General features: G+C 62.0%; 61 protein-coding genes, 1 tRNA gene and 1 pseudogene (2 of these 63 running past the window's edge). 29 read left to right on the top strand and 34 right to left on the bottom strand.

The window, feature by feature from the left end; all coding sequences use genetic code 11:
• A protein-coding gene (locus tag ACO07C_RS20545) for a sensor histidine kinase (RefSeq protein ID WP_421915982.1) crosses the window boundary here: on the top strand, window positions 1-1,438 show its 3' portion. 95 nt of this gene lie to the left of the window's left edge; 1,438 of the gene's 1,533 nt are visible here — the last part of the coding sequence; its start codon lies beyond the left edge, outside the window; its stop codon occupies window positions 1,436-1,438.
• 8 nt (window positions 1,439-1,446) lie between these two features.
• Here the strand turns inward: ACO07C_RS20545 and ACO07C_RS20540 are convergent, their stop codons facing one another.
• From ACO07C_RS20540 to ACO07C_RS20530, 3 genes are all read right to left on the bottom strand, one after another.
• Complete coding sequence (locus ACO07C_RS20540) at window positions 1,447-1,911, bottom strand: hypothetical protein (RefSeq protein WP_421915981.1); 465 nt, start codon at window positions 1,909-1,911, stop codon at window positions 1,447-1,449.
• Between the two features lie 5 nt (window positions 1,912-1,916).
• Entirely contained in the window at window positions 1,917-2,243 is a 327-nt protein-coding gene (locus tag ACO07C_RS20535; protein WP_421915980.1) for a DUF883 family protein, read from the bottom strand.
• 149 nt (window positions 2,244-2,392) lie between these two features.
• The gene (locus tag ACO07C_RS20530) at window positions 2,393-3,154 is read right to left on the bottom strand and encodes a Crp/Fnr family transcriptional regulator (RefSeq protein ID WP_421915979.1); all 762 of its coding nucleotides are present in this window, start codon (window positions 3,152-3,154) and stop codon (window positions 2,393-2,395) included.
• Between the two features lie 219 nt (window positions 3,155-3,373).
• Here ACO07C_RS20530 and ACO07C_RS20525 point away from each other — a divergent pair, with 219 nt between their 5' ends.
• Window positions 3,374-3,694: a response regulator gene (locus ACO07C_RS20525; RefSeq protein ID WP_421917575.1), complete on the top strand. Its 321-nt coding sequence runs from the start codon at window positions 3,374-3,376 to the stop codon at window positions 3,692-3,694.
• A 54-nt stretch (window positions 3,695-3,748) separates the two neighbouring features.
• Here ACO07C_RS20525 and ACO07C_RS20520 read toward each other — a convergent pair whose 3' ends face one another.
• Together ACO07C_RS20520 and ACO07C_RS20515 are read right to left on the bottom strand one after the other, a co-directional pair.
• Entirely contained in the window at window positions 3,749-4,300 is a 552-nt protein-coding gene (locus ACO07C_RS20520; RefSeq protein WP_421915978.1) for a sigma-70 family RNA polymerase sigma factor, read from the bottom strand.
• Between the two features lie 3 nt (window positions 4,301-4,303).
• On the bottom strand, window positions 4,304-4,507 hold the full coding sequence (locus ACO07C_RS20515; protein ID WP_421915977.1) for a NepR family anti-sigma factor: 204 nt from the start codon (window positions 4,505-4,507) through the stop codon (window positions 4,304-4,306).
• Window positions 4,508-4,726: 219 nt separating this feature from the next.
• Here ACO07C_RS20515 and ACO07C_RS20510 point away from each other — a divergent pair, with 219 nt between their 5' ends.
• The 5 genes from ACO07C_RS20510 (at window position 4,727) to ACO07C_RS20490 (ending at window position 8,190) form a co-directional block, all read left to right on the top strand.
• On the top strand, window positions 4,727-5,521 hold the full coding sequence (locus ACO07C_RS20510) for a response regulator (protein WP_421915976.1): 795 nt from the start codon (window positions 4,727-4,729) through the stop codon (window positions 5,519-5,521).
• Window positions 5,522-5,701: 180 nt separating this feature from the next.
• Window positions 5,702-5,866, top strand: a complete 165-nt coding sequence (locus ACO07C_RS20505) for a DUF1328 domain-containing protein (protein ID WP_027031438.1) — start codon at window positions 5,702-5,704, stop codon at window positions 5,864-5,866.
• A 181-nt stretch (window positions 5,867-6,047) separates the two neighbouring features.
• Window positions 6,048-7,079, top strand: coding sequence for a sensor histidine kinase (locus ACO07C_RS20500; protein WP_421915975.1), 1,032 nt, complete (start codon window positions 6,048-6,050; stop codon window positions 7,077-7,079).
• A gap of 442 nt (window positions 7,080-7,521) precedes the next feature.
• The gene (locus ACO07C_RS20495) at window positions 7,522-7,848 is read left to right on the top strand and encodes a hypothetical protein (protein WP_421915974.1); all 327 of its coding nucleotides are present in this window, start codon (window positions 7,522-7,524) and stop codon (window positions 7,846-7,848) included.
• 84 nt (window positions 7,849-7,932) lie between these two features.
• Complete coding sequence (locus ACO07C_RS20490; RefSeq protein ID WP_421915973.1) at window positions 7,933-8,190, top strand: hypothetical protein; 258 nt, start codon at window positions 7,933-7,935, stop codon at window positions 8,188-8,190.
• A 150-nt stretch (window positions 8,191-8,340) separates the two neighbouring features.
• Here ACO07C_RS20490 and ACO07C_RS20485 read toward each other — a convergent pair whose 3' ends face one another.
• The 4 genes from ACO07C_RS20485 to xylF all read right to left on the bottom strand — a co-directional run bounded on the left by ACO07C_RS20485 (window position 8,341) and on the right by xylF (window position 13,521).
• The gene (locus ACO07C_RS20485) at window positions 8,341-9,963 is read right to left on the bottom strand and encodes a CHASE domain-containing protein (RefSeq protein WP_421915972.1); all 1,623 of its coding nucleotides are present in this window, start codon (window positions 9,961-9,963) and stop codon (window positions 8,341-8,343) included.
• A gap of 155 nt (window positions 9,964-10,118) precedes the next feature.
• Window positions 10,119-10,919 (bottom strand): ATP-binding cassette domain-containing protein, encoded by an 801-nt coding sequence (locus ACO07C_RS20480; protein ID WP_421915971.1) that lies wholly within the window; start codon window positions 10,917-10,919, stop codon window positions 10,119-10,121.
• A gap of 60 nt (window positions 10,920-10,979) precedes the next feature.
• A complete protein-coding gene (locus tag ACO07C_RS20475) occupies window positions 10,980-12,332 on the bottom strand; it encodes a sugar ABC transporter permease (protein WP_421915970.1) in 1,353 nt (450 codons plus the stop codon).
• Window positions 12,333-12,480: 148 nt separating this feature from the next.
• Window positions 12,481-13,521, bottom strand: a complete 1,041-nt coding sequence (gene xylF, locus ACO07C_RS20470) for a D-xylose ABC transporter substrate-binding protein (RefSeq protein WP_421915969.1) — start codon at window positions 13,519-13,521, stop codon at window positions 12,481-12,483.
• Between the two features lie 298 nt (window positions 13,522-13,819).
• Between xylF and ACO07C_RS20465 the strand changes: the two genes are divergently transcribed.
• On the top strand, window positions 13,820-15,064 hold the full coding sequence (locus tag ACO07C_RS20465; protein WP_421915968.1) for an ROK family protein: 1,245 nt from the start codon (window positions 13,820-13,822) through the stop codon (window positions 15,062-15,064).
• Between the two features lie 12 nt (window positions 15,065-15,076).
• Here ACO07C_RS20465 and phoB read toward each other — a convergent pair whose 3' ends face one another.
• The 7 genes from phoB to ACO07C_RS20430 form a co-directional block, all read right to left on the bottom strand.
• A complete protein-coding gene (gene phoB, locus ACO07C_RS20460) occupies window positions 15,077-15,766 on the bottom strand; it encodes a phosphate regulon transcriptional regulator PhoB (RefSeq protein WP_140509737.1) in 690 nt (229 codons plus the stop codon).
• A 16-nt stretch (window positions 15,767-15,782) separates the two neighbouring features.
• Complete coding sequence (gene phoU / locus ACO07C_RS20455) at window positions 15,783-16,490, bottom strand: phosphate signaling complex protein PhoU (RefSeq protein ID WP_421915967.1); 708 nt, start codon at window positions 16,488-16,490, stop codon at window positions 15,783-15,785.
• Window positions 16,491-16,515: 25 nt separating this feature from the next.
• Window positions 16,516-17,319: a phosphate ABC transporter ATP-binding protein PstB gene (gene pstB / locus ACO07C_RS20450; RefSeq protein ID WP_421915966.1), complete on the bottom strand. Its 804-nt coding sequence runs from the start codon at window positions 17,317-17,319 to the stop codon at window positions 16,516-16,518.
• Window positions 17,316-18,167: a phosphate ABC transporter permease PstA gene (gene pstA / locus ACO07C_RS20445; protein WP_421915965.1), complete on the bottom strand. Its 852-nt coding sequence runs from the start codon at window positions 18,165-18,167 to the stop codon at window positions 17,316-17,318. Before pstA ends, pstB begins: the two co-directional genes overlap by 4 nt.
• A 3-nt stretch (window positions 18,168-18,170) precedes the next feature.
• Window positions 18,171-19,154 carry a phosphate ABC transporter permease subunit PstC gene (pstC, locus tag ACO07C_RS20440; protein WP_421915964.1) on the bottom strand — a complete coding sequence of 328 codons (984 nt, stop codon included), beginning with the start codon at window positions 19,152-19,154 and terminating at the stop codon, window positions 18,171-18,173.
• A gap of 63 nt (window positions 19,155-19,217) precedes the next feature.
• Window positions 19,218-20,273 carry a phosphate ABC transporter substrate-binding protein PstS gene (pstS, locus tag ACO07C_RS20435; protein WP_421915962.1) on the bottom strand — a complete coding sequence of 352 codons (1,056 nt, stop codon included), beginning with the start codon at window positions 20,271-20,273 and terminating at the stop codon, window positions 19,218-19,220.
• Between the two features lie 594 nt (window positions 20,274-20,867).
• Window positions 20,868-24,632 (bottom strand): response regulator, encoded by a 3,765-nt coding sequence (locus tag ACO07C_RS20430; protein WP_421915961.1) that lies wholly within the window; start codon window positions 24,630-24,632, stop codon window positions 20,868-20,870.
• A 199-nt stretch (window positions 24,633-24,831) separates the two neighbouring features.
• On the opposite strand from ACO07C_RS20430, the gene ACO07C_RS20425 reads away from it, so the two are divergent.
• On the top strand, window positions 24,832-25,182 hold the full coding sequence (locus tag ACO07C_RS20425) for a hypothetical protein (RefSeq protein WP_421915960.1): 351 nt from the start codon (window positions 24,832-24,834) through the stop codon (window positions 25,180-25,182).
• A gap of 48 nt (window positions 25,183-25,230) precedes the next feature.
• Here the strand turns inward: ACO07C_RS20425 and ACO07C_RS20420 are convergent, their stop codons facing one another.
• Window positions 25,231-25,533: a hypothetical protein gene (locus ACO07C_RS20420; protein ID WP_421915959.1), complete on the bottom strand. Its 303-nt coding sequence runs from the start codon at window positions 25,531-25,533 to the stop codon at window positions 25,231-25,233.
• Window positions 25,534-25,617: 84 nt separating this feature from the next.
• Here ACO07C_RS20420 and ACO07C_RS20415 point away from each other — a divergent pair, with 84 nt between their 5' ends.
• Window positions 25,618-25,833 carry a hypothetical protein gene (locus ACO07C_RS20415; protein WP_421915958.1) on the top strand — a complete coding sequence of 72 codons (216 nt, stop codon included), beginning with the start codon at window positions 25,618-25,620 and terminating at the stop codon, window positions 25,831-25,833.
• Between the two features lie 142 nt (window positions 25,834-25,975).
• Here ACO07C_RS20415 and ACO07C_RS20410 read toward each other — a convergent pair whose 3' ends face one another.
• Window positions 25,976-26,338 carry a hypothetical protein gene (locus tag ACO07C_RS20410; protein WP_421917574.1) on the bottom strand — a complete coding sequence of 121 codons (363 nt, stop codon included), beginning with the start codon at window positions 26,336-26,338 and terminating at the stop codon, window positions 25,976-25,978.
• Window positions 26,339-26,665: 327 nt separating this feature from the next.
• Window positions 26,666-27,388: a hypothetical protein gene (locus tag ACO07C_RS20405; protein ID WP_421915957.1), complete on the bottom strand. Its 723-nt coding sequence runs from the start codon at window positions 27,386-27,388 to the stop codon at window positions 26,666-26,668.
• A gap of 477 nt (window positions 27,389-27,865) precedes the next feature.
• Between ACO07C_RS20405 and ACO07C_RS20400 the strand changes: the two genes are divergently transcribed.
• Window positions 27,866-28,696, top strand: coding sequence for a hypothetical protein (locus tag ACO07C_RS20400; RefSeq protein ID WP_421915956.1), 831 nt, complete (start codon window positions 27,866-27,868; stop codon window positions 28,694-28,696).
• Window positions 28,697-28,920: 224 nt separating this feature from the next.
• Here ACO07C_RS20400 and ACO07C_RS20395 read toward each other — a convergent pair whose 3' ends face one another.
• On the bottom strand, window positions 28,921-29,886 hold the full coding sequence (locus ACO07C_RS20395; protein WP_421915955.1) for a formyltransferase family protein: 966 nt from the start codon (window positions 29,884-29,886) through the stop codon (window positions 28,921-28,923).
• A 590-nt stretch (window positions 29,887-30,476) separates the two neighbouring features.
• Here ACO07C_RS20395 and ACO07C_RS20390 point away from each other — a divergent pair.
• Both ACO07C_RS20390 and ACO07C_RS20385 read left to right on the top strand, forming a co-directional pair.
• Entirely contained in the window at window positions 30,477-30,788 is a 312-nt protein-coding gene (locus ACO07C_RS20390) for an SOS response-associated peptidase family protein (protein WP_421915954.1), read from the top strand.
• Window positions 30,785-30,919 (top strand): hypothetical protein, encoded by a 135-nt coding sequence (locus tag ACO07C_RS20385; RefSeq protein WP_421915953.1) that lies wholly within the window; start codon window positions 30,785-30,787, stop codon window positions 30,917-30,919. The genes ACO07C_RS20390 and ACO07C_RS20385 overlap by 4 nt, the downstream gene beginning before the upstream one ends.
• Window positions 30,920-31,107: 188 nt before the next feature.
• Here the strand turns inward: ACO07C_RS20385 and ACO07C_RS20380 are convergent, their stop codons facing one another.
• Window positions 31,108-31,329 carry a hypothetical protein gene (locus ACO07C_RS20380; RefSeq protein WP_421915952.1) on the bottom strand — a complete coding sequence of 74 codons (222 nt, stop codon included), beginning with the start codon at window positions 31,327-31,329 and terminating at the stop codon, window positions 31,108-31,110.
• Window positions 31,330-31,455: 126 nt separating this feature from the next.
• Here ACO07C_RS20380 and ACO07C_RS20375 point away from each other — a divergent pair, with 126 nt between their 5' ends.
• Both ACO07C_RS20375 and ACO07C_RS20370 read left to right on the top strand, forming a co-directional pair.
• Window positions 31,456-32,028 (top strand): DUF4142 domain-containing protein, encoded by a 573-nt coding sequence (locus tag ACO07C_RS20375; RefSeq protein ID WP_421915951.1) that lies wholly within the window; start codon window positions 31,456-31,458, stop codon window positions 32,026-32,028.
• Window positions 32,029-32,111: 83 nt separating this feature from the next.
• Window positions 32,112-32,339, top strand: a complete 228-nt coding sequence (locus tag ACO07C_RS20370) for a hypothetical protein (RefSeq protein ID WP_421915950.1) — start codon at window positions 32,112-32,114, stop codon at window positions 32,337-32,339.
• 599 nt (window positions 32,340-32,938) lie between these two features.
• Here ACO07C_RS20370 and ACO07C_RS20365 read toward each other — a convergent pair.
• The 3 genes from ACO07C_RS20365 to ACO07C_RS20355 all read right to left on the bottom strand — a co-directional run bounded on the left by ACO07C_RS20365 (window position 32,939) and on the right by ACO07C_RS20355 (window position 33,919).
• A tRNA-Glu gene (locus ACO07C_RS20365) sits at window positions 32,939-33,013 on the bottom strand.
• Window positions 33,014-33,103: 90 nt separating this feature from the next.
• Window positions 33,104-33,511 carry a VOC family protein gene (locus ACO07C_RS20360; protein ID WP_421915949.1) on the bottom strand — a complete coding sequence of 136 codons (408 nt, stop codon included), beginning with the start codon at window positions 33,509-33,511 and terminating at the stop codon, window positions 33,104-33,106.
• 27 nt (window positions 33,512-33,538) lie between these two features.
• Window positions 33,539-33,919, bottom strand: coding sequence for a fimbrial protein (locus ACO07C_RS20355; protein WP_421915948.1), 381 nt, complete (start codon window positions 33,917-33,919; stop codon window positions 33,539-33,541).
• 23 nt (window positions 33,920-33,942) lie between these two features.
• Between ACO07C_RS20355 and ACO07C_RS20350 the strand changes: the two genes are divergently transcribed.
• Both ACO07C_RS20350 and rpoH read left to right on the top strand, forming a co-directional pair.
• Window positions 33,943-34,983 carry an RluA family pseudouridine synthase gene (locus ACO07C_RS20350; protein ID WP_421915947.1) on the top strand — a complete coding sequence of 347 codons (1,041 nt, stop codon included), beginning with the start codon at window positions 33,943-33,945 and terminating at the stop codon, window positions 34,981-34,983.
• A 188-nt stretch (window positions 34,984-35,171) separates the two neighbouring features.
• Window positions 35,172-36,083: an RNA polymerase sigma factor RpoH gene (gene rpoH / locus ACO07C_RS20345; RefSeq protein ID WP_421915946.1), complete on the top strand. Its 912-nt coding sequence runs from the start codon at window positions 35,172-35,174 to the stop codon at window positions 36,081-36,083.
• Between the two features lie 95 nt (window positions 36,084-36,178).
• On the opposite strand, the gene ACO07C_RS20340 is transcribed toward rpoH, so the two are convergent.
• The 4 genes from ACO07C_RS20340 to ACO07C_RS20325 all read right to left on the bottom strand — a co-directional run bounded on the left by ACO07C_RS20340 (window position 36,179) and on the right by ACO07C_RS20325 (window position 38,685).
• Complete coding sequence (locus tag ACO07C_RS20340; protein WP_421915945.1) at window positions 36,179-37,054, bottom strand: MBL fold metallo-hydrolase; 876 nt, start codon at window positions 37,052-37,054, stop codon at window positions 36,179-36,181.
• A gap of 141 nt (window positions 37,055-37,195) precedes the next feature.
• Window positions 37,196-37,855: a peroxiredoxin gene (locus ACO07C_RS20335; protein ID WP_421915944.1), complete on the bottom strand. Its 660-nt coding sequence runs from the start codon at window positions 37,853-37,855 to the stop codon at window positions 37,196-37,198.
• A gap of 180 nt (window positions 37,856-38,035) precedes the next feature.
• Window positions 38,036-38,401, bottom strand: coding sequence for a cell division protein ZapA (locus tag ACO07C_RS20330; protein ID WP_421915943.1), 366 nt, complete (start codon window positions 38,399-38,401; stop codon window positions 38,036-38,038).
• 11 nt (window positions 38,402-38,412) lie between these two features.
• A complete protein-coding gene (locus ACO07C_RS20325; RefSeq protein ID WP_006200774.1) occupies window positions 38,413-38,685 on the bottom strand; it encodes a DUF4164 domain-containing protein in 273 nt (90 codons plus the stop codon).
• A gap of 261 nt (window positions 38,686-38,946) precedes the next feature.
• Here ACO07C_RS20325 and tkt point away from each other — a divergent pair, with 261 nt between their 5' ends.
• The 8 genes from tkt (at window position 38,947) to ACO07C_RS20285 (ending at window position 48,935) form a co-directional block, all read left to right on the top strand.
• On the top strand, window positions 38,947-40,938 hold the full coding sequence (gene tkt, locus ACO07C_RS20320; protein WP_421915942.1) for a transketolase: 1,992 nt from the start codon (window positions 38,947-38,949) through the stop codon (window positions 40,936-40,938).
• Window positions 40,939-41,150: 212 nt separating this feature from the next.
• On the top strand, window positions 41,151-42,158 hold the full coding sequence (gene gap, locus ACO07C_RS20315; protein ID WP_421915941.1) for a type I glyceraldehyde-3-phosphate dehydrogenase: 1,008 nt from the start codon (window positions 41,151-41,153) through the stop codon (window positions 42,156-42,158).
• 6 nt (window positions 42,159-42,164) lie between these two features.
• Window positions 42,165-42,728 (top strand): putative glycolipid-binding domain-containing protein, encoded by a 564-nt coding sequence (locus ACO07C_RS20310; RefSeq protein ID WP_421915940.1) that lies wholly within the window; start codon window positions 42,165-42,167, stop codon window positions 42,726-42,728.
• Window positions 42,729-42,890: 162 nt separating this feature from the next.
• A complete protein-coding gene (locus ACO07C_RS20305; RefSeq protein ID WP_421915939.1) occupies window positions 42,891-44,765 on the top strand; it encodes a potassium/proton antiporter in 1,875 nt (624 codons plus the stop codon).
• 115 nt (window positions 44,766-44,880) lie between these two features.
• Window positions 44,881-46,077 (top strand): phosphoglycerate kinase, encoded by a 1,197-nt coding sequence (locus ACO07C_RS20300; protein WP_421915938.1) that lies wholly within the window; start codon window positions 44,881-44,883, stop codon window positions 46,075-46,077.
• A 127-nt stretch (window positions 46,078-46,204) separates the two neighbouring features.
• The gene (locus tag ACO07C_RS20295; protein ID WP_421915937.1) at window positions 46,205-47,230 is read left to right on the top strand and encodes a class I fructose-bisphosphate aldolase; all 1,026 of its coding nucleotides are present in this window, start codon (window positions 46,205-46,207) and stop codon (window positions 47,228-47,230) included.
• Window positions 47,231-47,402: 172 nt separating this feature from the next.
• Window positions 47,403-48,143 carry a DUF899 domain-containing protein gene (locus ACO07C_RS20290; protein ID WP_421915936.1) on the top strand — a complete coding sequence of 247 codons (741 nt, stop codon included), beginning with the start codon at window positions 47,403-47,405 and terminating at the stop codon, window positions 48,141-48,143.
• A gap of 75 nt (window positions 48,144-48,218) precedes the next feature.
• Complete coding sequence (locus ACO07C_RS20285; RefSeq protein ID WP_421915935.1) at window positions 48,219-48,935, top strand: SGNH/GDSL hydrolase family protein; 717 nt, start codon at window positions 48,219-48,221, stop codon at window positions 48,933-48,935.
• Here ACO07C_RS20285 and ACO07C_RS20280 read toward each other — a convergent pair.
• On the bottom strand, window positions 48,932-49,093 hold the full coding sequence (locus ACO07C_RS20280; RefSeq protein ID WP_080512074.1) for a hypothetical protein: 162 nt from the start codon (window positions 49,091-49,093) through the stop codon (window positions 48,932-48,934). The two genes, ACO07C_RS20285 and ACO07C_RS20280, sit on opposite strands and share 4 nt — an antisense overlap.
• A 148-nt stretch (window positions 49,094-49,241) precedes the next feature.
• A pseudogene (locus ACO07C_RS20275) lies at window positions 49,242-49,613 on the bottom strand (VOC family protein); the annotation flags it as partial.
• Between the two features lie 232 nt (window positions 49,614-49,845).
• On the opposite strand from ACO07C_RS20275, the gene ACO07C_RS20270 reads away from it, so the two are divergent.
• From ACO07C_RS20270 to ACO07C_RS20255, 4 genes are all read left to right on the top strand, one after another.
• On the top strand, window positions 49,846-50,013 hold the full coding sequence (locus tag ACO07C_RS20270) for a hypothetical protein (RefSeq protein ID WP_421915934.1): 168 nt from the start codon (window positions 49,846-49,848) through the stop codon (window positions 50,011-50,013).
• Window positions 50,014-50,097: 84 nt separating this feature from the next.
• Window positions 50,098-50,688, top strand: a complete 591-nt coding sequence (locus ACO07C_RS20265) for a DJ-1/PfpI family protein (protein ID WP_421915933.1) — start codon at window positions 50,098-50,100, stop codon at window positions 50,686-50,688.
• Window positions 50,689-50,746: 58 nt separating this feature from the next.
• Window positions 50,747-51,154: a hypothetical protein gene (locus ACO07C_RS20260; RefSeq protein ID WP_421915932.1), complete on the top strand. Its 408-nt coding sequence runs from the start codon at window positions 50,747-50,749 to the stop codon at window positions 51,152-51,154.
• 72 nt (window positions 51,155-51,226) lie between these two features.
• Window positions 51,227-51,946, top strand: coding sequence for a helix-turn-helix transcriptional regulator (locus ACO07C_RS20255; protein WP_227349662.1), 720 nt, complete (start codon window positions 51,227-51,229; stop codon window positions 51,944-51,946).
• Window positions 51,947-52,030: 84 nt separating this feature from the next.
• On the opposite strand, the gene ACO07C_RS20250 is transcribed toward ACO07C_RS20255, so the two are convergent.
• From ACO07C_RS20250 to ACO07C_RS20235, 4 genes are all read right to left on the bottom strand, one after another.
• On the bottom strand, window positions 52,031-52,726 hold the full coding sequence (locus ACO07C_RS20250) for a DUF1013 domain-containing protein (RefSeq protein WP_421915931.1): 696 nt from the start codon (window positions 52,724-52,726) through the stop codon (window positions 52,031-52,033).
• 208 nt (window positions 52,727-52,934) lie between these two features.
• Window positions 52,935-53,165, bottom strand: coding sequence for a hypothetical protein (locus tag ACO07C_RS20245; RefSeq protein WP_421915930.1), 231 nt, complete (start codon window positions 53,163-53,165; stop codon window positions 52,935-52,937).
• A 328-nt stretch (window positions 53,166-53,493) separates the two neighbouring features.
• Window positions 53,494-53,634 carry a DUF1127 domain-containing protein gene (locus ACO07C_RS20240; RefSeq protein WP_354464958.1) on the bottom strand — a complete coding sequence of 47 codons (141 nt, stop codon included), beginning with the start codon at window positions 53,632-53,634 and terminating at the stop codon, window positions 53,494-53,496.
• Window positions 53,635-53,835: 201 nt separating this feature from the next.
• Window positions 53,836-53,871, bottom strand: the end of a protein-coding gene (locus ACO07C_RS20235; RefSeq protein WP_421915929.1) for an NAD(P)H-quinone oxidoreductase. 975 nt of this gene lie beyond the right edge of the window; only the last 36 of its 1,011 coding nucleotides appear in the window; the start codon falls outside the window, past its right edge; the stop codon is at window positions 53,836-53,838.

The following is a 53,871-nucleotide window of genomic DNA, read 5'->3' as shown; positions in this document are numbered from 1 at the left end:
GACCATGGATACGGCAGCCGACGCGGATTTCGATCGCATCAGCAATTTGGCGGCGGCGGTGATGCAGGCGCCCGTGGCGTTGGTGACGCTGCTCGACCTCGATCGGCAATGGTTCAAGTCCTGCGTGGGCCTAGACGAAACCGAAACTCCGGCTGACATCTCGTTCTGCGCCCACGCAATCGCCGCAGGTGACGAACCGATGGTGGTGACTGATGCCACGCTCGATCCGCGTTTCCAGGCCAATCCGCTGGTAACCGGCAGTCAGCATGTGCGCTTCTATGCCGGCGCGCCGATGATCGTCGCCGGCGCGCGCATCGGTACGCTTTGCGTGCTCGACCGCAAGCCGCGCGCGTTTCCATCCGCCGCCAAGCTTGAGCAGTTGAAGGCCTTGGCCGGCCTCGCCGCCAGCCTGTTTGCCTTGAAGGACGCGACCCGCAGCGGCGCCATCGCGGAGGCAGCGCTGGTGCGTGAGGAGAAGCGGCGCGCCATCGCGCTGGACGCGGCTTCGCTCGCCAGCTGGGCCTGGGATGTACGCACCGACATGATCGAATGCGATGTCTTGATGCCGGAACTGTTCAACCTGCCGCGTTCGACCCGATTGCGGGCACGCGATATCCTGACCGCCATCGATCCGCGCGATGTCTACCAGACGGAAACGCGCTTCCGTGACGCCCTGAGCGGCAGCGACGACTATTTCGGTGAATATCGGGTGAAGGGTTTCGAACCGCCGCGCTGGCTCGCCACACGCGGGCGCGTCATCGAGCGCGATGGCGACGGCAAGCCGACGCTGATCTTCGGCGTCAATTACGATATCAGCGAGCGCAAGCTCGGGGACGAACGGCAACGGCTTTTGCTGCGCGAACTCAACCACCGCGTCAAGAACACGCTGGCGACAGTCCAGGCGCTCGCAACGCAGACGGTCCGGCATGCCCGCCAGCCGAGTGAGTTTCTCGAAGCGTTCGGCGCCCGGCTCCAGGCGCTTGGCGTTGCCCATAGTCTTTTGTCGGATCGCGAATGGCGCGGCATTGGCATCCGCGAGCTCGTTCAGATCGAAGTGAAGCCGTTTGACAATGCCGCGCAGCCTCGCATGACGATTTCAGGCCCCGACCTGCTGCTGTCACCCGACCAGGCCGTCGGACTTGGGCTTATCCTGCACGAACTCGCCAGCAACGCGCTGCAGTATGGATCGCTTTCGGTGGCGACCGGCAAGGTGGAACTCGGCTGGAAAACGCAAGGCAAGAAAGGCGACCGGCGCCTGGTTCTGACCTGGCGCGAAAGCGGCGGACCCGCGGTCACTCCACCGGAGCGCCACGGCTTCGGTTCGATCCTGATCCGTCGCAGCCTGGCCAAGGTCATCTCCAGCGAGGTGACGCATGAATTCAGGCCGGACGGCGTCTATGCGGAGATATCGATGCCGATGGAGTATCTGTCGAAGTAACCGGCTTTCTATCTCGCCTCGCCGTCATCACGATCATCCCTGCCGGCCTTTGAGTTTTCACGGTAAATGGCGTAGGCCGCAAGCGCGGCCGCCGGTCCGAGGATCACCCCCAGCCCGCCCTTTCCCCTGAACAGCGTCGGCAGGACCGCAAGTGCCGCCGTAATGCCGATGGCCTTCAAGTCGGCGCCGCGCTGCTTCGCGCGGCGGCGCTCGCGCGCTCCCGAGGCTAGATGATAGACGAGCAATATCAGCCCGGCGATGACCAGGAAACCCGCGGCAAAACCCAGCGACGCGGACATGGATCCGTAACGTCCAGCCGTCCAGATATAAGCCGCACCGATCAGGAAGCCGAGGCCGCAGAGCGCTGTCAGAGCGGCAAGCGCGTAGACGATGGCGGCAGTGCGGGCGCGGCGCACGGCCGCCAGGGTCTCGCCGGAGGCGAAACCCGAGACAAGCGATGCCAGCATTCCCACGGAGGCTAGCGCCGCGCCAGGAGCGCGAAGAGGAAGCCGACGCCGGCTGCGATCGCAAGCGAGGTCACCGGCTTTTCGCGCACGTTCGCCAGAAGCTGCGCCTCGATATCCCTGGCATTGTTGCGCAGGCTGTCGAAGGCGGCCTCGCCCTGGACGCGCAATTGCTCGACGCCTTCGGTGGCCGCACGGCGGGCTGTGCCATAGCCATGCTCGCCTGTCTTGGCCAACTGCTTGGTCAGCTTTTCGATATCCGCCTTCAATTGCTTGATGTCGGCTTCAAGGTCTGGATTCGTCCGGCTGTCGTTGGCGATTTTCCCAGTGGCGGTAGCCATAGCTTAACTCCTTGTGTTTGCTCGATTTCAAACGTTCGATCGGCCTCAAGGTTCCGTGCGGACGGGCTCAAACCTGTGAAATTTCGACGGCCCGATGAAAGGGCGTTTCCGCGGTCAAGTCCAGTCGCGATTTGGCTTCAGGTTAACGATCAAATCAGCGGCCGGCGGCCCTCGCTCAATCCTTCCCAATGCGCGAGTTCCTTGAGCCCTTCATTGTCGACCACCTCGCAACCGCCATCGCGCCAGACGATCAGCTTGCGGTCCATCAGCTTGCGGATCGTCTTGTTCGTGTGCACCAGCGACAGTCCGAGCGTATCGGCTATATGTTGCTGCGTGATCGGAATCTGGACCGATTGCTTGCCGTTGAGCCCCACGACCTTTGCCCGGCTGCCTATGAAGGAGATGAGATAGGCGGCGCGCTCGATCGCGCTTCGACGGCCGACACTGAGAAGGTTCTCGTCGAGCATGCGCTCTTCCCGCGACGCGATCCAGGTGATGTCGTAGGCGAGCCCCGGGTGGTTGCGGTAGAGCTCGTGCAGATACTCGCGCTCGAAGACGCACAACAGCATTGGCGACAGGGCCTCGACCGAGTGCTGCATCTCTCCCATCACACTGCCCTGAAGTCCAATGAGATCGCCCGGCATCAGATAGTTGAGGATCTGGCGGCGGCCATCCGACAACAGCTTGTAGCGGAATGCCCAGCCCGAGAGCACGGTGTAAAGATGGGCGCTGTGGCTACCCTCGACCAGCACCGTGGCGCCCTTGTCGACGGCAAGCTCACCCTTCTTGAACTTGCTTATGAAGGCAAGTTCCTGCTTTTCGAACTCGCGAAAAACTGGCAGCGGCCGAAGCGGGCAATTCTCGCAAGGATACTGACGGCCGGAGAAAGAACGCCCGTTTTGGCCTGACATCTCGCCCCTCATCGAAAACTTTGCCCCTCCTCGAGAGAGTTGGTCTCAAACGCGTTGACGGGATCGTGGTTCCACCATCTTGGCCCGGCATGTCTTTTTTAAATGACAGGGTGCCAAATAGCGATCATGACTCCTGCGTTTTCAAGGAGACGTTGTTACGTGCCACCATTGCTCGACGGTTTGCGGATTCTGGTCCTGGAGGATGAATTCCTGATCGCCATGGATGTCGAGCAGTTATGCCGGGATTATGGAGCCGACGATGTGGTTATCGCCCGGGATCTGGCGGAGATCGACAGGCACGACGTTGCCGGACGATTCGATGCCGCCATTGTGGATCTGATGCTGGGCGGAAACTCCACGCTCGATTTCGCCACGGGGTTGCGCGAAACCGGCCTGCCCTTCGTGTTCGCTTCGGGCTATTCGGATGTGGACGAGATCAAGACGTCCTTTCCCGGCATCAGGCTTGTCACGAAGCCTTATTCGGGCGAGGACCTTATCGAGGCCGTGGCGGCGGCCTGTGGCCGCTCGCCGGCCAATTGATGTTCCAATGACCGAGATGTCACCTGGTTGAAGAGTTGACGTGCGAGGCGGGCCTCAGCTTGCGGGCGTACCCATCACCTGGGCGGAGATCGCATCGGGACCGTATTCGTCCTCGCCGGAAATCTTGAGGATCTCCTGCAGCCGCGTACGGGCCCGGCTGACACGGCTCTTGATCGTTCCCACCGCGCATCCGCAAATCTCGGCGGCTTCCTCATAAGAGAAACCCGACGCACCGATGAGGATGATGGCTTCGCGCTGGTCCTCGGGCAATTGTTCGAGCGCGCCGCGAAAATCCTTGAGGTCGAGCTGGCCGTGCTGGGCCGGATGAACCGCCAGCCTTGCCGTCATGATGCCATCGCTGTCCTGCACCTCGCGGCCGCGCTTGCGCATCTGAGAATAGAACTCGTTGCGCAGGATGGTGAACAGCCACGCCTTGAGATTGGTGCCGGGCTGGAAGCTCTCGTGCTTGTCCCACGCCTTGACCAGCGTCTCCTGCACCAGATCGTCGGCCTTGTCGGCATTTTGCGTCAGTGAAACGGCAAAGGCACGCAAGCTCGGAATCGATCCGAGCAGGTCGGTTTTGAAGCCCTGAGAGACTGCGGCCATGCCTCAGTCCTTCTTCTGTGCGGGTTCGGCCTGTTCCAGCTGGCTGAGCAACTGGGCGAAGCGATCCGGCACGTCATCGGAAACCAGTCCGTCATAGTACTGTTTGAGTTTGCGACCGATTTCCGAGTTGGGCCCAAGCGGGTCGCCGGAAGCGTCCCGGCGCCTGTCGACGGCGCCAGCCATTATGTCTTTCATCATATCCTTCATTTCGCCCTTTATTCCCAGCTCCCAAGCCGCCATACTACACAACACAAGGCAAGCGGCACCCTCGTCTGGTTGCCCATCCCGACCTCAAACGCCTTCCTCACGCATTAGTTCCACGAGGGGCCGGAACTTTTTCGGAAACGCTGCGTTTGTTGTCTCGGGGCTTGCAATCAGCTTGACCTGCAATCTAGGCAACCACGTCATCTGAGGGAGACGTCCATCATGAGTTTATCCGCAACCATCGCTCCGCACCTGCCGTTCCTTCGCCGCTTCTCGCGGGCTGTTTCAGGATCGCAGGAGAGTGGCGACGCGCTGGTCGCCGCGATGCTTGAGGCCCTCATCGCCGATGTCGACATCTTTCCGGAAGCGTCGAACGACCGCATCGCCCTCTACAAGATATTCGCCAAGCTCTTCACCTCCGTCGCCATCCGTGTCCCGCAAGAACATGCCCAGTCGGCCTGGGAGCAGCGCGCGGCGGCCAACCTGAATGCCATCGCCCCTCGCCCTCGCCAGGCCTTCCTTCTGGTCGCGGTCGAAGGCTTCACCGAAGACGAGGCGGCGGAGATTCTCGATGTCGGCGACGCCGAGTTCTCTGAGCTTCTGGCCCAGGCGAGCAACGAGATCTCCCGCCAGGTGGCGACCGATGTGCTGATCATCGAGGACGAGCCACTGATCGCGATGGACATCGAGGAGATGGTCGAAAGTCTTGGCCATCGCGTCGTCGGAACGGCGCGCACCCATGCCGAAGCGGTGACGCTGTTCGGTAAGACCAGGCCAAAGATGGTGCTGGCCGACATCCAGCTCGCCGATGGCAGCTCGGGCATCGAGGCCGTCAACGAGATCCTTTCATCCACCTCCGTGCCGGTGATCTTCATCACCGCCTTTCCCGAACGCCTGCTGACCGGCGAGCGGCCTGAACCGGCGTTCCTGGTCACCAAGCCATTCAACCCGGATATGGTCAAGGCTCTGATCAGCCAGGCACTGTTCTTCGACCGGCAGGCGAAGGCGGCGGCATAAGCTTGCCGCCATGGAATGCATGAATGGCCGCTCGGTGCTCCGCACCGGGCGGCCTTCTTCATGATCGGAGGGGGGTGCCGCCAAGAATTTTCCCACGCATCGGGCTCGTCTTTTTCGGCCAATGGTGGAACAAACGGCGGCGAACCACGTTTTTATCACACCATTTGAAGGAGATGGATCATGCTCTACTGGGCGCTTGTTTTTCTTGTCGTGGCGATCATCGCCGGTGCGCTCGGGTTCGGCGGCATCGCGGGGACGTCGGCTGGAATAGCGCAAATCCTGTTCTTCATATTTCTTGCCTTCCTGGTCATTTCGCTTCTCGCAGGCTTGTTCAAGCGCGCCTGAGGCCCAGCAGCCATCAAGCGAACACTGGAAGCCGCACCCCTCAAACGGTTTCCAGCTACCGCCGGGCGGTATCCTTCACAGGGCACCGCTCGGCGGACCGCTTTGAGGATCAGGAACCGACTTCCTTGGGAACCCATTTCTCCGTGAGCCGTTCAGTTGAACTGGGTGGACATATTGACCGATGCGTTCCAAGGCGGGAGACATTCAAGAGGGCACCCAGGGCGATGAGATCATCGCCTTGCATCCCGCCGAAAGTGGAATGCAGCTCGGCAGGGCGCTTCTGCATGCGCTCCACAATGCCGGCATTTCCGTGCTCTACCAGGATCGCGACTTGAAGACAGTTTGGGCGCGCAACATGCGCGCGCCCTGGGCTGACGGCGCCGACAGCAACGGCATCCTGCCCCTGGCCCAGGCAGACCGCATCGACACGGCCAAGCGCAACGTCATGGCGTCCGGAAAACCGGAGCGTCTCGAGCTCAGCGTTCCGGCCGAAGACGGCGTTCGATGGTTCCAGGTGTGGATAGACGCCGATCATGGCGATGGCGGCACCGTGCAGGGCGTTGTCACGACAATGGTCGAAACGACCGAGCAGAAGCGCCGCGAACAGACCCTAAAGACGCTGTTGCGCGAAGTCAGCCATAGATCGAAGAATCTGCTGGCCATCATTCAAAGCATCGCCACCCAGACCGGCCGTTACTCCGACAGCATCGGCGATTTCCTGACGCGCTTTCGCGGCCGGCTGCAGTCGCTGGCCTCGTCCCAGGACCTGGTGACGTCCTCCAACTGGCGCGGAGCGGCCCTTCGCGAACTCGTGTCCGGCCAGGTCGGCCGCTACGGAGCCGATCCCGCGCGCAGCCTGCGTTTCCAGGGCGTCAATCCTTATCTCAATCCCAATGCGGCCTTGCACATCGGCTTGGCCATGCATGAACTCGCGGTCAATTCGGTCAGCTATGGAGCATTGTCGCGGCCGGGCGGCTTTGTCGAAGTGACCGCCGATCTCTTGGCCGCCGGCACCGGCGAGGTGGCTCTCTCGTTGACGTGGGCCGAGGCGATTGGAGCCAACGACAATCAACGCAGCGAGAAGCGCTTTGGCAGCGTTGCCCTCGAGCGGGTCGTGCCGGCATCGCTGAACGGCACCGCGACACTCGAAATCGCGGCTGGTCGCCTCGAATATCGCCTCGTCGTTCCTCCCGGCAACTTCGAGACCGACTGACCAGAGTCACGCGAACCTTAACCGGCTATTCACCATAACGGCCGATACTGAATTTCCCAGACATCGCTGGAACGTACCGGTCGTCTCGACGTTCCCGGTTTGGTTCGCAGCGCGATAAGGGGGAATGATTTTGACAACGGTCGCCGACATGAACAGGCTGGAACAGGCCGCCCGTGTCTCAATGGGTGGGTTCCAGGAGCCGGAGTCGCCGGCCTTACCTTCGCCACGAACTTCTCGCCTCGCCCTGCGCCTCGCGGCATTCGCATTGATCATCGCAATCCTGCTGTTGGCGGCCTTCCAGCTGTCCTGACCGCCTGGACACAACCGGGCGAGCTCCTGCGGCAATACGGTATAACTCGCTTCCAATTATTTGTTGACAAGCCGGCAATGGCAGGAACTTTGGCGGTTTTGAGTCGTTATTGTGGCGAGAGGACTCGTCGCCATGGAACACATAGCCGCCTTGCTGCTCGTCATAGGATGTTCGAACGCCATGACCGACTGCCGGGAATTGTCGGTTCCGGTGAGCGTTTTCGAGACTGCCGCGGCGTGTACAGCTGAAAGGCCGTTCGCTCTGGGAGATGTTCAGGGACAGGCCGAGCATATCGTTGCGAAATGCCTCCAGGTCGATCCGGCGCTGGAAGATGACTACAACAAGATCGCCTGGAACGTGCGTCCGGACGGAACCCTTGATGCTTCCCTGGAGATTTCTAACCTGCTGGTGGCATCCAATGGAGGACGCTCCGCGAAAGAGTATCTTAGCCAACAATGAAATCGAGCGGGCAAAGACTGTTGTTTCATGATAAATGGCGGTCGGAGCTTATTTAAGTGACGACACAAAGTGAGGAGTGACTCTATGCGGAAGATGATTATTGCCGTGGCTGCGGTGGCTGCGCTGAGCGGCTGCACCACCACCGAGCAGGACGTGGTTGGCGGCGGCTTGATCGGCGCCGGCATCGGTGGCCTGGTCGGCGGCGGCAAGGGCGCGCTTATCGGTGCGGCTGTCGGTGCGGGTTCCGGCCTGCTGGTGCGCAATCTGCGCAATGGCCGTTGCGTGTATCGTGGTCATGATCGTTACGGTCACCCCATCAGGTACACGGCCCGCTGCAACTAGTTCAGCGATAATCGAGATTTGAATCCGGAAGCCGGTTCGTCGGCTTCCGGATTTCCGTTTGATGTGTGCACACCCCATTGTATGTCGCCCGGAAGCCCGCGGAGGTTTTGGGATAGTGGCTGCATGGACAAGGTCATGCCTGTCTGGCGGTTAAGCCGTCAGAGGAACCCTTATTTCCACGTTCAGACCATTGGCATGAAAATCGCGCCTGATCGTGCCGCGCAGCTCACGCGTCACGTTGAGGTCGATAAGCTTGGTGCCAAAACCGGTCTTGGTCGGTGGCTCCAGCTTTTTCTGCCCGGATTCTCGCCAATTCAGTGCCAGCATCCTGTCGCGACCGCGTCCTTCAAGCGACCAGTCGATCTTGAGCGCGCCTACTGAACTGCCGGCTTCGCCATATTTCAGCGCATTCGTCGCCAGTTCGTGAAAGGTCAGCCCGAGCGCCTGCGTCGTTGTCTCGTCGAGAAGCACCTCGGGTCCCGTCAGAAGCCCGTCGGGAAGCTCCTTGCCGAACACCTGGCCAAGCTCGATGCGCAGGAGATCGCCAAGATCGGCCTTCTGCCAGCGTGAACGCGTCAGCATGTCCTGCGAGGCGGCCATTGCCTGCAGCCGGGCTGAGAAGGACGACGAGAATTCGTTGACGTCGGTGGCGCGCGAGGCCGTCTGGCGCGCGATGGCCAGCACGCGCGTGATCGAGTTCTTGATGCGATGCTTCATCTCCTGCAGCATCAGGTCCTTTTCCAGAAGGCTCTTTTCGGTCGTTTCGTGCAGTAGCGACACCGCGTCATAGGCCCGCTCCTGATAGCGCGCCACCAAGGCAATGGCGCCCGCAAGCAACAGCCCCAGCAGGCCCAGCATCACGGGAATGGCGCGCGAGGAAGGCTGAGCGAAGGCGTTTGTTGGTCTGAACAGGATGGTCCATGGCCGGCCCGCGACCATGATCTTGCGGGTCACCAGCAGCCTGTCCGCCAACAACGAGACAGGCGGCGTTTCCGACCGGAACAGCAGGTTGTCGGCTTTCACCGCACCATCATAGATTTCGGCGTTCACCGGCAACAACGGTACCCGGCTGAGCGCGACCTGGAAAAGATCTTCGGCGCGAAAGGCAGCGTAGAGAAAACCCGCCGTCGAGGACCTGGACGCGTTGATGACGTCCGGAGCGGTTTCGACGTTGAGCCGTACGAAGACGAAAAAACCGGTGAAAGTCTGAGTGGCGCCCGTACCCTGGCCGAGTTGCGCGAGGCCGCTGGCGTGATGCTGATCATCGGCCATCGCCTTTTCGATCGCCTCACGCCGCACAGGTTCGGTGAACATGTCGTAGCCGATTGCCGACTGGTTGGCCGGATCCAGCGGCTCGAACAGGACAATGGGCGCGCGCCAAGGCAGCGCGGTATCCGGGTATACCATGTGCGCCACGCCCTGGTCATGCAGGATGTCGCGTTCAACGGCGACCTCATCGCCGCTCTTCACCAACCGCAGAAAGCCGATACCGCGCAGGCCGGCGAAATTGTTTTCGACATCGAGCGCCTTGAAGAAAGCTGCGAATTCGTTCTGCGAAATATCGCCATTGCGAGCGTCGAACAGCGCCTGGGTGGACCTCAGCAGGGCGAGATGCAGGTCGATGCGGCTTTCGATCCGGTTGAGCGCATCATCGGCCGCCGCCTCGAACTTGATGCGCGCCGCTTCCTGAGTGGCGAAGTAGGCGAAACCCGCCATCGTCAGGCTGATCAGTGCGACGGCGATGAAGGCAACGATCGGAAAGAATTTCTTCAATGGATGATGCGGCCCGTGAACGGTTGCCACCTTTATGGGCAAGTCGCCGCATCAAGACAATGCCGGGGCCAACCCATCGCCATCACTGGCATATCACATGATTGGCAAATGGCCGGCCGCCGACAGGTGACGACAGCCGAGCTTGCCGAGCCGGATCAGGCGGCGATTTTCAACGCGCCGGGCCCGGGAATGGCGCCGGGTGGACATTTGCCAAGGATGATCATGCCGAGCACCTCGTCCTGGGTCACATCGGTGGTGCGTGCGGTGCCCACCACCTGTCCGTTCTTCATGACGCAGACGCGGTCGGCAAGTTCGAACACGTCGTGGATGTCGTGACTGATCAGGAAGATGCCGATGCCGTCGGACTTGAGCTGCTTGACCAGTTCGCCGACCTGGGCCGTTTCCTGGGGCCCGAGCGCCGCGGTCGGCTCATCCATGATCAGGATGCGCGCGTTGAACAGGATGGCGCGCGCGATCGCCACAGACTGCCGCTGGCCGCCTGACAGCTTGATCACCGGCTCCTTGAAACGCTGGAAGCGCGGATTGAGCCGGCCCATCACCTTGCGTGCCTCCGCTTCCATGGCGACGTCGTCGAGCGTGCCATAGGCTGTCATGATTTCGCGGCCGAGGAAGAGATTGGCGGCGGCATCGACATTGTCGGCCAGCGCCAGTGTCTGGTAGATCGTCTCGATGCCATAGTTCTTGGCATCGCGCGGGTTGGAGATCGAAGCCTCCTGGCCATTGACGAAGATCTGGCCGGCATCGCGCTTGTAGGCCCCGGACAGGATCTTGATCAGCGTCGACTTGCCGGCGCCGTTATGGCCTAGCAGCGCCACGACCTCACCAGGGAAAAGATCGATCGACGCATCATCGACGGCGCGGATACCGCCGAACGCGATCGAGATGTTTCGCATGTCGACCAGCGCGGTGGCTGCAGGAGCAGTCTTCTCAATCATGGCGATGCCTCCCCTAATAGTTCCTGCTTGAGCTGATCTCGTCCGAAAACCGGATCATGCTCAGACGCGCTTGCGGTAAACGGTATCGAGCCAGACGGCGATCACCAGCACGGCCCCGACCACGATGCTCTGCAGCGGCGAGTCGACGCCAAGCAGCACCATGCCTGACTGCAGCGATTGCATCAGCAACGCACCGAGCATCGCGCCGATGATCGTTCCCGAGCCGCCGGCGAGCGACGTGCCGCCGATGACGGCGGCGGCGATGACCAGCAACTCGTCCAGCGTCCCAAGCACGTTGGTGGACGAATTCTGCCGCGCCGACGAGATCGCCGCGGCGATGGTGGCCAGCACGCCCATGATCATGAACACCTTCATGGTGATCCAGCGCGTGTTGATGCCGGCGAGATTGGCCGCTTCCGGATTGCCGCCGATGGCGAACACATAACGTCCGAAGCGCGTGCGGTTGGTGATGAAGGTCATGACAAGGCCGACCGCGATCGCCATCAGCACCGGAATGGCGATGCCGTGAGCGATGAACAGGCCCCCCTCGGGCACGGTGATGTTGTGGGCCGCCGCGTACCGGTTCACGATGCCGATCGGCCATGGATAGGAGTTGGCGAGCCAGACCGCACCCAGGATGAGCGCGCAGGTGACGGCTCCAAGCAGTGTCTCGGCCCAGATTGGACGCAACGGAAAACGGAAACGCTTGCGTTGCACCCGTCCATTGAACAGCGCGAACACCACGGCAATACAGGCGACGATGCCGACGACCCAGCTCCATGTCGCGCCGATCGATCCCGCCGGCCCGCCGCCCATCAATTGGAAGGTGGCATCCATCGGTGCCACGGTCTGGCCGCTTGTCACCCACCAGGCGGCGCCGCGCCAGATCAGCAGGCCACCCAGCGTCACGATGAAGGCCGGCACTTCGAGATAGGCGATGATGAAACCCTGGAAGGCGCCGATCAGCAGGCCGAGCGCCAGGCCAATCAGCAGCGCCAGGACCCATATCCACGGATTGCCGAGCTCAAGCCCGACGAACCGCACCAGGAAATGCACTTGCGCGAAACCCATCACCATGCCGATCACGCCTTCGACGGAGCCGACGGAGAGATCGATGTTGCGCATGACGATGACCAGCACCATGCCGCAGGCCATGATGGCGACCGCGGATGTCTGCACAGACAGGTTCCAGAGATTGCGCGGCGTCAGGAAGGTACGGCTGTCGAAATCGAGTGGATTGACTCCGAGGCGTACGCTGGAAATCACGTGCAGGCCGATCCAGATGACCAGCAGCGCGCCGACCATGCCCAGCATGCGGGTGTCGATCTCGGTCGCCTTCAGGAAACGGGCAACCGCGCCGAGCTCGGACGCCCGCGCGGTATCGGCCTGCGGGGTGGACGTTGTGTCGGTCATGATTTCCTCCCAACGGCTTGCCGTCTGACGCGGATGCCGAAACCAGCCTAGAAGCTACCCGCCCAAGGCGGAAACACAAATCTTTTTGAGAAAACGCCGCGGCTCTTTGGGGCCGCGGCGTCGTGATCGAGCAGGGTTGGACGGCTTCTTAGTTGCAGGCGGGGACGCTGCCCGCGGCCACGCCGGCGCAAACCTCGTCCTTCTTGATCCAGCCGGCGTCGATGACGACGTTGAGGTTGGCCTTGGTGATGGCGACCGGGGTCAGGAACAACGACTTGACGGTGTTGCCGCCTGGCGTGGTGAAGTCCTTCTCGCCGGCGATGTCGGTCATCTTCTTGCCGTCGGCCAGCTGCGAGGCGATCTCGGCGGCATTCTTGCCGAGCTCGCGGGCATCTTTCCACACCGACACGGTCTGCGTGCCCAGTGCGATGCGGTTCAGCGCGGCATGGTCGCCGTCCTGGCCCGACACCGGCACGGTGCCGGCCAAACCTTGCGCGGTCAGCGCCGCGACGACGCCGCCGGCCGTACCGTCATTGGCCGCCACCACCGCATCGACCTTGTTGTCGTTGGCGGTCAGGAACTGCTCCATGTTCTTCTGCGCGTTGGCCGGCAGCCAGCCATCGGTATAGGCCTCGCCGACGTTCTTGATCTTGCCGCTGTCGATCGCTGCCTTGAGCACTTCCATCGACCCCGAGAACAGGAAGTCGGCGTTCGGATCAGCACCCGAGCCCTTGATGAACACGTAGTTGCCCTCGGGCTTCACCTTGAACACTTCGCGAGCCTGCATGCGACCCACTTCCTTGTTGTCGAAGGTGAGGTAGAACACGTCCTTGTTCTCGATCAGGCGGTCATAGCCGACCACCGGAATGCCTTCGTCGAGTGCCTTCTGCACGGCCGGTCCGATGGCCGAGGCATCCTGCGCCAGGATGATCAGCGCGTTGGCGCCCTGCGAGATCAGGCTTTCGACGTCGGTCAGCTGCTTGCCCGGGTTGGACTGCGCGTCAGCGGAAATATACTTGTCGCCGGCGGCCTCGATCGCCTTCTTCATCGCGGCCTCATCGGTCTTCCAGCGCTCTTCCTGGAAGTTCGACCAGGAAACGCCGATGACCTTGCCCTTCGCCTGCGCGACCGACACGAGCGTCAGCGACATGGCGACACCCGCCAGGATGGCGGCTGTGAATCTTTTCATGTTATCCTCCCTGCGCCGCGTATGGCGCGACCAAACTGACCCGAAGGCCGGCACAGAGGCTCCATTTTTTCGAGCCTCGAAAAAACACTGATGCAACACCGGAACGCTGTCAACATCGATTCTGATGGATTTTGATGTCCACGTGAATTTTTTTCGAGCTCCGAATAAATAATGACAGGATCGCGGGCTTCTGCCAGAATTTGGTTTAAAACAACCTGCGGCGCGATGCGCCTCAGGCGTCGCTGATGGCCTTCGACATCACGAAAAGGCTGCTGCGGCAGGGAGGATGTGAAAGAGCATGTCGGTCGGAATCCGTCACGACGATCTACGCCGGCGCAACCGGGCGATGGTGATTGCGGCCGTACGCCGGACCGGACAGCCCTCGCGCACCGAGATCGCGGCGACCACCGGACTTAGCCATTCGACCATATCGACGATTTCATCCGATCTGATCGGCGAAGGCATACTGGCGGAAACCAAGCCGAGCGAGGCCGGATCGCTGAAGCGGGGCCGGCCTCAGGTCGGTCTTGGCCTCAATCCGGAAGCGGCGGCGGTCATGACCGTTGTGCTGTCGCTCAATTTTCTCTCGGTCGCCGTCATCGACTATGCCGGACAGGTGATAGCCGAGGAGCAACGCCGGCTGGACACGCTGACCATGCCGCGTGACGAGCTGATCGGCGAATGCGTTGCCATCGTCCGGCGCCGGCTCGAGGACCCCGACCTCGACGTCCGCAGCGTCGCCCGTATCGCGCTGGCGATCCAGGGCATCACCGATTCCCATGCCCGCGCCATGCTATGGTCGCCGATCACGCCAGAGACCAACATCGCCTTCGCCGACATACTGGAGCGCGAATTCGGCATTGCCGCCACCATGGAGAACGACTGCAACATGATGGCGATTGCGTTGCGCTGGCGCGATCCGGAGCGTTACCGTGACGATTTCATCGCCATCCTGCTGTCGCACGGCATCGGCATGGGCCTGGTGCTGAAGGGCGAGTTGTTTACCGGCACGCATTCTTCGGGCGGAGAGTTCGGCCACATGATCCACCGGCCTTACGGCGCGCTCTGTCGCTGCGGACGGCGCGGCTGTGTCGAGGCCTATGCCGGCAATTACGCCATCTGGCGCAATGCAAGACAGATGGGCGAGGACGCCGAGCCGATAGACGTCAGCGACGCGGACATGCGGACTCTGGCGGCCGTGGCGCGCGAAAAGGACGGCCCGGAGCGCGCGGCCTATCGCAAGGCCGGCGAAGCGCTCGGCTTTGGCCTCGGCAGCCTGTTCGCACTCATCGACCCGGCCCCGGTCGCCATGGTCGGCGTCAGCGCCGCCGCCTTCGACCTGATCGAGCCGGCATTGCGCGAGGCGATCGCACAGACCGCCGGCGGCCAGCACTCGAAATCGATCTCCTTCGATACCGAACCGAACGAACTGCCTTTGATCCGCGAAGGCTGCGCCATGCGCGCGCTGACCTTCGTCGACCAGGAGATTTTCGCGCCGGGCGCGCAGGCGAAGTCCGGCGCTATCGGCAAGAACGTCGCGTAGGTACGGTAGTCATCAGTCTTCCCGGATCGCGTAGCCGGCTCCGCGTATCGTGCGGATGACATCGGGCATGCGGCCATTGTTGACTGCCTTGCGCAGGCGCCCGACATGCACGTCCACCGTGCGCTCGTCGATATAGATCGTCTCGCCCCAGACATTGTCGAGCAGTTGGCTGCGCGAGAACACCCGGCCGGGGTGGCGCATCATGAATTCGAGCAGGCGGAATTCGGTCGGACCGAGCCTGATTTCGCTCTTCTTGCGATAGACCCGGTGCGATTCACGATCGAGAACGATGTCGCCGACCTTGAGCACGCTGGACAGGACTTCCGGCTTGGCACGGCGCAGCAGGGCCTTCACGCGGGCCATGAATTCGGGCGTCGAGAACGGCTTGACCAGATAATCGTCGGCGCCGGTGGAAAGGCCGCGCACGCGGTCGCTCTCTTCGCCCCGCGCGGTCAGCATGATGATCGGCAGCCGTTCGGTTTCCGAGCGCATCCGCAACCTGCGGCAGAGTTCGATGCCCGACACCGCCGGCACCATCCAGTCGAGTACGAGGAGGTCGGGTACGTTCTCCTGCAGGCGAATCTCGGCTTCGTCGCCGCGCGTCACCACCTCGACTTGGTAGCCTTCGGATTCGAGATTGTAACGGAGCAGCACCCCCAGCGGCTCCTCATCCTCCACCACCATGATGCGTGGCGCGATCATCGCTTGGTCACCCCTGTCATGCAGCCGGTGCGGACATCGCCGTCTCGTCCTGCTTCGGGCGATTGGCGGGCAGTTGCGTGCCGGTCAGGACATAATACGCATTCTCGGCGATGTTGGTCACGTGGTCGCCGATGCGTTCGAGATTCTTGGCGCAGAACAGAAGATGCGTGCACGCGGTGATGTTGCGCGGGTCTTCCATCATATAGGTCAGGAGTTCGCGGAACACCGAAGTGTATTTGACGTCGATGCGTTCGTCGTCGGCCCGCAGCTTTGCCAGCGCGGCGGCATCACGCGCCGCATACTCCTCGATGACGCCCTGCACCTGGATCAGCACCAGTTGCGCCATGCCGTCGATCGAATGCGACAGGTCGCGCGGGGTGACGCTGAGGCCGACGGTGCCGACGCGCTTGGCGATGTTCTTGGCAAGGTCGCCGATGCGTTCGAGATCGCCGGCCATGCGGATCGAGCCGACGACATGGCGCAGGTCGTCGGCCATCGGCTGGCGCTTGGCGATCAGGGTGATGGCGCGGTCGTCGAGCTCGCGCTGGCGCGCGTCCATGATGGCGTCATCGGACACGACGCGCTGGGCCAGTGCGTTGTCGGAATTCAGCAATGCCTTGGTCGCGCCGCCGACCATCGAACCGGCGAGATCGCCCATGTCGCTGATGAGCCTGCTGATCTGTCCGAGATCCTCGTCGAAAGCAGCGACTGTGTGTTCGCTCATGATTCTGTCCCTCGTATGCCTGAGCTCAGCCGAAGCGGCCGGTAATGTAGTCCTGCGTGCGCTTCTCGCGGGGCGACGTGAAGATCTTCTCGGTGCGGTCGAACTCGACCAGTTCGCCCAGATACATGAAGGCCGTCTGCTTCGATACGCGCGCCGCCTGCTGCATGTTGTGGGTGACGATGACGATCGTGTAGTCGGCTTGCAATTCGTCGATCAGCTCCTCGATCTTGGCCGTCGACAATGGGTCGAGCGCCGAAGCCGGCTCGTCGAGCAGGATGACTTCCGGCTTCACCGCCACGGTGCGGGCGATGCAGAGCCGCTGTTGCTGGCCGCCGGAGAGGCTGAGGCCGCTGGCGTTCAGCTTGTCCTTGACCTCGTTCCAAAGAGCGGCACGCTTCAACGCCTGTTCGACGCGGCCATCCATCTCGGCCTTGCTGATCTTCTCATAGAGCCTGACGCCGAAAGCGATGTTCTCATAGATCGACATCGGGAACGGCGTCGGCTTCTGGAACACCATGCCTATCTTGGTGCGCAGCAGATTGAGATCCTGCGAACGGTCAAGAATGTTCTGGCCGTCGAGCAGCACCTGGCCCTCGGCGGTCTGCTTGGGATAGAGCTCGTAGATGCGGTTGAAGACGCGCAGCAGCGTCGACTTCCCGCAGCCCGACGGTCCGATGAAGGCGGTGACGCTGCGCTCCGGCAACGACAGCGTGATGTCCTTCAGCGCCTTGCTCTGGCCGTAGTAGAAGTTGAGGTTCTTGACCTCGATCTTGGCCTTGGTCGCTGCCTCGGCGGCGATCGTCATGTCTGGCGACAACATCTGGCTCATTTGTCCTCTCTGCGTCCGGTCAGGCTGCGCGCGAAGATGCTGAGCGCGAGAACCGTCAATGTGATGATGAGTGCGCCGGTCCAGGCCAGTTGCTGCCATTCCTCATAGGGGCTGAGAGCGAACTGGAAGATGGTGACAGGCAGGCTGGCCATCGGCGCGTTGAGATTGCTCGACCAGAACTGGTTGTTGAGCGCTGTAAAGAGCAGTGGCGCCGTCTCGCCGGAGATGCGGGCGATCGACAGCAATATGCCGGTGACGATACCGGACAGCGCGGCGCGATAGGCGACCGACTTGATGACCACCCAGCGCGGCGCGCCGATCGCGGTGCCGGCTTCACGCAGGGCGTTCGGCACCAGGTTGAGCATGTCCTCGGTGGTGCGCACCACCACCGGGATCACCAGGATGGCGAGCGCGACGGCGCCGGCGATCGCCGAGAAATGTCCCATCGGCCGCACCATCAGTTCGTAGACGAACAGGCCGATGATGATCGACGGGGCCGACAAGAGGATGTCGTTTATGAAGCGCACCACGGTGGTGAGCTTCGAGAAGCGGCCGTACTCGGCCATGTAGGTACCGGCGAGCACGCCAATTGGCGTGCCGACGATGACGGCGATGATCGTCATCACCACGCTGCCGTAAATGGCGTTGAGCAGGCCGCCGGCGTCGCCGGGCGGTGGCGTCATCTGCGTGAACACGTCAAAGGACAGGCCGGCTGCGCCCTTGTAGACCAGTGCGCCGAGGATCAGCGCAAGCCAGGCCAGGCCGATACCGGCGGCGATGACACAGAGCGTCATCATCACGCCATTCCTGCGCTTGCGGCTCTGGTGAAGTGATGCGGCTGTCGACATCGGTCAGGCTCCCGTACGGGCGTCAATGCGCATCAGCATATAGCGGGCGATGGCGAGGATGAGGAAGGTGATGACGAACAGGATCAAGCCGAGCGCCACCAGCGAAGAAGTATAGAGATCGCCGACGGCTTCGGTGAATTCGTTGGCGATGGTCGCGGAAATCGTCGTTGCAGGCGCAAACAGCGAAGTCGAGATGCGATGCGCGTTGCCGATGACGAAGGTCACCGCCATGGTTTCGCCGAGTGCGCGGCCGAGGCCGAGCATGACGCCGCCCATGATGCCGATCCTGGTGTAGGGAATGACAACCCGGCGGGTGACTTCCCAGGTCGTGCAGCCAATGCCGTAGGCCGACTCTTTCAGCACCGGCGGCACTGTGTCGAACACGTCCTTGGTGATCGAGGTGATGAAGGGCAGCACCATGATGGCCAGGATCAACGACGAGGTCAGCAGGCCAATGCCGTAGGGAGGACCGGCAAACAGGCTGTTGAGGCCGGGAATGCCGTGGAACATGCCGATGATGAAGGGCTGCACCGTCGTCTGCAGGAAGGGAGCCAGCACGAAAAGGCCCCAGATGCCATAGATGATCGAGGGGATGCCGGCCAAAAGCTCCACTGCCATGCCGATCGGGCGGCGAAGCGGGCGCGGGCAAAGCTCGGTGAGAAAGATAGCGATGCCGATGCCGAGCGGCACGGCGATGAGGATGGCGATCGCCGAGGTGACGATGGTTCCGTAGATCGGCGCCAGCGCACCGAATTTCTCGGTGACGGGGTTCCAGCTTTCGGTGGTCAGGAACGAGAAGCCGAAGGTCGAGAGGGCCTGCCAGGAACCGGCAAACAGCGAGATCGCAACACCGCCGAGCAGGACCAGAACCAATATGGCGGCGGCCCGCGTCATGCCGTGAAAGATGGAATCGGTCAGCGCGAAACGTTTGACGGTCGCGTCACGCGAACCGCGAATGGCTGGCAAGGCTTCCTGGGCAGCGCTCATGTCAGGCTCGGCTCTTTGTCTGGAGGAAAGGGGCGCCGCGATGCGACGCCCCTTCAGGTATGATTATTCGCCAGCGTAGACCGGCTTGCCGTCGGCCTTGATGTCGGCCTTCCACGAAGCCTTGATCAGGTCGACGACGCTGTCGGGGATCGCGACGTAATCGAGCGCCTTTGCGGTTTCCTTGCCGTCCTTGTAGGCCCAGGCAAAGAACTTCAGCGCTTCGCCGGTGGCCGCGGCATCGCTAGGCGCCTTGTGGATCAGCACCCAGGTCGAGGCAGCGATCGGCCAGGTCGCGTCGCCCGGCTCGTTGGTGATGATGACGTTGAAGTTCTTCGCGCCCTTGAAGTCGGCATTCGAAGCAGCCGCGCCGAAGGACTCGAGCGACGGCTCGACGACCTTGCCAGCGGCGTTCAACATCTTGGAGTAGGACAGCTTGTTCTGCTTGGCGTAGGCGTATTCGACGTAGCCGATGCCGCCGTCGGTCTGCTTGACGGTGTTGGCAACGCCTTCGCTGCCCTTGGCGCCGACGCCGACCGGCCACTCGACAGCGGTGTCCGAACCAACCTTCGACTTCCAGTCAGGCGACAGCTTGACCAGGTAGTCGGTGAAGTTGAAGGTCGTGCCCGAGCCATCCGAACGATGGACGACGGCGATAGCGGTGGACGGCAGCGTGAGGGTCGGGTTCAAAGCCTTGATCGCGGCGTCGTCCCAGGTGGTAATGGCGCCGAGGTAGATCTGCGCGATTGTCTTGCCGTCAAGGATGAGTTCGCCTGGCTTGACGCCGGTGAGGTTGACGATCGGCACGATGCCGCCCATCACCATCGGGAATTGCACGAGGCCGTTCTTTTCGAGGTCGGCATCGGACATCGGCTTGTCGGTGGCGCCGAAGGTCACGGTCTTGGCGATGACCTGCTTGATACCGCCGCCGGAACCGATCGACTGGTAGTTGAGGCCGATGCCGGTGTCCTTCTTGTAGGTGTCGGCCCACTTGGCGAACACCGGATAGATGAAGGTCGAGCCGGCGCCGGAAAGATCCGCGGCCATTGCTGCTGAGAGGGTGAGGGTAGACGCCGCAGCCATTGCAATCGCAACAGCCGCCGAGCGGATGAAATGTCTCATGTGGCCTGCTCCTGTTCGGAAGATGGTCTCTCGGCGCCATTTCTTTCAGCGCCCGCTGAGGCCAATAGCCTTCGATTATAACAGTCGCATGACAGTTTCATGTCACCCCGGTAACGCCGCTCGACGGCACCGGAGGCGAATCTCATCGGCCCTTCCCGGCACAACCAAAGTTTGTCCCGGGAATCATGGGCTTGGGCATTTTTTCAGTCGTCATTTGCGGCCAATGGAAGAGCTCTCGGCCCAGCAAAGAAAATCCGGGCGGGAGCGCGTTGCATTCAGCCAGAGGATGTCTTGGCCGAGCCATCGCCGAAAACAGGTCCGTTGGGGTAGATTGACGCTGTTCCATGCCGGCGGTCGCTGCTCCCGCCCGTAACTGAGGAGCGGAACTCGAATACAGATATTGTCTCGGCTCGACCCTGACTTTGATATGGTGCGATCGCACCATAGCCTTTCGCACAAGAGCTGCGCCGAATCTCCATCGCAACCAATACTAGCATTCTCAGCGACAGTCTTCCGTTCTGTAACAACCGTACATTATGCCACCACGGCGTCCTGTCCCGGACTTGCGCTGACCCCGCGCGTCGCGGGCCTCCTTCAGCCGACGTCGAGCTGGCGTTCGTCGCCCGATCCAACCCAGCGCTCGAGCTTTTCCAGCAGCGCTCGGGGACTGATCGGCTTGGGCAGATAGTCGTCCATGCCCGCTTCCAGGCAGCGTTCGCGGTCGCCCTTCAAGGCATGCGCGGTGACGCCGACGATGGGGATGTGCGTGCCATTTTCCTCCTCGATCCGGCGAATGGCGGCGGTTGCCTCGAGGCCGTTCATCTCGGGCATCGACACATCCATCAGGATCATCCGGGGATTGAGCTTGCCATAGGCTTCAAGCGCCTTGCGACCATTGCCGACGATCTCGAAGCTGTAACCGGTCTCGCCGAGTATCTGGGTGAAGACCATCTGGTTCACTTCATTGTCCTCGGCAACGAGGATATCCAGACGCCGTTCGCCACCGGCCGTGGCGCGCAGGCGCGGGCGCACCGGCGGCGGCTGCAGCAGTGCGCGTCCGGACGGCGCGACAAGCGGCGGCTCCGTCGCGACGCTGCCGGCGCCTCCATTCGACACCGGTATGCTCACGCCCGCCGTCGTGTGCCGATGACGCTGGATGGTGGCGACCAGCGTTTCCAGAAGCACCGAGGAACGCGCCGGCTTGATCAGCTGGGCATCGATGCCAAGATCGCGATAGCTGGTGTTGGCCAGCGACTGGTCGACGGAGGTCAGCATGATGATCGGCGTGTCGGCAAGCCCGGCGGTGTTGCGCACGATCCGCGCCATCTCGGCGCCGCTCATGCCCGGCATCTGGTAGTCGAGCACGACACAGTCGACCGGAACGCCATAAGCGGCCGCGGCGATGAGCACCTTCAGCCCCTCCGCGCCGCTTTCAGCCGCACAGGAATCGAATGTCCACGACGCCATCTGCTCGATCAGGATCGCACGGTTGACCGCATTGTCATCGACGATCAGCACCCGTGCCCCGGTCACATCCACCGGCATGATCCGCTGCCCGGTCGATTGCACGGCCCTTGGCAGCGTGATGGTGAACCAGAAGGTGGAGCCCTTGCCCTCGGCGCTTTCGACTCCAATGTCACCGCCCATGAGGTCGACCAGCCGCGATGTGATGGCAAGGCCAAGCCCGGTGCCTTCATGCCGCCGGGTCGACGACGTGTCGACCTGGCTGAATTTCTCGAAGACCAGTTGCAGCTTCTCCTCGGGGATGCCGATGCCCGTGTCGGTGACGGCGACGGTCAGCTTGGTGCCGGTCGGAACCCGTTCGCCGGTCACGTCGACCAGGACATGGCCTTCGTCGGTGAACTTTACCGCATTGCCCAGCAGGTTGGTGACGATCTGCCGGATACGGCCGACATCGCCGATGAACTGGCTGCCGAGGCCGGGCTCGATGCGAACGATGAGCTCGAGGTCCTTCTCCTTGGCTCGCGTCGACACCAGGGTCGCCACATCCTCGATCGCCTCGGCGAGATTGAAGGGCGCCGGGTCCAGAACGAGCTGGCCGGCGTCGATCTTGGAGAAATCGAGGATATCGTTGATGATCGTAAGCAAGGCGTTGCCCGATTTCACGATGATGTCGGTGAACGTCTTCTGCTTGGGATCCAGATCGGATTTGGCGAGAAGCTCGGCCATGCCCAGCACGCCGTTCATGGGTGTGCGAATTTCATGGCTCATATTGGCCAGGAATTCCGACTTGGCGCGGTCGGCAAGCACGGCGCGCTGCCGCGCCTCGCGAAGTTCGGCCTCGCGCTGCTTCAGCTCGGTGATGTCCGTGGTGGAGCCGATCAGATAGAGCGAGCCGTCGGAGGCGATCATCGCGCCCTTGCGCGCGAACTGATGGCGCACGCTGCCGTCGGCAAGCGTCACCGTCTCCTCGACCTCCTGCGTTTCCCCGGTGCGCAGCACGGTCAGGTCGCCGCTGACGAAAGCTTCTCCATCGGCCCCGAAAATCTCGATGTCGGTCTTGCCGATCGCCTCTTCCTTGCTGAAGCCGGTGAGATCGCACCATCCCTTGTTGACATAGAACTGCTTGAGGTCCGACCGCTTGGCGTAGATCGACACGGGCACGTTGTCGATGAGACTGCGGAACACTTCGTTCTCGCGCATGCTCTCTTCCAGCGCGCGCTCGCGCGCCTTGACGTCGGTGATGTCGGTGCTGGAGCCGACGAGGTGCACCGAGCCATCCAGCGCCACCAGGCGGCTCTTGCGGGTCATCAATTGCCGAACGGTCCCGTCGCGATGGGTGACGGGCTCCTCGACTTCCCTGACCTGACCCGTAGCGGCCACTTCGGCATCGTCATTGCTGTAGCTTTCGGCGTCCTTCGCGCCGAACAGCTGCCGGTCCGTCCGGCCGATCACATCCTCCTTGGCGAAGCCGGTGATGGCGCACCAGGCCTTGTTGACGAACTCGATGCTCAGGTCCTGCGCCTTGATGAAGGCTGCCACCGGCAATTCATCCATGACGTGACGGAACAGGTCGATCTGGTGCATCGAGTCATGCAAGGCTTTCTCGCGCCGCTTGATCTCGGTGATATCGACGCGCACGCCGATGAACGTGCCGTCATCGGTGCGCATGTCGTAGACCTGGTGCCAGCTGCCATCAGGATTGACGCGCTCGAACGAGGCACTGGGCAAGCGGCACCGCTTGAGCACCCCGTCGGCCCAACGATCCGGATCCCGGTCGTAGAGCTTGTCCAGTTCCAGATCGCCGCTTTGCCGGAAATATCCGGCCGAATGCCCGCGTGCCAAAGCCTCCCGGAAGGTGCGCCCGGGCCGCCATACCGGCTCCAGTTCCGGAATTGCTTCCTGCATCTTGTGATTGGCGAAGACGAAGTTGTCATCGCGGTCATAGATGATGACGCTGGCCGGCAGCGATTCCAGCACGGTGGCAAGATGGCGCCGCGCGTCTTCGGCCTCGGCCTCGCGTTCCTTCATGTCGGTGACATCGACATAGGAGATGAGCCGTTTGCCGTCGGCAATCGATGCAAGCGACGCCACGAGCGTGCGCCCGTCATTGTGAGGCAGTTGCCTGGAGCCGGCGACACCAGCCCTGACTTCGGCTTCGCGCTCGGCGATATGGCTCTGCCAGGCGGCATCGTCGGTGCCGTAGGAATCGATGCCGCGGCTGGCTTCCATCAGTTCGCGGAAGGTGGAGCCGATCCCGGCACGGCGCGGATCGATCTTCCACAAATCATGGAAGGCGCGGTTGATGATTTCCGCGCGAAGGCCGGCATCGAGGACGATGACGCCGATCGGCATGGAATCGACCATTGCGCGCAGATCACCGAGACTTCCCGAAGATGCTTCCACCGGCTCCCTTTGGGCGAGTTCGTCGAACGCGCTGGCAAGCGCGGTGACGTTGCGGCCAACGCCACGATAGCCGGCAAACTGCCCCTCGGCGTCGAAGCGCGGGAACCCTGTGATCGAAACCCAGCGGCAGTCGGCCCGGCCACCCTTCAGCTCGTAGACGAAATCGCGAAAGGGCCTGTGCGCCTGCAGGTCTTCCAGATGCGCCGCGGCGCTGCGGCTGCCGTGCGACACCTGTTTGAGGAAATCGAAGCGGAACCGCCCGAGCACACTGGTGGGGTCGATTCCGGTGGCTGCCCGGTAAGTGTCCGAAAGCCAGGAGAAACGCAGCTCGGCATCGGTCTCCCAGATCCAGTCGCAACCCGCCTCGACCAACGCGCGAAGCGCTTCCACTGAACCCATATGGTCAGGCGACGAAAGCATATTGTGGTGCATGGGCACTTTACCGGGCTCACGCGTCGCGCGCGCGCCAACTTTTCCGTCCGCTTCAGCCATGCCGTCCCACCCCGAAAACCAAGGCCGGCCCCTCCCCCGAGGTCCGTTGGCGGAATGTGCCTCAGAAGCATTAACGATCCGCTAACCTTAACGAAACGCCACCGGCCGGGCGCGGCCATTCGAATGCGGCTTGCCTGCGCCATTCCGCCCGTTGTCGACGCCATGCAAGCCGCGTTATAAGCTGGGCAGGGGTGTGCACATGTTTGAACGGATTTTGCCTTCTTTCCTGGGGCTGGCGTTGCTTTTGGCCAGCGGTTGCTCGCGCAGCTATGACGGCACGGTGATCATTCCAAAGCCGCTTGATGCGAGACGTTTCTTCGACAAGGAACCACCGCGCGCATCGCAGCCGCTCATCGAATCCAGCGTGTTTCCGGTGGCCCCGCAGGAGCCGGGAGGCTTCGAAACGCGCCGCCCCTCACGTCACAAGGCGGCAACAAGGCGCGTATCGAGGCTCTCTGGTCCTCCGCTCTCTTCAACCGAGCCGCAGAGGCCGCTTGTCTGCAAGAATGTCAGTGAGCCTGGCAAGCGCTACCGCATGGTCTGCGAATAGCGGTTTTCGGCGCCGTAGCCCGGTATACTGTCCCAGTATAACGCGCTTTCAAAGCGTCGCCGCGCCTTTCATGGGCTCCTTGGCACCGAGTTTTTCCAGCGCGAAGCGCACCTGGCGCAGTTCGTCCTGCCAGCCGTCGTCGTCGCTCATCGGGCTTTCCGAGGCTGCCCGCTGCAGCCCTCTTGCCTCGGTCTCGATATCCCGAAGCTCCGCGATCTTCTGCTCGGTGGACAAAGAGCTGTCCTCGACAATCTCGTGTACCCTCATTTCCCTGAACGTGGCCATGGCAACTGCTCCTGGTTGATCGCCAATCACAACGCCGTGAATGCCCATGCGTTCCGGCAGGCTCAAGATCCCGCCCAACTCGTCTTGCCGGCCGCGCACTGTGCAACCTTTGCCCCTTTTCCGCGTTTACGCACGGGAAGGAGAACGAAGATGTCGATCCACTTCACGGTATCGGGCCTGACCAGAAACCTGTTTCATTCGCTCGGGCTCGATTATGAGCGCGCACCGCGCCCCCTCAATGCCGAGCAAAGCCTGTTGCTCGAATGCTATCTGGCGGGCCAAATCCCTGAGTCGGCCTGGAACGACTATGTCTTCGAGACGCCGGAACTGGCTCGGCACGTCAATGCGAGGCGAAACCAGCACTGAAATGCGCGGCTCGAACCGTTTTTTAGAGCCGCCCGAAACCGGGGGGTTGGCACTGCGGCGACATGAATTCGATCTGAATCGGTTGAGCCCAAGCCCCGCCCTAGACAAAGTCCAGCCTCTACTTAAACAGTTCAGTCGATTTTCACTTGGACGCGAACTGCAACGTGAAGACGGTGCCGCCAATTCCCTTGGCCAACGTCGGGGAAAAGGTCAGTGGCAGGCATTGCGCCAACGCCGAGGTCGCCGCATCCACGAATGATTTCCGCGCCTTTGCGTCGCCTTGGACATGAATGGCGGTGGGCCGGGGTGGTCCGATCAGCGTACCGTCGCGTTTGAAGCTGAAGCTCAATGTGACAGTGGAATTCTTGACACCCGATGGCGGAGTCCAGCAGGCGCGGATCGCGGCCCCCACATCGTCCATGGTGTTGAGCGTGGCGGCTTTCGACAATCCGGCTGTCCCCAGGACGATCGAAACCGCCATGATCAGTGTTGCAGAAGCTCGCATCGCCAAGCCCTTCCCCATACACGCGGCACACCTGTCAGGATGTATGGTAGAGCAGGCTTCGACGATGGCAATACGCGTCGTCATCATGCTTTTGTGCACGCTCTCTCGCCCCGCGCCCAACCCGCGGCACGTGCGAAAACGGCGGCATGAAAAGCAAAAGGCCGGCACGAGGCCGACCTTTCATTCCACCTCGCCAGTTCGCGCCAGTACATCCGTGGTCGCGGGCGGAAAGTGGATCACCAGCCCAGTAGACAGGGAAATGGTTAACGAAATCTTAATGTCGCCTGACCGTCGTGACCGGTCAGGCGTTGGCGACGCGCCACAAAACTACTGCGGCTGCTTTTCGTTTTCAGCGGCGCGGAAACCCGAGGCTGTCGCGTCGGATTCGCAGATATACGCGCCTTGTTTCGTGTTCCCGTAGTTCCGGCTGCCGGCGAAGTGGAAAATCTTCGACTTCAGGTTCACCCAAACCACCGTGCCGGCTGGGCAACGGGCCTTCGCCTGGCCCTCGGTGGCGAACTGGTTGGCGCCGGTTGGCGTTCCGGCCACCGATGGTGCCGGCACGGTCTTGGTCCGGGTTGTTGAGGAAGGCTTGGCCGGAGCCGTCGTGGCGGGCGCCGTTGCCGGCGCGGCTGTCGGGGCCGCCGTCGTACCCTGCCCTACTGGGATCACTTCGGTTCCGGCGCGGCAGGCGGCGACGAAATCCTTCTTGGTCTCGCCGGACTTCTTGATGGCGTCCTTGTTGGCCGCGTACTCGGCGTCGCATGCCTTCGCCGTCTTCACGTCCCCGGCGGTTGCACTGCTCGTCGTCTTGGCAGGAGCCGTCGTCGTGGCCGGCGCCACACCAGGCGTGGCATCGGTGCCGGCGCGGCACGCGGCAATAAAATCCGCCTTCTTCTGGCCGGAAGCCTGAATCGCCGGTTTGTTGGCGGCGTATTCGGCATTGCAATCCTTGGCGGTCTTGGTGGCGGCCATCACGGCACCGGGCACAAATGCCAGGGTCACCGCGACCGCAACGATCGAAAGCATGGGGGCAAACTTCACGCGCATCGCAGAACTTCCTTCCTTGCGTGGAGGTGATCCTGGGGACACCGCTCCACGACGTTACTCTCCAGGACCGCAAGCCCCGCCGCCAGGCAACAACGGGCAGCGGGCGTCGGGGTTTTGGGGCCCCTATCAAGTCGCGGAAGCGCAGACGATCAGCCGCTCCCCTTCGTTATAGCGGCGGCGATCGGGGCGAGCGACTTACGGATTCGTAAGGAAACGGCGGTGCGGGGAGACCGCTCGCGCTTGCGAAGCCCGGACGCGATGACTGATTGGAAAGGCCCGGGGCTAGCGGAGCAAGCCGGCTCGCAAACTACCGTGACAGCTACGGTTCAGCCGTTGCACCCGTTTGCTATCTCGGCCTATGTTCGTCCTGGGGTGATGGGGACCGCGATGGACGACAAGAGCCGGAAATTTGCGGCGCCGACCGGATCGGCAGGCGACCAGGAGGCCTCGATACCGGGGCGTGGAGGCTGACAACCGATGCATGCCGATCATTTCGGCTACATCGCGTTCGGCCAAGACGAACTCTATGCCCTTGGCGCTCTTTTCAGCGCCTTGCGGCTCCTGCATTATTGTCCGAACGCCAGTATCAAGGTCCTGACCGACAGGCCTGATATTTTTCATGGCTATCCGATCGAGACCATGGAACTCACCCCGCGGCGAATGGAGGAGACCTCCTTTGGCGGCAGGTACAAGTTCGGCATCAAGGCCGCTGGCACCATTGAATTGTTGAAGCGGTGCGATCGGCTGTTTGTCATGGATACCGACATCTACCCGGCCGGCGACATCTCGAAATGTTTCGACAGGATTTCCCCGTCGCGATCCATAATGTGGCGTCGCGAAGGGCGTGCACCGCGGCCGTTCCGCTCCCTTGACGGGAAAGGCATTGCGCTTGACGGCCGCATCCTGACGGGAACCGAAACGATGTGGGCGAGCGCGGTGCTCGGGATCCATCGCGACAATGTCTCGAGACTGGTGCACGCATACACCACCGTTGAGCAGATGATCGGCATCGTGCGGGCGCATACTCCGGAGCAGTTCTGCATAGGGATCGCGTTGTCGAGCGACGGCCGCAAGATCAGCCGTCACAAGCTCCCACTGCGGAACTACACCACCAAGGGCAAGAAGCTGTTTGCGCGCCAGCGGATCAAGTCATTTTTCGATGCGAATGGCCATTTGAGCGTAAACCAGCAGATCGACAACGCCTCGAACTACAGGGTCTCGCGGACACCGGCCGATTTATGGGACCAGCGGCACATATGGTCGTTTGGGTGGGCCGACAGGCTGTTGCGCCGCAAAGTGCGGCGATAGATATCCCGATCTCGTCGCAAGTCCCCTGCGTTGCATATCCGACCCCTTCGGCTGTCATTCACTCCCGTTTCGGCCCTGTCCGAGAAATCTTCACCCCGCACCTGAACTATCGTCCCATATTGTCTGGCACTGCAGGCATTCAGAAGAACTATTGGTCGCGATCAGCGAATAGCCGAAGTGGCTCCGGGATTTTCGCGGGCAACTGCCTGAGGGTTCGAAGGGGGTTAGATGTCGCGCTCGAAGCGTTGCCATATTTTCACGAGCCGTTTGATCGTGCGGCTATAGGTCAGGTGCACCACTCGACCGTTAGCCAGATCGAACGAGACAGCGCCCCATCGCCTTACTGGCGGTTTCCCTGTTGCCGGTCCGAGTGTTCGAATGCGGAAGGCCAAGCGAACCGCGGCATCGCCCACCGTGAGATAGATGCCTGGAGCAAGACCAAGCACGGTCCATAGCCGTGTCACGTGTTCAATCGACATGTTCGTCGAGACCAACGTATGTGACATGTCGATGCGAGCCCAGGTGAAATCGCCAGTTGGCTGCGGCGCTCCGGTCAGTTCCCCTCGACAATAAGCGGTTGCGGATTCACTCACAACAATCCGCATTGCTTCGGCATGGGCTTTGACAAGTGCCTGCCTCGATAGCCATGCCTTCGCGGCAACGGGCACTTGGGCCAGGATGTCGCCTTCGTCGAACCTGGGTGTCATCTTGTGCAAGGTAACGCCACCAAAGGCATCCTGCTGCTGGTCTACGACCATCCGGTGCAGAGGGTGGGGACCGCGATAGTGAGGCAGCAGCGACGGGTGGAGATTCAGCCCACCATTTGGAAACAGGCCGAGTAGGCTTTGCGGGATGATCGCCGGAAATGCGAAGCAGATAAGGACATCCGCCGCGATTTCGGACAATTGGCGGCCGAGCTTGTCCCAATCATAAGGTCTGCCGAACTCGATCAATTCGAAATCGGGCAATCCGAAATCGGTTTTGCCAAGATACCGCGACAGGTGCTTTCCGCGCTGCAGTTTGCGTCGGAAATTGCCAATACTGAAGCGCCCGCGCTTCGGTCGCAGAGCAGGAACCACAATCGCCTTGATGCTGTTCCCGCGCTCAAGCCAGCCTGCGAGCAATGGCCCGCTATAGTCAGAGATCTCCAGCACGAATACTGCGGAGATGGGAGCGGCCGGCGTACTCACCGTGTGTCCGCCGGCGCCCACACCGTACTATCAAGTTGGTGTCTTACTCGGTCCCGATGTCGACACCACGGCGGTGACTTGGGAAAGTCGCTCACGCTTGATCAGTGTCGGCTTCTCGTACTTCTTCATGGGAACCCCCTTGGTTGCGGTTTTCCCCTCAATACGACGCAGGGTGCATTGAGGCGCTGACGGTTGTCAACCTCCCTGAAAAGGGCCCGCCACCGTCAGGCGGCGGGCAAGAGAGGAGTAGCTGGGATCAACCAGCGTATGATCAACGAGCGGCGGGAAGGTTGGTTGCGAGGCAATTGAGCAGGCAAGACGCGGCGGTGGAGCGATCTGGAACCGCTGCGCCAGCGGAGCTGGAAGAACGGTAGCTCGCCGAATTGATGAAGAGCCTTGATGGGTCGGCCGAGGGACTGCGGAGAATCAAGGAAGGTGCAAAGGTTCGGCCGCGATGACGAACCCCGGGACAACATCGCGCCGACACAGGATGTGCCGTTCGTGACCGCCGGCGAGAACGGGAGCCATCCTCTTCGCGAGGGTCGATGGTGGTTGGTCCCCTCTGGGCAAGGGAGTTGCCCAAGGCGGCCATGTTCAATTCCAGAATCGAGGGCATCGATACCGCGCCGGCATTCCGGGACGCCTTCAAATCCAAGCGCTGCCTGATCCCCAGCGGACGGCTCTATGAACGGACCGTCTCGCCGGCCGACGAGCCAGGGCATGCGCCGTTCTCGTTTGCCGCGCGATGGGCCTACAATTCCCATCTCGACATCACGAATTGCGCGATCATCACCGTACCCGCCGGCGCCATCAAGAGTCAGTTGCACGACCGGCAGCCCGTCATCCTCGACGCAGCCTACTTGATGTCTGGCTGGACCCGGCGACGCCGAAGGATGGTTTGAAGGACATACTCGTTCAAGACATCGACGACGATCTGCAATTCAACCGCGTCGGACGCGAGGTGAACACGACCGTCATCAGCAAGCTGCGCAACGACCACCCCGGCCTCATCGGACCGGTCAACCCGCTATGAGCGACGAGCCCGCCAGGTTAGCCGGAGGCATGATGCCCGTAACCCGAGAGCGCGTTACGACGCTTGGTCATTTTCCCGAGCATCCAGGGTGCGGGAAGGTCGGCGGTTGGGGCTTTGCAAAGCCCAGGCAGGAGCCTCACTGGTTCTGCTTCGAGCACCGCTGCGATGGCGACGATTAGCTCTGATTGCTACTCCGGGATGCCTGCATCGTAGTGCACGATCGCGTCGAGGATCGTTCTATAGAGGCTGGCGACCTCCTCGTCGATTTCTTCCCGCTTGATGCCGAGGGACTTCGAATCCGCGAACAACTTGTTAGTGAGTTCGTCGACCGAGATGACGTCCGCGTTCGTCGCCGCTGGAATGTTGCTGACGATCCACTGGTCCAGGAAGTTGATGCCGCGTGTGCTCATTGAGCCTTAAGCTCGACCCGAACCTTCGGTTCCGGGAGGTACGCCCAACGATACCAACTCGCCCCCCGAACCCATCCGGGGAACGTTTGATTGCTTCGCTCGTTGCCGGGCGAAAGGAGAACGTCCATGATAAAGCCCGGTCTCATTGCGGCTGTAGCCGCCATTGCGATACTACCATCGCTTGCCCTGGCGCAATCTGATGCTGGCAAGTCCGTTCCCACCATCCCGGCAACGCAGATCGAACCCAGAAAGGTAGCCACTCCCCTCGAATTCGTCTCGACGGCTTCGTCGGGTAATTCATTCGAGATCGACTCCGGCAACCTAGCCCTGAAGAAGGCCCAGTCCGCAGAGGTGAAGGCTTTCGCCAAGACCATGGTTGACGATCATTCCCAAGCCCAACAGGAGCTGGTGGGCCTGGCGACGAACGAGACGGTCGAGTTCGGCAAGCCCGCTCCCGACGGCGAGCAGCAAGGCATGCTTGGCAAGTTGGACACCGTCAAGGGCAGCGATTTTGACGTCATGTATGTCGAAACGCAGATCTACGCCCACCAGCGCGCGATATCCCTCTACAAGGGTTATGCGCAGGGTACTTCCCCTCTCAACCAGTTTGCCGCCAAGACCTTACCGACGATTGTGATGCATTACCAAATAGTGCTAGACCTTGGCCAGAAACTGAAAGTCAAACCTGTGGCTCAATAGTAGACTGTTGGCTGAACACCTGCATGGAACCTCATGAGTACCCGCAAGTTCGCACTATGAGGGATAACCAGTAGGAGACAATGATGAACACGACTTTCGACCATCGCCAAGACACCTCAATCCAGCCTGTCGGCACATTTACGCCAAATGCCCACGAGCATCGCCTTCCCTACGAAGCCGATACGCAGCACTTCTCGGAGGCTGTCCTGAACAGCCCGATGTTCGAGGGCAAGGACGTTGCCGGCATCATAGGGGCTGCGGTGATGACGCTCGGTCCGCTGGCGGCCTACTCGCTTGGCCTGGGCTTTTGATGAGACGGGCGTCCGGAGCGAAAGGCTCCGGACAACCGTGGCAAAGCGCATGGCGTCATGAACCACTATGAGGGAAGCGGGCCTGAGACAACACCGAGTTCAGGTGCCGATTCCATAGCCAACTAAAAAGCCCGCCAGCGCGAGCCGACGGGCGTTGGTCGTTTTGATGGGGCGATCGCAAAAGCCCGCGACTATTCTAGTCAGGGACGGGCGGCGGGACAACCGGGCCTGACGGCGTCGATTGAGCAGTAACCCGCGACAGGCGCTCGCGCTTGATCAATATCGGCTTCTCATACTTTTTCACATTACCCCCTAAGTTGCAGTTTATCCCTCAATAGGGCGTAAGTTGCATTGCCTAGGCGGGGATTGTCAAGCCGACGATATTATGTGCCTGCTGCGAGACTCAGGTTCGAGGTTGAAGCGGCCCGCAAAGCAAGCGGCTTTCTCCTGATTCGCTTCTTTGGCCTCAAGCCAGTGACCGGGCCCCCATGAGAGCAAATGACAGCATCGCCAGCCCATCCCGAAATAGGCTCGGAAATGGCGTTCACAAACGGCTTATTTGACGATTTTCGGAGGGCTTCACTAAGTAATTTATTTATTGGTACGCCCAAGGGGAATCGAACCCCTGTTCCCGCCGTGAGAGGGCGGTGTCCTGACCGCTAGACGATGGGCGCGTTCAAGAACCGGCGATATAGGCTGACGGCGGGCAAAAAGCAACTGGCCTTCGGACAGCTTTATTGTATCGCCGACAGGCCGATGGAAGGCTATCGTTTCGGCTCGATCAGGTCCCAGAGGTTTCCATGGAGATCGGCGAAAACCGCAACCGTGCCATAGGCTTCATGACGTGGCGCCTCACGGAATTCGACTCCTTTTTCGAGCATCATCGCGTGATCGCGGGCAAAGTCGTCGGTTTCGAGGAACAGAAACACGCGGCCGCCGGTCTGGTTACCGATGCTTTTCCTCTGCGCGTCATCGGACGCCTCGGCGAGAAGCAAGCTGGCGCCCAGTCCGTCGGCCGGTGACACCGTGACCCAGCGCTTGCCGCCGCCGAGATCGACATCTTCCGTAAGGACGAAGCCCAGCCTGCCGACATACCAGGCGATCGCCTCGTCGTAATCAGCAACGACAAGAGCGATAGTGGCGATACGGCGATTGCCTGCGAACCTGGTCATCTGTCGTGGCCAACCAATGTTGCGAACTCATTTGTTGCGGATTGCAAATCGTCCGATGATGCGGCGCTCAACCATGTCATAGACGAAGATTGTGCGGCTGCCGTCGGCAAGCTCCGCATCGATGGACAGGCGATTGCCGGAGAGCGACTGGCTGATCACCTTTGCGCCCACGGGCAGCACGACGTCGCCACTGACCGGTTCGCCAGCCGGCGCCTGGAAATCGCTAGCCGGCTGCGCGGCGGGCGCTGCGATGCGCGCTTTGTAGACAAGGGCTCCGATCACCACCATAAGGGCGAGGAACAGAATGCCGAGATTGATGACGATGAAGCGGACGAGTTTCTTCCGCACCTTTTCGACCTCGGGGTCGAGCGGCTTCTCTTCATCTTGCTCGACAGGTGGCCTGGCCATGGCAGAATTCCGGAATGTTATCGATGAGCGCTCATAACGAAGAGACCCAGAAATTCATAGAGGCTGCGCCGGCGGTACTGGAGGCAGGCCCGGATGCCGTCGGACAGCGCCTCGACCAGTGGCTGGCGGCCAAGCTTGGGCCGGATATGTCGCGCAGCCGCGTGCAGATGCTGATCAAGCAGGGCGCCGTCACGGTCAACGGCAAGCCTGTGGATGAAACCAAGCGCAAGATGACCGCTGGCGAGAGCGTATCGGTGGCCATGCCGGAGCCGGAGCCCGCCGAACCGCAAGGCGAGAACATCGCGCTCGATGTGCTCTATGAAGACGATGAGTTGATCGTCATCAACAAGCCGGCGGGGCTTGTCGTGCATCCAGGCGCCGGCAACTGGACGGGAACGCTGGTCAACGCGCTGATTCATCACTGCGGCGAAAGTCTTTCCGGCATCGGCGGCGTGCGGCGGCCGGGCATCGTCCACCGCCTCGACAAGGAGACCAGCGGCGTCATGGTTGTGGCCAAGACAGACCGCGCCCACAAGGCGCTGTCGGAGGCCTTCGCCGATCATGGCCGAACCGGCGATCTGGAGCGTGCCTATCTGGCGCTGGTCTGGGGCATCCCGCAAAGGCCTACGGGAACGGTCGATGCGCCGCTTGGCCGCGCCGCCGACCGCGTCCGCCGCGCCGTGGTGCCGGAGGGCCGCGACGACGCCCGACACGCCATCACGCATTTTACCGTGGTGGAGCGCTTTGGCGAGAAACAGCAGGAATTCGCGACGGCAAGCCTCGTCGAATGCCGGCTTGAAACCGGCCGCACCCACCAGATCCGCGTCCACATGGCCCATATCGGCCACCCGGTGGTCGGCGACCCCGATTATGGCCAGGCCTTCCGAACCAAGGTCAACCGGCTGCCCGAACCGCTGAAAAGCGAGGTGAAGGCATTTCCGCGGCAAGCTTTGCATGCCCGCCTCCTTGCATTTCGCCATCCGGCTACCCATCTAACGATGAGGTTCGAGGCACCTATACCGAGGGACATGGAGGCACTCGTGGTTGGCTTTCGCGAGCTCTGAACCTGCCATCAAAAAACCTGACTGGCATTGTTCACTTCAGCGTGACACACTGTTTCGTGTTGAACAAATGCCTGTATTTTCTGGTTTTGTTCCTGTATAAATCCACTGTCGCGGGCGAGCCTTTGGTGCTCGCGTCACATGCCCGCCGCGTTTCGGGGGCATCACTCCAATAGAGAGGGGGCGCTATCATGGCCCAGTCATTACCCAGTATCGTTTCCGGCGAAGGCGGCCTCAGCCGCTACCTGGAAGAAATCCGCCGCTTTCCCATGCTTCAGCCGCAGGAAGAGTACATGCTCGCCAAGCGTTATGCAGAGCATGAAGACACCAGCGCCGCGCACAAGCTCGTCACCAGCCACCTTCGGCTCGTCGCCAAGATCGCCATGGGCTATCGCGGCTACGGCCTGCCGATCGGCGAGGTGATTTCGGAAGGCAATGTCGGCCTGATGCAGGCCGTCAAGAAATTCGAACCCGAGCGTGGCTTCCGCCTCGCGACCTACGCCATGTGGTGGATCAAGGCCTCGATCCAGGAATACATCCTGCGCTCGTGGAGCCTGGTCAAGATGGGTACGACCGCCAACCAGAAGCGCCTGTTCTTCAACCTGCGCAAGGTGAAGGGCAAGATTCAGGCGCTGGACGACGGCGACTTGAAGCCTGATCAGATCACCGAGATCGCAACCCGCCTAAACGTGTCCGAGGCGGAAGTCGTGTCGATGAACCGTCGCCTGTCCGGCGACGCCTCGCTCAACGCGCCGATCCGGGCCAGCGAAGGCGAATCCGGCGAATGGCAGGACTGGCTGGTCGATGACCATGAAAGCCAGGAAGACATGCTGATCGAGCAGGACGAGCTGGAAAACCGGCGCGGCATGCTGTCGGGCGCGCTTGCCGTGCTCAATGATCGCGAGCGGCGCATCTTCGAGGCACGTCGCCTCGCCGAGGAGCCGCTGACGCTGGAAGAGCTGTCGGCCGAGTTCGACATCAGCCGCGAGCGCGTGCGCCAGATCGAGGTGCGCGCCTTCGAGAAGGTGCAGGATGCCGTCAAGGCCGCCGCCAAGCGCCAGACGCAGGCGCTGCGCACCATCGAGGCACAGCCGGCGGCGTAAGCCAGCCAAGGCAATCAAGCAAACGGCGGCGTCAGGAAACTGGCGCCGCTTTTTTGTGTCTGGCAGTCGAGAGGCAAACCGGGCGCGACCTTACCTCATAGCCCATCCAGCGGAAACTTGAGGTACCGCCGGCCATTGGCTTCCGGCTCCGGCAGCCGCCCCCCATTCATGTTGACCTGCAACGCGTGCAGGATGAGCCTGGGCATCGGCAATGTCCGGTCACGCGCCTCGCGCAGCGCCACGAAATCCGATTCCGTCTCGCAGGCAGCAATGTGAATGTTGGCTGCCTTCTGTTCCGCGACCGTGCTTTCCCACAACGGCTCGCGCCCGCCGCCGGCTTGATAGTCGTGGCCGACGAAAACCCGCGTATCATCGGGCAGCGCCAGAATGTGCTGGATCGACCGCCAGAGCCGCGCTGCACTGCCGCCGGGAAAGTCGGCCCTGGCCGTGCCGCTGTCCGGCATGAACAGCGTATCATGAACGAAGGCGGCGTCTCCGATCACATAGGTGATCGAGGCCAGCGTATGCCCCGGCGAAAACATGACCCTTGCCGGAATGCCGCCGATCGAAAAAACCGCGCCATCGGCGAACAGCCTGTCCCACTGCGACCCGTCGGCGGGGAAGTCCGGCCAGTTGTAGATGGCTTTCCACAATCGCTGAACGTCGACGATCCCCTGACCGATCGCCGCCGGCGCTCCGGTCTTCCGCTTCAGATAGTAGGCGGCCGACAAATGGTCGGCATGCGGATGGGTGTCGAGGACCCATTCCACCTCAAGCTGGCTTTCCCCGATGAAATCAAGCAGGGCGTCGGCGGACCTTGTCGCGATCGCGCCGGACTTCTCGTCGAAGTCAAGAACCGGGTCGATGATGGCGCATCGCCGCGTACCCGGATCGGCAACCACATACTGGATTGAGCCACTTGGCTTGTCGTAGAAGCCCCTTACCTGAGGCTTGGCTAATGCTGCGCCCAATTCCGCCTCCCCCCTCCGCCAGGAATGATTTTCCCTATAGGAGCCGAAGAAGAGGATGGTTGTCCACTAACAGTGCCCAGTCAAGCATCGTTTGGCTCGCTGAAGCTATAACGCCGAAATGTCCCGTAACAACGGAAGTGTTCAGGCAGCCGGCTGCTTGGTCTTGCGCAGGTATGGCAGGATCGTCTCATAGGCGCCGAACCGCTCGATCGCGTCCTCGTTGGAAACGGCGGCCGTGATGATCACGTCCTCACCCTGCTTCCAGTTCGCCGGCGTCGCCACCTGGTGCTTGGCGGTGAGCTGCATGGAATCGACCGCCCGCAGGATCTCGTCGAAGTTGCGGCCCGTCGTCATCGGATAGGTCAATACCAGCTTGATCTTCTTGTCGGGGCCGATGACGTAGACCGAGCGCACGGTGGCGTTGTCGGCGGGCGTGCGTCCTTCCGAAGTCTCGCCGGCACTCGCAGGCAGCATGTCATAGAGCTTGGCAACCTTGAGATCCTTGTCGCCGATCAGCGGATAGTTAACCGATTGACCCGTCGCCGTCTTGATGTCGTCCTTCCATTTGCCGTGGCTTTCCACCGGATCGACCGAAATGCCGATGATCTTGACATTGCGTTTCTTGAACTCGCCCTCCAGCCCGGCCATCGTGCCAAGCTCGGTCGTGCAGACCGGCGTGAAATTTTTTGGATGGCTGAACAGGATCGCCCAGCCGTCGCCGATCCATTCGTGGAACTTGATCGTTCCTTGCGTGGTCTCGGCGGTGAAATCGGGCGCGATATCGTTGATGCGAAGACTCATGGCGTGCTCCTACCCTTGTGGTGTTGCCGCAAAATAACCAGCCGTCGGCTCTGCCGACCTTTCTAGCACCCCGGCGCCATCCTTCAAAACGTGGAGGCATCAATCACCGGCGCTGCTGGCGAAAAAATTTCGCCCTTTGCCGGGAAATGAGGCAGGAATTTCCGTGCAGGGAGTGGCGGCCTAGGCTTTCGGCATCGCCAGCGCGGTGGCCAGATCTTCCATGCGCTGGGCAAGCGCGCCAAGCGCCCCCGTCAGCACGCTGTCGTTCTTGTCCGCCTTGGTCAGCGCATCGTCGCGCGTCTTGCGCAGCGTCACGACTTCGCTCTCCATCCCGGCGATACGCTTTTGGAGTTCGGAGAGTTCGTCCATGACCATGATGCCGGCCATGACGGTCAGCCGCTGGTCGCCGATTTCGCCGAAGGAATCCTTCAGATGCGACACATAGCGGTCGAAGCGCTCGGCAAGGTCGATGAGATGCTCTTCCTGGCCCTCGTCGCAGGCCATGCGATACTGCTTGCCGTCGATGGAAACCGTGACCTGTGCCATTGGGCCAGCCCCTACCTGTCCAACACAGCGCGGATGGTTTCCATGGCGGTCACCAGCCGGCGCGACACTTCCTTGTTGGCATCTTCCAGCCGTTCGGCGCGTGCTTCGGAATTGTCGAGTTCCTGCGCCAGCCTTGAACGGTCCGCGTTCATCCGCTGCACCTCGGCCTCGGCTTCCGAATAGTCCCGCTCATGCTCGAGCTTGGCCGCGACGGCGTTCTCCAGCCCCTCGATGGCCTTGCCCAGCCTGGCAATGACTTCTTTCAGTGTCGTTTCCCCGGTCATGGCCTTCGTCCTGTGCCCTGCCCATCACCGAATCGCTCGCGTTCAGAACGCGTTATCCAAGAAACATTACGCGCCGTGTTAAGCGCACGTCAATAAACCTCTCGCGACTGTCCCCCGCTAAGGCTAATGTGCCGGCCTGACGCCCATCACAAGACAGGCAAAAGCGCACCGATTTGTTGACTAAAAGGCCGCGCCTGCTATGTGTCGCGGCACCTTTTCAAGGGCTTTCCCTATGCCCGAAACCCCCACCACGGAGGAAACATGAGCTCGCGCGAACAACATGACCGGATGGCGAACGCGATCCGTTTTCTCGCCATGGACGCCGTCGAGAAGGCAAATTCCGGCCATCCCGGCCTGCCCATGGGCTGCGCCGACATCGCCACGGTGCTGTTCACGCGTTTCCTGAAATACGATCCGAAGAACCCCCATTGGCCCGACCGCGACCGCTTCATCCTGTCGGCCGGACATGGCTCGATGTTGCTCTATTCGCTGCTGTATCTGACCGGCTACGAAGACATGACAATCGACCAGATCAAGAATTTTCGCCAGTTGGGGTCGAAGACGGCGGGGCATCCGGAATACGGCCATGCCACAGGCATCGAGACCACCACCGGCCCGCTCGGCCAGGGCCTCGCCAATTCGGTCGGCTTCGCGCTCGGCGAGCGCATCATGAACGCTGCCTTCGGCAATGACCTCGTCGACCACTATACCTATGTTCTGGCCGGTGACGGCTGCCTGATGGAAGGCATTTCGCAGGAAGCCATCGCGCTTGCCGGGCACCTCAAGCTCAACAAGCTGATCGTCTTCTGGGACAACAACAACATCTCGATCGACGGTCCTGTCTCGCTTTCCGACAACACCGATCAGGTTGCCCGTTTCCAGGCATCGGGTTGGAATGCCCGCCATATCGACGGCACGGATCCGGAAGCCATCGCCTACGCCATCGAGACCGCCCGTCATTCCGACAAGCCGACGATGATCGCCTGCAAGACGACCATCGGCTTCGGCGCGCCGACCAAGGCCGGCACCAACAAGGCGCATGGTTCGCCGCTCGGCGCGGACGAGATCGCCGGTGCGCGTAAATTCTTCAACTGGGAGTCACCGCCCTTCGAGATTCCTGCCGACATCCTCGACGCCTGGCGCGCGGCCGGCAAGGCTGGCGTCAAGCCGCGCACCGACTGGGAAGGCTGCCTGGCCAAGGCCGACGCGAAGCTGCGCGGCGAATTCGAGCGCCGCGTCTCCGGCAAGCTGCCGGCCAACTTCGATGCCGTCATCGCCGACTACAAGAAGAAGCTCTCGGCCGACAAGCCGAAGGTCGCCACCCGCAAATCGTCGGAAATGGCGCTGGAAGTGATCAATGGCGCGGTGCCCGAGACCATCGGCGGCTCGGCCGACCTGACCGGCTCCAACAACACCAAGACCAGCCAGACCAAGAACATCACCCCGGACGACTATGGCCAGCGCTATGTCCACTACGGCATTCGCGAGCATGGCATGGCCGCCGCGATCAATGGCCTGACGCTGTATGGCGGCATCATCGCCTATGGCGGCACCTTCCTGTGCTTCTCCGACTACGCGCGTCCGGCCATGCGGCTGTCCTCGCTGATGGGCATCCGCTCGATCTTCGTCATGACCCATGATTCCATCGGCCTGGGTGAAGACGGCCCGACCCACCAGCCGGTCGAGCATCTGGCGGCGCTGCGGGCCATCCCGAACCACAATGTCTTCCGCCCGGCAGACGCGGTCGAGACCGCCGAATGCTGGCAATTGGCCCTCGAGTCGGAGAAGACGCCTTCGACGCTGGCGCTGACCCGCCAGAACCTGCCGACGGTGCGCACCGAATTCGTCGCCGAGAACCTGAGCGGCCGGGGCGCTTACGAGCTGGCCGCCGCCAGCGGTGAAGCCGCCGTGACGATCTTCGCCACCGGTTCGGAGATCGAGATCGCGCTCGCAGCCCGCGACCAGTTGGAAAAGCACGGCTACCCGACCCGTGTCGTTTCTGTTCCCTGCTTCGAACTGTTCGACAAGCAGAGCGACGACTACCGCAAGAAGACGATCGGCAACGCACCGGTCAAGATGGCGATCGAAGCAGGCATCCGTCAGGGCTGGGATCATCTCATCGGCTCGGACGGCATCTTCATCGGCATGACCGGCTTCGGCGCCTCGGGCACGATCGAGCAGCTCTATCCGCATTTCGGCATCACCGCCGATGCAGCCGCCAAGGCGGCGGAGGCCCGCCTGCACGGCAAGTGAGATTTGTGCATGTCGCCCCAAAATACCCGGTTGTCTTGGGACGGCGACACGCACGAAACAAAATGATCCGGCGAAATCGCGCAGAGCGATTCCGCCGGGCTGGCCTAACCTAATCGATTTAAATCCATGCCGCTGCGGCTGGATTCTTTCCGCTTACGCCGCTATGAAGCTGCGGACCCCTCGTCTGCCCTCCATCTCCCAGGGAGAGAAAAATGACCGTCAGAGTTGCCATCAACGGATTCGGCCGCATCGGCCGCAACATCCTGCGCGCCATCCATGAATCCGGCCGCAAGGACATCGAAGTCGTCGCCGTCAACGATCTCGGCCCGGTCGAGACCAATGCGCACCTGTTGCGCTACGACAGCGTGCACGGTCGCTTTCCGCATGAAGTCTCGGTCTCCGGCGACCAGATCACCGTCGGCAAGGAAAAGTTCAAGGTCACCGCGATTAAGGATCCGTCGCAGTTGCCGTGGAAGGAACTGGGCATCGACATCGCTCTCGAATGCACCGGCATCTTCACCGCCCGCGACAAAGCCGCGGCGCACCTGACCGCCGGCGCCAAGCGCGTGGTGGTTTCGGCCCCGGCCGAAGGCGCCGATCTCACCGTGGTCTACGGCATCAACCACGACAAGCTGACCAAGGACCACATCGTCATCTCGAATGCCTCCTGCACCACCAACTGCCTGGCGCCGCTGGCAGCGGTGCTGCACGAGACGGTCGGCATCGAAAAAGGCATGATGACGACGATCCACTCCTATACGGGCGACCAGCCGACGCTGGACACCATGCACAAGGACCTCTACCGCGCCCGCGCCGCGGCTTTGTCGCAGATCCCGACCTCGACCGGTGCGGCCAAGGCGATCGGCCTCGTCCTGCCCGACCTCAAGGGCAAGCTCGATGGTATTTCCATCCGCGTGCCGACCCCGAACGTCTCGGTCGTCGACTTCAAGTTCATCGCCAAGCGTGCGACGACCGTGCAAGAAATCAATGACGCGGTGATCGCCGCCTCGAACGGCAAGCTCAAGGGCATACTGGGCGTCACCCATCACCCGAACGTCTCGATCGACTTCAACCACGATCCGCGTTCGTCGATCATGGCGCTCGACCAGACCAAGGTCATGGACGGCAACTTCGTTTCGGTCCTTTCCTGGTACGACAATGAGTGGGGCTTCTCCAACCGCATGTCGGACACCGCCGTCGCCTTCGGCAAGACCATCTGAGGGCACGTGTTCGACGCGCTGACCTCGCGCACGATACGCTGGAGCCCGGTGCAAGGCACCGGGCTTGAACATCTCACGCTGCGCCCCGACGCCGGCGGCATCGTTGCCGAAAGCGTCGTCATCGGAGAGCGCGGCGAAAAGCCTTACGGACTGAATTACCGGATCGATTGCGACACCAACTGGTGCGTGCGCGCGTTCAGGATTCTGACGACGGACGGCCGGGGCCTTGCCTTGCTCTCGGACGGAGCTGGCCACTGGCGCAGTCTTGGCGGCAAGCCGCGTCCGGAATTCGACGGCTGCCTGGACATCGATCTGGCCGGCACGCCCTTCACCAACACCTTGCCCATCAGACGGCTCGAGCTGAAGCCGGAAGCCGGCACGGTCCAGCTCGACATGCTCTACGTGCCTTTCGACGATTTCGTGCCCTTCAGGGATGCCCAGCGCTACACCTGCCTGCAGGCTGGACGGCTTTATCGCTACGAGGCCGCCGATCGGACTTTCGCCGCCGACCTCCCGGTGGACGGGCACGGCGTGGTCGGCGACTACCCCACCCTTTTCCGGCGCGTCTGAGACGCCGCCGCGCCGTCTTCGCCGTGTTCCCGGCGCGGCATCCGCAAACCGGAAAATCAGCGGCATAGGTCAAAAAACCTCCCTGCCGCCTTGCACTGGTCATGTCTTCGCCCCACTCTCACGCAAAGCGGGAAACAGAGGAATTCGAGGGGCAAATCACGGATGGAGCATGCGATCTATCTCGTCACGCTGGTGGGCACAGCGCTTGTCGTTGCCGCCGCGTTTTCGAGCTTGATCGCCTTTCGCTTCGGTGCCCCTCTCCTGCTGCTCTTCCTGTGCATCGGTCTTGCCACCGGCACCGACGGCCTCGGCATCCAGTTCGACAATGCGCGCGTGGCATATTTTGCCGGCTCACTTGCGCTTGCCGTCATCCTTTTCGATTCGGGCTTCGGCACGCCGCTCAATGCATTGCGCCAGGCAGCGGGACCCGCGCTTTCGCTGGCAACGGCCGGGGTGCTCCTCACCACCGGACTGTTCGGCGCCGCCGCCCATTACCTCCTCAGCCTCACCTGGCTGGAATCCTTCCTGCTCGGAGCGGCGGTCGCCTCGACCGACGCGGCCGCGGTGTTCTTCCTGTTGCGCGCCGGAGAGATCAATCTTCGCGAACGCGTGCGCTCCACGCTCGAGGTGGAATCCGGCACCAACGATCCGATCGCCATCTTCCTGACCATCACCCTGGTCGAGATCATCGCCGCACACGCCAACCCCGAGACCAATGTGCTGGTCGTCAATCTCGTGCTGGGCTTCCTTCTCAACATGGGCCTCGGTGCTGTCGTCGGCGTGCTCGGCGGCCTCGCCATCGTGCGGCTCGTCGATCGGCTCAATCTCGACCACGGCCTGTTGCCGATCTTCGTGCTCACCCTGTCGCTGATGGTCTTTGCCGCCGCCGGCGCCATTGGCGGCTCCGGTTTCCTGGCTGTCTATCTCGCCGGATTGATCGCCGGCAATTCCGACATCCGCGCCGTCACCATCCTCAAGCGTTTCCAGGACGGCATGTCATGGCTGGCGCAGATCATCATGTTCCTGATTCTCGGTCTGTTCGCGACGCCTTCGCAGTTCCCGGCCATCATGCTGCCGGCCATAGGGCTTGGCCTGTTCCTGATGTTCGTCGCACGGCCGATCGCGGTCTGGCTCTGCCTGATCCCCTTCCGCCTGCCCCGCCCGGAAGTCGCCTTCGTGTCCTGGGTCGGCCTGCGCGGCGCGGTGTCGATCCTGCTTGCCATCACCCCGCTGCTCGGCGGGCTCGAAAACGGCCGCATCATCTTCAACACCGCCTTCATCATCGTGCTGGTGTCGCTGGTCATCCAGGGCTGGACCGTCGGACCGCTGGCGCGCCGCCTCGGCCTCATCGTGCCGGCCCGCCTTGGCCCCCTGGACAAGGTCGAACTGGAACTGCCCGGTTCGGCCCACCACGAGCTTCTGGCCTATCGCGTGGCGCCCGGCAGCCCGGTCGCGCGCGGCGAGCGCATTCCGCGCTGGGCGCGTCCCTCGCTGGTGTTGCGCGACGGGCGCTCCATGCGGTTCCAGGACATGGGCCGGCTGGCCGCCGGCGATCAGGTTTATATCTTCGTGCCCGACCGCTATCCGCGCCTGCTTGACAAGCTGTTCGCCAGCCGCGCCGTGGTCGACCCGGAGGATGCGGATTTCTTCGGCGCCTTTGCCGTCGATCCGGCACGCTCGGCCGCCGAACTGGAGGCCGCCTATGCGCCGGGCCTCACTGAAGCAGAACAAAAGCTCACCATCGGCGCCCTGGTCACGGCGCGGCTCGGCGGCCATGCCGAATATGCCGACCGCGTGTTGCTTGGTCCGATCGAACTGATTGTCCGCGACGTCGACGACAAGGGCAAGATCATCGGGCTCGGCCTGTCCTTCGAGCCGACAGCGCCAGTGGCCCGGGTGCCGGTCTTCCTCAGCGCCGGCGAGATGGGCGACCGTCTCAGCGCCTTCATCCGCAACTGGCGCAAGCCGACCGAGACGCAGATCGCCGAGGCGCGAGAGACGCCTGCGGTACCGCCTGTTTCTGAAAAGACGGAATAGGGCCGGTTCCTTCCGCCCGCACAACATCAAATTTTCCGCGGGCTTGCGCCGTAAGCCTTGCATCATCGATGGTGCGGGGTAATGTCCCGGCGATTTTCGCGCGAAAGGAACCAGCATGGCTGCCTTCAAGACACTCGACGACATCGGCGACATCAGCGGCAAACGCGTGCTGGTGCGCGTCGATCTGAACGTTCCCGTCGCCAGCGGCAAGGTCACCGACGCCACCCGCATCGAGCGCATAGCGCCGACCATCGCGGAACTGTCCGGCAAGGGCGCCAAGGTCATCCTGCTCGCCCATTTTGGCCGCCCCAAGGACGGCCCCTCGGCGGAATTCTCGCTGGAGCCGATCGCCAGGGCGACTGCCGATGTGCTCGGCCGCCCCGTCGGCTTCGCTTCCGATTGCACTGGCGACACGGCGGCAAGCGCCGTCGCGGCCATGAACAAGGGCGACGTCTTGCTGCTTGAGAACACCCGCTTCTACAAGGCGGAGGAAAAGAACGACCCGGCCTTCACCGAGAAGCTCGCCGCCAATGGCGACATCTTCGTCAACGACGCCTTCTCGGCGGCGCACCGCGCCCATTCGTCGACGGAGGGCCTGGCGCGACTGCTGCCGGCCTTTGCCGGCCGCACCATGCAGGCTGAACTCGAAGCGCTTGAAAAAGGCCTGGGCAATCCGGTCCGGCCCGTCGTTGCCATCGTTGGCGGCGCCAAGGTGTCGACAAAGATCGACCTCCTGATGAACCTTGTGAAGAAGGTCGATGCCCTGGTCATCGGCGGCGGCATGGCCAACACTTTCCTTGCAGCGCGCGGCACCGATGTCGGCAAATCCCTGTGCGAGCATGACTTGGCCAAGACCGCCAAGCAGATCATGATCGAGGCAGCGGAATCGGGCTGCGCCATCATCCTGCCGGTCGATGGCGTCGTCGCCCGGGAATTCAAGGCGGGCGCCGCCTCCGAAACAGTGGCCATCACCGACGTGCCGGCCGACGGCATGATTCTGGACGTTGGCGAGAAGACCGTCAGAACAATTGGCGAATGGATCGATCGCGCCGCCACGCTGGTCTGGAATGGTCCGCTCGGCGCTTTCGAGATCGAGCCGTTCGATCATGCGACCGTGGCCACTGCCAGGCATGCGGCGGAACGCACGAAGGCCGGTAAGCTGGTCTCCGTCGCCGGTGGCGGCGACACGGTGGCGGCTCTCAATCACGCTGGCGTCGCCGACGATTTCACCTATGTCTCGACCGCCGGCGGCGCCTTCCTGGAGTGGATGGAGGGCAAGCCGCTGCCTGGCGTTGACGTGCTGAAGAAATAGGTTTTGCCGGATCGGCGGCACCTGCGGCAGGCGCCGGAAACTTTCAATCGATTCGAGCTTTCCGATGCCATTCCTTTGGCGATAGACTTCCGTTAAGCGCGGAACAGACCCGGTGAGGAGAAGCAGAATGAGCGAACGTCTCGAAGACATTGCCGCGGCTATCGTGGCCGGTGGCAAGGGCCTGTTGGCGGCCGATGAAAGTTCCGGCACCATCAAGAAGCGCTTCGACGTCATTGGCGTCGAGTCGACAGCCGACAGCCGCCGCGACTATCGCGAGATGATGTTCCGCGCCAAGGACGCGATGACGAAGTACATTTCCGGCGTCATCCTCTACGACGAGACCATCCGCCAGAAGGCCGCCGACGGCACGCCGCTGGTCGACATCATCAAGGCGGCCGGCGCCATTCCCGGCATCAAGGTCGACGCCGGCGCAAAGCCCCTGGCCGGCTTTCCCGGCGACACCATCACCGAGGGCCTCGACGGCCTGCGCGAACGCCTGGCCGACTACTACAAGCTCGGCGCGCGTTTCGCCAAATGGCGCGCGGTAATCGACATCGACACCACCAGGGGCGTTCCATCAGCCAATTCGATCGCGTCCAACACCCATGCGCTCGCCCGCTATGCGGCGCTCTGCCAGGAGGCCGGCATCGTGCCGATCGTCGAGCCGGAAGTGCTGATGGACGGCGCCCACGACATCGACACCTGCTACCAGGTCTCGAAGGCAACGCTGCTGAAACTCTATGACGAACTCAACGCGGCCCGTGTCGTGCTGGAGGGCACCATACTGAAGCCGAACATGGTCATATCCGGCAAGAAATCGGGCAAGGTGGACAGCCCCGAAGAGGTCGCGGAGAAAACGATCAAGCTTTTCCGTGAGACCGTGCCGGTCGCGGTACCAGGGATCGCCTTCCTGTCCGGTGGCCAGGAGGACGAGGAGGCGACCGCCAACCTCAATGCCATCAACGCCATCGGCCCGCATCCGTGGAAGCTGACCTTCTCCTATGGCCGTGCCTTGCAGGCGGCACCGCAGAAGGCCTGGAGCGGCAAGGCATCGAACGTGGCCGCCGGCCAGGCCGCTTTCACCCATCGCGCCTACATGAACCATCTGGCGGCGCTTGGAAAATGGAAGCCGGGCCTGGAACACGCCGCCTGACCGGCATTCCCGCCTCCTCCTTCAGACCCGGGCCATGTGCCCGGGTTTTTTGTTGTGACCTGCCGGGCTTGGGGTGGAACTTCCGCGCTCTTATTTCCTCTTCGGCAAAGGGGACGATGTCGGTTTGTACCGATCTCGGACGTCCTTGGGGAGGCAAGCCAGGGAGATGTCCATGAACAGCAGAAAGATCGTTTCACGCGAAGACTGGTTTCACGCGCACAAGGCGCATCTGGCTCGCGAGAAAGAGTTGACGCGGTTTCGCGAACGGATCGCGGCTGAGCGGCGTGCACTGCCCTGGCTAAAGATCCGGAAGGAGTATGTCTTCGAGACCGAGCAAGGGCCGAGGAAACTGGCCGATCTGTTCGGTGCCAACAGCCAGCTGATCGTCTACCACTTCATGCTCGGGCCAGGGTCAAATCATCATTGCGAAGGCTGTTCGTTCCTGGCCGATCATATCGACGGCGCCAACCAGCATCTCAAGCATCACGACGTGTCGCTGGTCGTGAGCGCGCGCGCGCCGCTGGCCGAGCTCCTGCCCTACAAGCAGCGCATGGGCTGGAAATTCGACTGGGTGTCGTCCTACGCATCGGATTTCAACTTCGACATGCAGGTCTCCTTCACCGACAGGCAGATCGCGGCCGGCGACACCACCTACAACTTCGAGACCCGCCCGCGCACGTCGAAGGAGCTTCCCGGCACCAGTGTTTTCTACAAAGACGAGAACGGCGACATCTTCCTCACCTTCATGTCGCGGGCACGCGGCGGCGAGGCGCTGATCGGCACTTATGATTATCTTGACATGACGCCGAAGGGCCGCAACGAAACCGGCCCCTACCATGGCCTGATGGATTGGGTGCGCCTGCACGACGAATATTGCGACGGACCAGGGACCAGGGGCAACTGCTGCGATTAACGCATCGAGGCGGCTGTACCGTTCACCTTGGACGCGACATCGGTTAATGCTCGTTGTTCGTCCAAGGGTATCGTGATGCGACTTTTCCTGGCCCTTCTCACCTGGCTCGCCCTTCCGGTTTATGTCTGGCAGGGATTGGGCGTGCGCCGCCGCACCACCCGCATGCTGCCGGCCCAGGGCCCGGTCATGCATGATCTCCCGGGCAAGACGCCATCAATCGCGCTGCTGGTGCTCGGCGATTCCTCGGCGGCTTCCGTCGGGATCGGCAATTCGGAGAACGGGCTTGCCGCGCAACTCGCCGTCTTGATTTCACAGAGCACCGGCAGGGCCGTGCGCTGGCGGGCGGCCGGCTTCAATTCGGCGACTTCCGGGCAGATTCGCGATCACGTCCTGCCCAATCTTTCTGCCGACCCGTGGACCCATATCGTGCTGGCCATCGGCACCAACGACACCAAGAATTTTCATTCGGTCTCGCGCTTCAAGAAGGAGTTCGGCGGCCTGCTCTATGCATTGCGCGCCAAATGGCCGGAAGCACGCGTGGTGTGGTCGCCCGTGCTGGAATTCACCCGTGCTCCGGCAATGCCGTCCTTGCTCGGCAAGATCCTCGAGATCCGCGCCGTCGAGATGAACCGAATGGGCGAGCGCCTGTGCCTCGAGCGCGGCGCGGTGCCAGCGCCGCGGCTGCCGATCACCAATCCCGAGGCCGGATTTGCCTCCGACGGTTTTCACGCATCGGAAGCGGGCTATCGGGCATGGGCGGAACATCTCGTCGGGACGGTGATCGCCAGTTAAGTCAAATGCCCGAGCACGGCCGCCAGCGAGATCGCCGCCATGGCAAGCAGCGCCAGCTTCCAGAAATCGCCGCGACGCTTGAGCCCAGGCCAGCCGATTGGCTTGATGAGCTGGATCACCATGAAGCCGACAATGACAAGGGCAAGGAGTTTCGTCATGCCGTCTTTGACCAGCAACGCGACCAACTGTCAAAACCTGGGTCCAGAACGCAGGCCGCGACCGGAGGCGCGAGCATCATGAACGATTCCGGTCGCCTGCTGTCCGCCCTGGGAGATCAAAGATCGCGCACCGCGCAGGCTATCCTTGCCGCCATCGCTGACGAAACGCCAGCGAGGGGTCGCCGCCAATGTCGCCGATCTCTCCTGACAGAACGCCCTCTCCGGCAAGGCGCTCTTTCCACCACGCGAGGTTTTCGCGGCTCGCAAACCGCAGGCTCGTCCGGACGATGCCGTGGGTGCCGCGCCGCTCCGGTCCAACCGGCCAGTCGAAGAAGGTGATGTCGCTGCCACGCGTCGCCTGACCATCGGCATAAAACAGGTGATAGGCAGACATATCGTCCTGGTCCACGGTCTTCTTGACCAGCCGCAAGCCCAGTATGTTCCTGTAGAAATGCAGGTTTCCAGCTGCATTCGCGGTGACCGCGGTCAGATGATGAATTCCGGTCAGTTGCAGGCTCATGGTCGTCTCCCTGGTCTCGAAGAAATCTACGAGAAGTGTCGCTCCTCATATTGGAACGTCCGCTCCATCTCCGAAGAGCCCGAAACCCGACGGTCCGTCGCCGCGGACTGAACGCTGCCGCCCTCGACAGCCAGGCACATTCGACATCTCGCCTGGTCTCCACCCCTCCTGACAGACTGCTGTCAGCAGGGGTGTGCGATGATGCCTCCATCAAAGAGAGAGGAGTCACGTCATGAACGGTTTTACCATTCTGCGCGGAATGCAGCATTATGTCGGCAAGATACGGACGATGCGCAACGAGATCCGCACCCAGCGGTTCATGAACGCGTTGCCGCCGGATATCCGCAAGGACATCGGCTGGCCTGACATGTATGCCGAACGCCGCATGCGGAGCAATTGAGACCAATTTTGCTACGGCGCGGTTGGATATGGGCGCGACAGTGCCCAGATAACAGGTCCGGCGCGCGGGGGATGGAGCGAGCTCATGCCAGATCAGAAGAAAATCGGCATCCTTTTCATCGAAGGCTTCGCCGACTGGGAATACGGCCTGCTGGCGGCATCCGCGGTCGAATGTTTTGGCGCACGCACGGTGTCGCTGACACCGGACGGCAAGCCGGTAACCGGGATCAGCGGTTTTCGGCTGATGCCCGAGCGCGCGGCCGAGGTTGGCGAGAATATCGATCTTGATGCGATCGCCGTCATCGGCTCGGACCAATGGTCTGGCACGGCGCCACCGGACGTCGCGGAGTTGCTTACGACGGTGGCGCAGCGCGGTGGTGTGGTCGGCGGCATCTGCGCCGGGACGCTGGCGCTGGCCCGGGCCGGCTTGTTCGACAAGGCTGGACACACCAGCAATGGCAGGGACTGGATCAGCGAAAAGCTGCCCTTTTATTCCGGCGCCGTGAACTATCAGGACGTTCCGCATGCCGTTGCGGATGGCTCGATCGTTTCCGCTCCGGGTTCCGCGCCTGGCACGTTTGCCTTGGCCTTCCTGAACGCGCTCTATCCGGAACGGGCCGGTGACTTGGCCCAGATGCGTACGATATTCGCCAACGAATATACTGAAGCCTCCTGACAGAATGCTGTCAGGAGGGACATGCGATTATATCCGCATATGATCGAGAGCACGATCGATGAAGAGCTGGAACGACAGGCTGAACACACCCGGTATTCACGGCATCAAGCCGTCACCGCGTGCGTTCGCCGATGTCATGGAGGATCAGCCGATGCTGGTGCCGACGGCCCGGCAGGTGGATGATTTCATCCGCACGATCCCGCGGGGCGTGGACATGGATGTCCGCGCCCTGCGCACCGCGCTCGCCATGGAGCACGGCGCCGAAGTGACATGCCCAGTCACAATAGGTTATCATCTGCGCACCGTCGCCGAGGCAGCCAATGAGGACCTCGAACGAGGCATGACGCTGAACGACATCGCGCCATTCTGGCGCGTGCTCGACGCGAAGACGCCGACGACGAGGAAATTGTCCTTCGGCACGGCATTTGTTGCCGCGCAACGCAAGCGCGAAGGACTGAAACCATAATGTATGTCGCCCGAAAGTGGGAACCGGTTTTGGGCAAAGACATGCATGGACGCAACGCCGAGGGACGATACGATGCGCCGCGCAGACAGGCTCTTTCAGATCGTGCAGCATCTGCGCGGTGGCCGTCTGGTCACCGCCCAGAAGCTTGGCACGTGGCTCGAGGTTTCCGAGCGAACGATCTACCGCGACATAGCCGACTTGCAGTCGACCGGGGTGCCGATCGACGGAGAGGCTGGCGTTGGCTACATGATGAGGGAGGGTTTCGACCTTCCACCGCTGATGTTCACGCGTGACGAGATCGTGGCGCTGGTCGCCGGAGCCCGCATGGTCCGCGCCTTTGGCGGCGCCGCCATGGCGAGGGCCGCGGATGAGGCGCTGGTGAAGATCGGCGCCGTGCTGCCCGACGCCGAAAAGGACCGTATTGCCCGCACGGAGATCCACACGCCCATGTGGGTGGTGAGCGACGCTGCCCGCGAGGCAATCGACCTCATCGAGCGCGCGGTCGAGAAACGACAGGTGCTGACGATCGACTACTGCGACGAGGCGGGCCGTGGCACCGCCCGCGATATCCGCCCGCTGGGCCTCTGGTTCTGGGGCAAGGTGTGGACGCTGGTCGCGTGGTGCGAGATGCGCGACGATTTCCGCGCCTTCCGCATCGATCGCATCGCGTCGGTCATCATTGCCGGGCGTATCTTCAAGCCGGAACGCGGCAAGCAGCTTGCCGACTTCTATCGTGCCGTGGAGCGCAGCGAGGATTATGGCATGGCGCCGGACCGCGCGGCCCGAACCTGACATCGAAGCAACCGCCGACAACAAAAAGCCCGCTCGAAGCGGGCTTTTTCAAGATCTGATTGATCGTCTGTGGCCGATCTTTGCTTACTCGTCGTCGTCGGCGTCCGTATTCTTGGACTTCAGCGCCGAGAGCTTGGCGAAGACGGCGTTGGCGTCGAGCTCCGCATCCTCGTCCTTCGGCTTCTCCGGCGTTGGCACCAGGCGCTCGGTCAACGCCGCCGGCAGCAGCGTGTCACCAACCGGCTGCGCCTGTTCGCGGCCACGCGAAGCGCGGTTGACTTCCATGTCGAGGTCGATCTGAGAGGCAAGGCCCAGCGTCACCGGGTCCATCGGCTGCAGATTGGCCGAGTTCCAGTGCTTGCGCTCGCGGATCTGCTCGATCGTCGACTTGGTGGTGCCGACAAGGCGCGAAATCTGCGCATCCTTGAGCTCGGGATGGTTGCGCACCAGCCAGAGAATGGCGTTGGGGCGATCCTGACGCTTCGACAATGGCGTGTATCGCGGCCCCTTGCGCTTGGATTCCGGCACCCGCACCTTGGGGTCGGAGAGCTTCAGGCGCTGGTTCGGGTCTTTTTCGGCACGCGCGATCTCATCGCGGGTCAGCTGGCCGGTCATGATCGGGTCCATGCCCTTGATGCCCTGGGCCGATTCGCCGTCGGCGATCGCCTTGACCTCGAGCGGATGCAAACCGCAGAACTGCGCGATCTGCTCGAAGGAAAGCGCGGTGTTGTCGACCAGCCAGACGGCGGTCGCCTTAGGCATCAACAGCGTATTGGCCATTTTAAAAATCCTTCTCGTTCGCCCGCGTTCCCGCGCGGGCGGTGGTTTAGGGCCACCAAAATGGGAAATTCGCGGTCTGTATAACCGCTCTCAAGGCGTTTCGCAACGCTTTTGGCGGAAGTGATGGGCTCGCCCTCCGAGAGGTCGCTGAGCCTCGTTGATCAGAGGGCCGGCACTATCACAGCCCGCCTTGGCCACCCCGCCATTCTCAGCGAAACCGCTCGGTGCTTTTGAGCAGTGCGACGAGCTGGCTATGCTGGCGGGTCATGGCCTTGGCGAATATCCTTTCGAGATATGTCCGGCTGGTCTTGACGGTGATGCTGGAACTCGCGGCCGCGTCCTTCAGGGAATATCCGGCGGCAAGAGCCGCGGCCAGCGCGGCTTCGGCCGGCGTCAGCTCGAACAGGGCACGAATATGGTCGGCAAAACCGTCGCTCATCTTGAATGAGACGTCCCGAAGCATGATCATCGCACAATGTTCAGGTGCCAGGCCGTAGGCTGGGGCGTGGACGAACGGCGCGACGGAGACAAGCAGTCCCGGTCGGTCCGGCTCCTCGCACGAAGCAGGCTTGCGGAGCGTGCCAGTATCGTCTCGGCGGCATCGAAAATCAGCCTCCGCATGCTCGTTGTTCGATTGTTGGCGGATGCTACCTTGGGCCAAAAACGACAAAACCCGCCGGACAGTGTCCAGCGGGCTCGGAACCGGCGACGGGAAACCCGTCTCGTGCGGCTCTGGCTTGGGTCTCGCCCAGAGGCGGTTCTGGAAATCAGATCGCGCGGCGGGCGATCTTCTCGATGTCGGCGCGGTTGATGCCGAGATCGTTGAGCTGGCGGGTGTTGAGCCGGTTCAATTCGCGCACGGTTTCGTTGTACATGCGCCAGTTACGGAAAGCACGGATCGGGTTCATGGTGGTCCTCCAGACGGTTGTTCGTTTCGGTGATGCTCAAATAGGCGTCACCGATCAGGAGTTGAATGGCTGATTTTGCATAGCAATGATGCAAATGCTGCATTGCAGCATTAAGCCTTTGTTCACTTTGTGGGCAGGGGCCAGAACCTCGGGCGGGTCTCGCCCCGTCAGCTTGACGACGAAGCCCCGGTGATGCCGCTGTCAGCCGACGTCGAGCACGATCTTGCCGATATGCTC

Source organism: Mesorhizobium sp. (assembly GCF_965229135.1).
GTDB lineage: Bacteria > Pseudomonadota > Alphaproteobacteria > Rhizobiales > Rhizobiaceae > Mesorhizobium.
This window is presented reverse-complemented; position numbering and strand designations above follow the sequence as displayed.

What these genes read in the sequence shown, in the direction of transcription:
- ACO07C_RS20535 (WP_421915980.1), bottom strand. Translation starts at nt 2,243, where the DNA reads ATGGCTACCGCCACTGGGAAAATCGCCAACGACAGCCGGACGAATCCA.
- ACO07C_RS20530 (WP_421915979.1), bottom strand. Translation starts at nt 3,154, where the DNA reads ATGTCAGGCCAAAACGGGCGTTCTTTCTCCGGCCGTCAGTATCCTTGC.
- ACO07C_RS20525 (WP_421917575.1), top strand. Translation starts at nt 3,374, where the DNA reads ATGGATGTCGAGCAGTTATGCCGGGATTATGGAGCCGACGATGTGGTT.
- ACO07C_RS20520 (WP_421915978.1), bottom strand. Translation starts at nt 4,300, where the DNA reads ATGGCCGCAGTCTCTCAGGGCTTCAAAACCGACCTGCTCGGATCGATT.
- ACO07C_RS20515 (WP_421915977.1), bottom strand. Translation starts at nt 4,507, where the DNA reads ATGAAGGATATGATGAAAGACATAATGGCTGGCGCCGTCGACAGGCGC.
- ACO07C_RS20510 (WP_421915976.1), top strand. Translation starts at nt 4,727, where the DNA reads ATGAGTTTATCCGCAACCATCGCTCCGCACCTGCCGTTCCTTCGCCGC.
- ACO07C_RS20505 (WP_027031438.1), top strand. Translation starts at nt 5,702, where the DNA reads ATGCTCTACTGGGCGCTTGTTTTTCTTGTCGTGGCGATCATCGCCGGT.
- ACO07C_RS20500 (WP_421915975.1), top strand. Translation starts at nt 6,048, where the DNA reads ATGCGTTCCAAGGCGGGAGACATTCAAGAGGGCACCCAGGGCGATGAG.
- ACO07C_RS20495 (WP_421915974.1), top strand. Translation starts at nt 7,522, where the DNA reads ATGGAACACATAGCCGCCTTGCTGCTCGTCATAGGATGTTCGAACGCC.
- ACO07C_RS20490 (WP_421915973.1), top strand. Translation starts at nt 7,933, where the DNA reads ATGCGGAAGATGATTATTGCCGTGGCTGCGGTGGCTGCGCTGAGCGGC.
- ACO07C_RS20480 (WP_421915971.1), bottom strand. Translation starts at nt 10,919, where the DNA reads ATGATTGAGAAGACTGCTCCTGCAGCCACCGCGCTGGTCGACATGCGA.
- ACO07C_RS20475 (WP_421915970.1), bottom strand. Translation starts at nt 12,332, where the DNA reads ATGACCGACACAACGTCCACCCCGCAGGCCGATACCGCGCGGGCGTCC.
- xylF (WP_421915969.1), bottom strand. Translation starts at nt 13,521, where the DNA reads ATGAAAAGATTCACAGCCGCCATCCTGGCGGGTGTCGCCATGTCGCTG.
- ACO07C_RS20465 (WP_421915968.1), top strand. Translation starts at nt 13,820, where the DNA reads ATGTCGGTCGGAATCCGTCACGACGATCTACGCCGGCGCAACCGGGCG.
- phoB (WP_140509737.1), bottom strand. Translation starts at nt 15,766, where the DNA reads ATGATCGCGCCACGCATCATGGTGGTGGAGGATGAGGAGCCGCTGGGG.
- phoU (WP_421915967.1), bottom strand. Translation starts at nt 16,490, where the DNA reads ATGAGCGAACACACAGTCGCTGCTTTCGACGAGGATCTCGGACAGATC.
- pstB (WP_421915966.1), bottom strand. Translation starts at nt 17,319, where the DNA reads ATGAGCCAGATGTTGTCGCCAGACATGACGATCGCCGCCGAGGCAGCG.
- pstA (WP_421915965.1), bottom strand. Translation starts at nt 18,167, where the DNA reads ATGTCGACAGCCGCATCACTTCACCAGAGCCGCAAGCGCAGGAATGGC.
- pstC (WP_421915964.1), bottom strand. Translation starts at nt 19,154, where the DNA reads ATGAGCGCTGCCCAGGAAGCCTTGCCAGCCATTCGCGGTTCGCGTGAC.
- pstS (WP_421915962.1), bottom strand. Translation starts at nt 20,273, where the DNA reads ATGAGACATTTCATCCGCTCGGCGGCTGTTGCGATTGCAATGGCTGCG.
- ACO07C_RS20430 (WP_421915961.1), bottom strand. Translation starts at nt 24,632, where the DNA reads ATGGCTGAAGCGGACGGAAAAGTTGGCGCGCGCGCGACGCGTGAGCCC.
- ACO07C_RS20425 (WP_421915960.1), top strand. Translation starts at nt 24,832, where the DNA reads ATGTTTGAACGGATTTTGCCTTCTTTCCTGGGGCTGGCGTTGCTTTTG.
- ACO07C_RS20415 (WP_421915958.1), top strand. Translation starts at nt 25,618, where the DNA reads ATGTCGATCCACTTCACGGTATCGGGCCTGACCAGAAACCTGTTTCAT.
- ACO07C_RS20410 (WP_421917574.1), bottom strand. Translation starts at nt 26,338, where the DNA reads ATGCGAGCTTCTGCAACACTGATCATGGCGGTTTCGATCGTCCTGGGG.
- ACO07C_RS20405 (WP_421915957.1), bottom strand. Translation starts at nt 27,388, where the DNA reads ATGCGCGTGAAGTTTGCCCCCATGCTTTCGATCGTTGCGGTCGCGGTG.
- ACO07C_RS20400 (WP_421915956.1), top strand. Translation starts at nt 27,866, where the DNA reads ATGCATGCCGATCATTTCGGCTACATCGCGTTCGGCCAAGACGAACTC.
- ACO07C_RS20390 (WP_421915954.1), top strand. Translation starts at nt 30,477, where the DNA reads ATGTTCAATTCCAGAATCGAGGGCATCGATACCGCGCCGGCATTCCGG.
- ACO07C_RS20380 (WP_421915952.1), bottom strand. Translation starts at nt 31,329, where the DNA reads ATGAGCACACGCGGCATCAACTTCCTGGACCAGTGGATCGTCAGCAAC.
- ACO07C_RS20375 (WP_421915951.1), top strand. Translation starts at nt 31,456, where the DNA reads ATGATAAAGCCCGGTCTCATTGCGGCTGTAGCCGCCATTGCGATACTA.
- ACO07C_RS20370 (WP_421915950.1), top strand. Translation starts at nt 32,112, where the DNA reads ATGAACACGACTTTCGACCATCGCCAAGACACCTCAATCCAGCCTGTC.
- ACO07C_RS20360 (WP_421915949.1), bottom strand. Translation starts at nt 33,511, where the DNA reads ATGACCAGGTTCGCAGGCAATCGCCGTATCGCCACTATCGCTCTTGTC.
- ACO07C_RS20355 (WP_421915948.1), bottom strand. Translation starts at nt 33,919, where the DNA reads ATGGCCAGGCCACCTGTCGAGCAAGATGAAGAGAAGCCGCTCGACCCC.
- ACO07C_RS20350 (WP_421915947.1), top strand. Translation starts at nt 33,943, where the DNA reads ATGAGCGCTCATAACGAAGAGACCCAGAAATTCATAGAGGCTGCGCCG.
- rpoH (WP_421915946.1), top strand. Translation starts at nt 35,172, where the DNA reads ATGGCCCAGTCATTACCCAGTATCGTTTCCGGCGAAGGCGGCCTCAGC.
- ACO07C_RS20335 (WP_421915944.1), bottom strand. Translation starts at nt 37,855, where the DNA reads ATGAGTCTTCGCATCAACGATATCGCGCCCGATTTCACCGCCGAGACC.
- ACO07C_RS20330 (WP_421915943.1), bottom strand. Translation starts at nt 38,401, where the DNA reads ATGGCACAGGTCACGGTTTCCATCGACGGCAAGCAGTATCGCATGGCC.
- ACO07C_RS20325 (WP_006200774.1), bottom strand. Translation starts at nt 38,685, where the DNA reads ATGACCGGGGAAACGACACTGAAAGAAGTCATTGCCAGGCTGGGCAAG.
- tkt (WP_421915942.1), top strand. Translation starts at nt 38,947, where the DNA reads ATGAGCTCGCGCGAACAACATGACCGGATGGCGAACGCGATCCGTTTT.
- gap (WP_421915941.1), top strand. Translation starts at nt 41,151, where the DNA reads ATGACCGTCAGAGTTGCCATCAACGGATTCGGCCGCATCGGCCGCAAC.
- ACO07C_RS20305 (WP_421915939.1), top strand. Translation starts at nt 42,891, where the DNA reads ATGGAGCATGCGATCTATCTCGTCACGCTGGTGGGCACAGCGCTTGTC.
- ACO07C_RS20300 (WP_421915938.1), top strand. Translation starts at nt 44,881, where the DNA reads ATGGCTGCCTTCAAGACACTCGACGACATCGGCGACATCAGCGGCAAA.
- ACO07C_RS20295 (WP_421915937.1), top strand. Translation starts at nt 46,205, where the DNA reads ATGAGCGAACGTCTCGAAGACATTGCCGCGGCTATCGTGGCCGGTGGC.
- ACO07C_RS20290 (WP_421915936.1), top strand. Translation starts at nt 47,403, where the DNA reads ATGAACAGCAGAAAGATCGTTTCACGCGAAGACTGGTTTCACGCGCAC.
- ACO07C_RS20285 (WP_421915935.1), top strand. Translation starts at nt 48,219, where the DNA reads ATGCGACTTTTCCTGGCCCTTCTCACCTGGCTCGCCCTTCCGGTTTAT.
- ACO07C_RS20280 (WP_080512074.1), bottom strand. Translation starts at nt 49,093, where the DNA reads ATGACGAAACTCCTTGCCCTTGTCATTGTCGGCTTCATGGTGATCCAG.
- ACO07C_RS20270 (WP_421915934.1), top strand. Translation starts at nt 49,846, where the DNA reads ATGAACGGTTTTACCATTCTGCGCGGAATGCAGCATTATGTCGGCAAG.
- ACO07C_RS20265 (WP_421915933.1), top strand. Translation starts at nt 50,098, where the DNA reads ATGCCAGATCAGAAGAAAATCGGCATCCTTTTCATCGAAGGCTTCGCC.
- ACO07C_RS20260 (WP_421915932.1), top strand. Translation starts at nt 50,747, where the DNA reads ATGAAGAGCTGGAACGACAGGCTGAACACACCCGGTATTCACGGCATC.
- ACO07C_RS20255 (WP_227349662.1), top strand. Translation starts at nt 51,227, where the DNA reads ATGCGCCGCGCAGACAGGCTCTTTCAGATCGTGCAGCATCTGCGCGGT.
- ACO07C_RS20250 (WP_421915931.1), bottom strand. Translation starts at nt 52,726, where the DNA reads ATGGCCAATACGCTGTTGATGCCTAAGGCGACCGCCGTCTGGCTGGTC.
- ACO07C_RS20245 (WP_421915930.1), bottom strand. Translation starts at nt 53,165, where the DNA reads ATGAGCGACGGTTTTGCCGACCATATTCGTGCCCTGTTCGAGCTGACG.
- ACO07C_RS20240 (WP_354464958.1), bottom strand. Translation starts at nt 53,634, where the DNA reads ATGAACCCGATCCGTGCTTTCCGTAACTGGCGCATGTACAACGAAACC.